The following is a 57397-nucleotide window of genomic DNA, read 5'->3' as shown; positions in this document are numbered from 1 at the left end:
AGTTCCTGCAGCTTGGCTTCGCTGCGACCGACGAGGATCGGCTCGACCTGGACGCGTGAGCCGTCGGCGAGAAGGACGCCGCCTTCCTCGCGAATGGGGAGGATCGAACGCAGGAGGTGCTGACGGTAACCCATGCGGCCGGTGACACCGTTCATGGCGATACGCAGGGTACGAGTGGGGTTGGGCATAGCAGTTGCCTGTTCTTCAGGAGGGACGTCGAGGTGTTCACGGACGTTCAGGGCTGGGGACGGGCTGAGCCGTCGGGAAGGGTTCCAGAAACGGTGTGGCGGAAAGTTCCACACGCGTCGAGCGAACAAGTCAGCTTCGGAATGCGCTTTCCAAGCTATGCTGTCCACGTCGGTTGGTCAAGCGGCAACTCGAGGAGAATCGATCATGGCGGCAGTCAGACTGCAGGACGTGGCCGCGGCGGCCGGGGTTTCCCAGGCCACTGCGTCGAGAGTCCTCAACGGTTCCTCGCGAATCCCGGGAGAAGGCGTCGCAGACCGGGTTCGCGCAGCCGCGGCAGACCTCGGTTATGTGGCGAATGCCCAGGCCCAGGCGCTCGCGCGGTCCTCCACCGGCCTGATCGGGCTGGTGGTCCACGACGTCGCGGATCCGTACTTCTCCTCGATCGTGCGCGGAGTGCAGAACGAGGCGCGCGCAGCCGGCAAGCTGGTCCTCCTGGCCAGTACCGAGCGCGATTTCGACATCGAACGCCAGTCGGTCAGCACCTTCATCTCGCACCGCGCCGACGCCATCATTCTGGCCGGCTCGCGTCAGAGCGGTGACCTGGATCGAGATCTGGAGAAGGAATTCGCTGCGTATCGGAAGAACGACGGAAAAGTGGTGGTCATCGGGCAACCGCTACCATTCGGCGCGGCCGTCGAACCGGAGAACTTCGTGGCGTCGGCGGCACTCGCCGAGGCATTGATCGGCGAGGGACACCGACGGTTCGCGATCATCGGCGGGCCCGGCAACATCCGCACGTCGGTGGACCGGCGAAACGGTTTCGTCGACGCCCTGGCCAGGCACGGCTTTGCCCCGGAAATCGAAGTGGCGGGCGACTTCTCACGGGACGGCGGTTTCAGCGCTGCCCGACGCCTCGCCGCGGCGCTGGAATTGCATCCCGGCTCCGAGACCGCGCCGCCCTGCGTCTTCGCCGTCACGGACGTGATGGCGATCGGCGCCATTGCGGCGTGGCGCAGCCAGGGCCTTCGCGTGCCCGACGATGTCTGCGTCGCGGGTTTCGACGACATCCCGACGCTGCGGGATCACTTTCCGAGCCTGACGACGGTCGCCCTGTCGCTCGTGGAGATCGGTGAGCGTGCGGTGAAGCTCGCTCTCGACGGGGAGCAGGACACGCACGAGTACGCCCCCGGCACCGTCGTGTTGCGTGCGAGCAGCGCTCTGACCAGGTGAACTTTAAGAACTCTTGACAGTGTGGGCGCGGTCACACTACATTCGCTTCAGCTTCGGAAAGCGCATTCCAGCGGGAGCGTCGTAGCCCGCCCACTACTAGCTCGAGGACTTCTCATGGCGGTAACAACGTCGGTCGAGATCCGTTCCGCTGAGCCGTCGGCAACACACCCTGCGCCGACGGATCATCGACGGAGCTTCAAGAACATTCTGCCCTCCTTCCGAAACACGTGGTCCGGACTGTGGCGCCCGCTCGCGCTCGTGGCCGTACTGGTAGCAGCATGGTGGGCGGTGACCGAGTCGGAACTCGTCGCGCCCTACATCCTCCCGTCGCCCAGCGACACCTGGTCGACGATGGCGGACAATGCCTCGTACCTCGCCGGGCACACCTGGGTCACCACGTACGAGACCATCGCCGGATTCGTGATCGCCGCGCTCGTCGGCGAAGCTGTTGCGGTGCTGATGATCTACTCGTCGAGCATCGAGAAGACGATGTATCCACTCATCCTCTTCGCTCAGGTCATTCCCAAGATCGCCATCGCACCACTGTTCGTCGTGTGGCTCGGATTCGGAGCCAGCCCCAAGATCCTCGTCGCCGTGTTGATGGCGTTCTTCCCCATCGTCATCGCCGGCATGGCCGGACTGCGTTCGGTGGACCCCGAGATCCTCGAACTCACCTCCACGATGGGCGCCAGCAAATGGAAGACCTTCGCCAAGGTCCGGTTCCCGGCGTCGTTGCCGCAGTTGATGTCCGGACTGAAGATCGCCGCGACACTCGCCGTCACCGGAGCGGTCGTCGGTGAATTCGTCGGAGCCAACGAAGGACTCGGCTACGTCATCCTCCAGGCGAACGGAAACATCGACACCGCAATGTTGTTCGCGGCGCTGATCATCATGTCCGCCCTCGGCATCATCCTCTTCATGATCATCGAGATCGCAGAGAAGTTCCTCATCCCCTGGCACGCGTCGCGTCGATCCACTGCATCCGCGTCCGCCGTCTGACACATCGGAGAAATCGAATGAAACTCGGAAAACTCGTCATCGCGGCGGCCGCCGCATCGTCCCTCGTACTCGCCGGTTGCAGCGGAGGCGGCGCCGAGGAGAAGGCTCCCGGCACCGACGGTGAAACCACGGCAACATCGCTGATGCTCAACTGGTACCCCTACGGCGAGCACGCCCCGTTCTACTACGGCGTCCAGGAGGGGATCTTCGCCAAGCACGGCATCGATCTGACCATCACCGCCGGCCAGGGCTCGACCAAGACCGCGCAGGCAGCGGGATCCAGCCAGACCGACTTCGGCTGGGCCGACTCCGCGGCCGTCCTGTCCAACATCGACAAGGGTGTACAGATCAAGAGCGTGGGCGTCTTCCTGCAGACCACCCCCTCGGCCGTCCAGGTCTACGCCGACGGCCCCATCCAGACCACGGCCGACCTCGCCGGCAAGACCATCGCGGTCTCCGCGGGCGATGCGCCGACGACCACGTTCCCCATCTATCTCGATGCCGTCGGCGTCGAGGAGAGTTCGGTGTCCCAGCAGAGCCTCGACTCCGCAGGCAAGGTTGCCGCCATGTTGTCCGGCCAGGTGGACGGTTTGATCGGCTTCGCACACGATCAGGGCCCCAACATCGCGAACAAGAGTGGCCGCGAGATGCGGTACCTGAAGTACTCCGACGCGGGCCTGAACTTCTTCAGCAACGGTCTCATCGCCAACGAGTCGACCATCGAACGCTCCCCTGAGTTGGTCCAGGCCATGGTCGACGCCACCACCGAGTCCTTCGAAGCCGCCATCGCCAACCCCGAGGCGGCAGTGGCCTCCATGGTCGGCAAGGACCCGCAGACCCCGCCCGAGTCGGTATTGCTGCAGCAGTGGCAGGAAACCATCCCGCTGCTCACCACCCCTAACACCGAAGGCAACGCGCCGGGCGTCAACTCCGAAGAGGACTGGGTGTCCACGATCACCGTTCTCTCCGACGCCGGCCTCCTCGAGAGCGCCGACGAGCCGTCGAAGTACTGGGATTCCACCTTCACCACGACCACCGAGCAGTGAGGTAAGGACATGACCGCCACATTCGATCGACCGAAAACCGTCCTGACCGACACCGCAGTGGCCGTCGACGACCTGAGCGTCCGCTTCTCCTCCAAACGAGGTGACGTGACAGCGCTCAGCGATGTCGACCTCACGGTAGGAGAAGGAGAGTTCGTCTCCATCGCCGGACCGTCGGGATGCGGCAAATCGACGCTGCTGAAAGTTGTTGCCGGACTGACCAATGCGAGTTCCGGCAGTGTGAGCCTGCGCGGCAAGCAGGTGAAGGGGCCGCAGCGGGGCATCGGTTACGTGTTCCAGCGCGCCGCACTTCTGGAATGGCGGACCGTTCGCAAGAACATCCTGCTGCAGGGCGAGATGCGCGGCATGAACCGCAAGCAGACAGCCGCGAAAGCCGACCAGCTGATCGAGATGACCGGCCTCAGTGGTTTCGAGAACGCACTCCCCCATGAACTGTCCGGCGGTATGCAGCAACGAGTCTCGCTGTGCCGCGCGCTGCTGCACGAGCCCGAAGTGTTGCTCATGGACGAACCGTTCGGCGCTCTCGACGCTCTCACCCGAGAGAAGATGAACGTCGAGTTGCATCGCATCTGGCGCGAAACCGGAACGACGGTGATGCTGGTGACGCACTCCGTGGCCGAGGCCGTGTACCTGGCCAATCGGGTCGTCGTGATGAGCCCGCGACCCGGCCGGATCGTCGAAATCCTCGACGTCGACCTCCCTGTCGAGCGAGATTACAGCTCCACCATGGAACAGCCGGAGTTCATCACCGTCGCCAATCGGGTTCGCGACCTCCTGGGCGCGACGACGAACGCCGACTGACCCTAGGTGAGTGGGAATGTGTCCTGGAGGACACATTTCCACTCACACAAGGCGCTAGCGGCGAGGATCGACCAAGACCTTCGCGTGGATGCTCTGTCCCGAATCCAGCTCGACGAACATGTCGGTCAACTCCCCGAGCCCGATCGTGCCGGTGTGCAGAGACGCGACATCGAGTCGCTTCTCGGCGATCGCGGTCATCGACCCGACGAAGTCCTCGTGGGAGTACGCCAGCGATCCGATGACCGTGAGCTCGCGACTCTGCCAGTCGCCGTAGCTCACCTGCGAGTCCGTTCCCGGGTAGCCCAGCAGCGACAGCACTCCACCCCGACGAACCAACTGTGCCGACGGCTGGAGAAGACTTGCCACTCCGGTGCATTCGAAGAGAACGTCGGCACCGAGTCCGTTGGTTGCTCCGCGCAGCACGCGCTCGAGGTCGGCCGGTTCCACCACGTCGGTGAACCCGAGCCGCGTCGCCTGCTCGCGGCGATGCGGTGACGGTTCGGAGACGATCACCCGGCCGGCACCGGCGTTGCGGGCGTGCTGCGCCGTGAGCAAGCCGATGGGCCCGGCTCCCTGCACCACCACGGTCGATCCGAGCGTCATGGCGGTCCGCTTCACTGCATGGAAAGTCACGGTCGCCGGTTCCACGAGTGCGGCTTCCTCGTCCGTGAGCGCGTCGGGCACCGCGACCACGCGACGGGCCGAGACGGTCAGCGTGGTGCCGAATCCGCCGTGCACCGGTGCGTCGTCGGTGATTCCGTTGGCCTCGGCGAACGCCAGATCACAGTGCGCTGCGTGTCCTGCCGTGCACTGAGGGCACCGCCCGCATGCTGGGCCCACTCCGCCGACGACCCGCTGCCCGACAGCAACGGTCGTGACGTCCTTGCCGATCGCGGAGACCGTTCCGGTCCACTCGTGGCCGAACACAGCCGGGGGCAAGGCAGCCGACGAGTACCCGTGGGTGTCGGTCGCGCAGATCCCGCAGTACCTGATGTCCACGATCACGCCGTCGTCCGCCGGCTCGGGTGCGCGTGCCTCGTCCACGGTCTCCGCTCGGTGCGGAGCAACGACATGGACGTAACGCTGGGCTTCCAACACGGACATGATGGTTACTTCCTTTGTAGATACTTCATAAAGTATCTACAACCATACGCTCCAGCTCACCCAGGTGAGTGGGTGTGCCAGTCCGTCACCGCCTGATAGCGCGAGCCCATGTCGAACAGCTGCTGTTCGTGGTGGGCGGCGGCGGTGAGCTGCATTCCCACCGGCATACCCGAGCTGGAGTGGAATCCGACGGGAACAGCAAGAGTGGGACCGTCGTGCAGTGACCAGGGGTAACTGAACTGACCCATCCGGCGAGACTGGGCGACGACGTCGTCTCCCCCGTCGATGCGGGGAACGTCCACCGGCATCGTGGGGGTGAGCACCACGTCCACGTCCGTGAACACCTTCTTAAGTCCGGTGCGATACTCCGTTCGACCGCGGACGGCTGCCGCCCGTTGGGCATCGGAGATGCTCAGCCCGAGGGAGATTCTTTCGAGAGTTGCGGGCTGGAACAGTTCCGGTTGTCGGTCCACGCGGATTCGGTGCCGGTGCGCCAGGTCCGAGTAGACGATCGTGTAGACGATGTCCTGAGCGTCGGCGACGCCCGGGATCTCGATCGGCACGATGTCGTAGCCGAGGGTTTCCAGAACTCGGGTTGCAGCGTGGACGGCGTCGGCGACACCGTTGTCGACGTCGTCGGTGAAGAACGTGGTGGGAACACCTATCCGCCGGGTTGTCGGTGCAGCCGATCCCGGGTGGTCGGCGAGGACGGTGAACAGCCGGGCAACACCGTCGACCGTCCGTGCCATCGGCCCGACGGTGTCGAACTCCTCGCTGACCGGGAACACACCATCGTTGCTGATCGCTCCCCAGGTCGGCCGGAGTCCGACGACACCGCACGCCGACGCCGGCAGCCGGACCGAACCTCCGGTGTCGGTTCCCAGTGATGCGTCGACGAGTCCCGCGGATACCGCGGATCCCGATCCCCCGCTGGAGCCACCGGGTACCCGGCTCGTGTCCCACGGATTTCGAGGGACGGCGGCCGCGGTGTTCTGCGAGGTGACGCCGACCGCGAACTCGGCCATGTTCAGCTTCGCAGTGATCCGAGCACCCGCGTCGAGCAGTCGAGCGACGACCTCCGCGTCGCGATTCGCCACGTGCCCGTCGAAGAATCTCGATGCGCACGTGGTGGCCACACCGTCGACGTCGATGTTGTCCTTGACGCCGATTCTCATCCCGGCCACGGGGCCGGTGCCTGACCCGGCGCGGTCACACCAGGTGATGACCGCGCCGAGATCGGTCAGGCCGCGCTCCCGGCGCGCAGGCCCGCAGTTGCTTCCTCGTCGACGGTCCAGTTCTCGGTGTTCACGACCACACCGTAGTCACGTCGCGCGTCTTCCTCGGTCAGGTACTCGTCCCACACGTCGCTGAGCACTTGGAACGGGTCACGCTCGAAGGGATTTCCGAAACCGCCGCCCGACGGAAGTTTGATCTCGAGGGTGTCGCCGGCCCGGATGGTTTCCTGAGTGACCTTGGAGTACAGCACTTCCTCGCGATCGGTCCCGGCGTTGCGGGTGAAGGATCCGGACACACCGTTGTGCCCGCCCAGCGCGCCGGCCGGGGCGTCGGAGCGATTGTCCGCTTCCGAGCCGAGGAACGTGTCGGTCTCCATGAGCCACTTGCGTACGCTGCCGATGCCGCCGCGCCACTGCCCGGGAGCGGGGGCCTCGTCACGCAGTTCGTATCGCAGAGCCCGCATCGCGTGATTGAGCTCGAGTTCCTCGATCGGATTGTTTCGGGTGTTGGCCATCAACGCGTCGACGGCATCCATCCCGTCCTTGCCGTTCCGGCCGCCGTAGGATCCCTCGTTGATTTCGATGTAGACCCAATAGGATTCGCCGTCCGGCGCGATCCCGGAGTACGCGATCGCGCACAGTGCTGCGGACGAACCGGCGACGGCGTGATCGGGAAGTACTGGTGCAAGCGCCAGGTTGATCGAGTCGAACACGCGATTGACCTGGGAGAAACGAGCGAAGCACGACGCCGGGAAGTCCGGGTTGAAGATGGTTCCCTCGGGTGCGTATGCCTTGACGGGCCGGAAGCACCCGTCGTTCTGCGGCACGAATTCCTCGGTGACGTCCTCGTCGAGCAGAATCGTGCGGATGGCCGAGACAGCCACGGGTAGAACGGAACCCTCGAACGGGACGTTGAACGCCGTCGGCACCTGACTGTTGGACCCGGTGAGATCGATGAGGATATCCTCGCCGTCGACCTGGACTCGCACGGCCACCGCTAGCGGTTCACCGCGGTTCTTGCCGTCGTCGTCGAGGTAGCCGATGGGCGCAGAGTAGCTACCGTCGGGTATCTCCCGAATCTTGTTGCGCAGCATCTTCTCCGAGTAGTCCATCCACCGCTCACCGGCACTCATGACGGTGTCGAGGCCGTACTTCTCCAGTAGCTCGGTGAATCGCTTCTCCCCGATCCGCGAACAGGCGATGAGGGCTTCGAGGTCGCCGCGGTTCTGCTCCGGCGTGCGCACGTTGTCGAGGATGTGCTGGATCAGGTAGTCGTTGCGAACTCCGGCCTCGTAGATCTTCATGGAGTCCATGAGTTTGCCTTCGGCCCAGACGTCGACGACATCCATGCACAGTCCCGGGAAGTTTCCCCCGACATCCGATACGTGACCTGTGCAGCCGGCGAAGCCGATGTGCTCGCCCTGCCAGAAGATGGGGATGATCACGCCGTAGTCCGGCGAGTGCGCCGCCCCGTGGTACGGATGATTGTGCAGGATGACATCGCCCGGCTTGTACGTTCCCGCGAGCCGACGGTTGACGCCGCGAATGTAGGCGGGAATCGAACCGCAGTGCATGGGTGTGGAATCCGATTCGCAGAGCTCTCGTCCGTTGACGTCGAAGATGCCCGCGCCGAGGTCCTCGGACTCGCGGATGAGGCTCGAATACGCCATTCGGTAGAGGACCTGCGCCATTTCCTTGGCCATGGACTGCAGTGCACCACCGATGACACGCAACGTGATCGGGTCGACCTCGACGTCGTTCCACGTTCGTGTCGCCTCACCGGCGAGTGACACTCCGGTCTTGGGCATCAGCGCCTTGCTCATGCGGATTTCCTCTCGATGATGATGTGGCCGACGGCGTCGACTTCTGCGCGCTGATTCATACCGACGATGGTGGTCGAGTCGAACTGTTCGACGATGGCGGGCCCGTCGAACGTGTTGCCGGCGAGCAGCAGCGATCGCTCGTAGACCGGCGTCTCCACCCACTCGGGTTTGGCTGTCTCGTCGGCCCAGAAGAGAGCCTGCGTCGTGGTCTTGATCGCGGCCGACGCGTCGGCGCCGCCTTTCTCGATGTCGGCGATGCGGACGTGAGGAACCGCGCCGACGCCGGTGACCCTGATGTTGATGAGTTGCACAGGCTTGTCGTCGAAGCGTTGTGAGTAGGTACGGCCGTGGGCTTCGTGGAACGCCTCGGCGGTGGTCTTGATCCACACGTCGTCGATGGCGCCGTCGGGTGCCTGGACGCGAAGTTCGTAACCCTGGCCGACGTACCGACAGTCGACGCTACGTTCGAGCGAGATGTTCTCGGCGGCAACGCCGTCGGCTTCGAGCTGCGCGATCGCCTGTTGGGACAACCGTTCCATCTGCGACGCGACCAGTTCGATGTCCGGGTCGGCCGACGACGTCCACACCGTCGTGGGCACCTCGTAACGGATGTCGGTGGTCAGGAGCCCGACGGCCGAGGTGATGCCGGGGTGGCCCGGCACGATCACGCGAGGGATACCGAGTTGGTCGGCGATCTGCCATGCGAACAGAGGCCCGGCGCCGCCCTCGGCGATCAGCGAGAAGTCGCGTGGGTCGTACCCTTTGCGCACGGAGTGCAGGCTGATGGCCTCGGTCATCGAGTGCGCCAGAATCTTGAAGATGCCCATTGCCGCTTCGTCGAGCGGGGTGCCGAGCTTGTCCGCGATGTGGGACTGAATGGCCTCACGGGCGAGTTCGGGCTTCACTTCCATGGTGCCGGACAGGAAACTGTTCTCCCGCAGCCAGCCCATCGAGACCATGGCGTCGGTCGAGGTGGGTTCGGTGCCGCCGCGGTCGTAACAGGCAGGACCCGGCACGGCTCCCGCACTGCGCGGCCCGACGCGGAACATGCCACCGTCGTCGACGACAGCGATGGATCCACCACCGGCACCGATGGTGTCGACCTCGGCCATCGGCACCATGGCGTGGTAGTCACCGATGCGGGTGTCGAGCAGGTGCTTCATGCGCAGCGGCCCCGTCGGGTGCGACGCCGACATCTGCCGAGGTGCCACCGACGTCGAGGGTGATGACGCTCGGATATCCCGACGCCTTGCCGATTGCGCATCCGCCGAGCAGGCCGGCGATGACACCACTTGTCAGCAGCGACACCGGGATCTCGCTTGCGCTGCGCGATGTCACGAGGCCGCCCGCGGAGGTCATCAGGTGAACGTCCTCACCGACCTGTGCCTCCCGTGCCTTGCCGGCGAGATTCGCGATGTACTTCGAGGTCTTGGGGCCGATGAATGCGTTCAGCGCAGCCGTCGAAAAGCGTTCGTACTCACGGTATTGCGGTGCGACCTCGCTGGAGAGCGAGACGAACACCTCGGGAAATTCTTCGGCGATGATCGCCTTGACGCGTTGCTCGTGCGTCGGGTTGCGGTAGGAGTGCAGGAACGCGACAGCGATCGCTTGCACTCCGCGCTGCTTCAGCAGGCGCACCTGCTCGCGTACGGCGTCCTCGTCGAGCGGAGTCAGGACGGTGCCCGCGGCATCGATGCGTTCCGGCACCACGCGTCGGTTACGGCGCGGCACCAATTGCCACTTCTGCCACGGAAGGTCCTGGTAGTTCGAGTAATTGAGCGGGCGCTTCTTGCGGGCGATGTGGAGAAGGTCGCGGAAACCTTCGGTGGTGATCATGCCGACGTCGCATCCGTTGTGCTCGAGCACGATGTTCGTGGCCACCGTCGTACCGTGGAAGAACATGTCGATCTCCGACGGATCGATCCCCGCTCGTTCGGCGAGAACGGCGATGCCGTCCATGGTGCCGATGGAGGGATCGTGATTGGTCGACGGCGTCTTGTGCACCACGACGGTGCCGTCGTCGTCCCACAGCACGAGGTCGGTGAACGTTCCTCCGACATCGACTCCAATTCGTTTCATCAAAGCTTCCGTTTCTGCCGGCGCCCACGGTGGAGCGGAGAGGTGCTGAGTAGGCTCTTTCGGCCTTGCGAGTGTCGTGGATCACTGACGCAAGGTGACACGAGTCATAGTGCCCGCCGATCCCGGCGAACGCAATACCTCTGATGTTTCCGCTTCACGGAGACCCTGGCGAGCGTCCTCCACTGGTTCGGCTAGGGCATGTCACTGCAAAAGAACCGATGATTCGACCAGCGGTCCGCGTTCCAGAGGTTAGGCTCATCGGCAACCGGACTATGCGACCGAACTATGCGACGAACGGACAGTGAGGACCTCGACGTGACCGATACGGTGCCGAAAAGCGGACCTGCGTATGCAGTCCTGGCCACGCATTTGCGTGAGCGCATCCTGTCGGGAGAACTTCAACCAGGTCAACGCCTGCCCGGGGATGCCGAGCTGACCGCAGAGTTCGGGGTCGGCAGGAGCACCATTCGCGAAGCACTCAGGTCTTTGGCCAGCCAGAATCTCATTCAGACGACGCGCGGAGTCACCGGCGGCAGCTTCGTCTCGGCCCCCACCGTCGGGCACATCAGTGCCCACCTGGAAACGGGCGTCGCCTTGATGGCAGCCGCGGAGACCGTGACCGTGGATCAGCTCATGGAGGTCCGCAACCTGATGGAGGTGCCGGCCGCGGGAATCGCCGCGTTCCGTCGCACCGACGAGCACATCGCGCAGCTACGCGAGACGATCTTCGACCCCACCGACGCCCAGGGTCCGGAAACGTTCACCAAAAATCAGGAGTTCCACCTGGTCCTGCTCCGCGCCGCCCAGAACCCCCTGCTCGAGTTGATCACTGCACCCGTCTTCCGGGTGTTGTCGGGCAGATTCGGCCGCGACCACGCCCCGGACGGCTTCTGGACGTGCGTCGATCACGACCATCGCGCGATTCTCGACGTCGTCGCCGACGGCGATTCCATGGGCGCGATGGACCTGATGCGAAAGCACCTCGACCACCTGGGGGATTCCTACCGCCAGATGGACACGCTGCGGTAATCATCTGCTGATTGCGCGAGTGGGCGTGTGACGAGCTCGAGCAAAACTCTGATATTTCGTCGCGATACGCGGTGGCTCAGTCGAGTGCGGAACGGTCCGGCTCGCCGCGGAATCGGGAGACCGAGCCGTCGATGCGGAGCTTCTTCCACAGGTACTTGGCCGTGCGGTTGGTCATGCCGATCTCGTCGACCAGCATTCGGACGTCGCCGAAGTAGGACTGCAGTTGGTTGCTGCCCACCGGGCCACCCCAGTACGCCTCTTTGACGACCGAACGTGGAATGTCCAGGTCTGCGGCCAGTCTGCGCGGCGGCGCCATGATCACGCCGGCGAGCCAGCGCATGATGATCGGCGTCGACACCGTGACGAGCCACTTGTTGATTCTGCCGAGATTCGGGTAGTGCTGACGGAGGAAGTGGTGCGCGAACGAGATGTGGCGCGCTTCCTCGGCGATGTGAATCTCCATGGTGCGCAACATCGCCGGGGGAACGTCCTTGCCCTGCCGGATGACTTCCTTCTGCCAGTGGTCGATCGGCTCTTCGCCCGCGAGGATTCCGATGAAGAACACGACGGGGAACGCCGCGCCCAGCATGCCCATCGTCGGTGAAGCGAGGCGGAAGTCGGTGCGCATTCCCGGCACGTCGGCCCCGGATCGGTTGACCAACTCCTGGAACATCTGAATGTGGTTGCACTCCTCGGTGATCTCGTGGAGGCAGTACCGAAACTCGAGCGAGTTGTTCGGCATCTTCATGATGAACTGCATCATTCCGCGGATGAGGATGCTCTCGAACGCGGCGCCGACCTTGACCGAGTTGATCTGGATGTGGTGTCCGACCTCGATCTGCCGTCCGCGCGGCAGTTGCTGATACCACGCAGTCCCGCCGAGCGGATGGTAGTTCGGCAGTATCCACCGCGGATCGTGCGAGAACATCTGGAACTCTTCGCTGTCCCAGTCGATGTCTCGGTAGGGGTCGAAGTTCCGGCGCACCGAACCTTCGGACAGGACATCGAGCATCTCGCGGTACGTCTCGACCGGAAGCCTGGTAGACCCGCCTGCACGTGACGTGCTCTTGCCGGTAACTGTAACCATGCGATCCTCTTCCCGTCCGTCACCGGCGATACGCCTGGTGGCAGCCCATCCACTCGGAAACAATCATGCTTGCTGGTAACCAAAGTTACACACACTTCGTCCGGATGGGAAGGGTCCTTCGACAACGAACAAGCCCGGTGTCGGTGATTTATCACCGACACCGGGCATGGTTCGTCCGATGTTGCGCCTGCAAGGATCTAGCCGGTCACACCCGTCAGCTCGTTGGGTGTGTGGGCGAGCTCGCCCGTCTGGGTGACCTCACCCGTGGACAGGTCCACGGCGTGGACCGAGTTCTTCGCCGGGTCCGAAACGAAGGCGGTTCCCTCGTGGACGAACAACGCCGGGCGCGGCTCCTGCCATTTGACCGGCTCTTCCCACGCGTCGACGACGGGGATGGTCTGCGTGACGGACTTGCTGTTCACATCGATGACGTGGAGCGCACCGTCGGTGCCGAGTACGATCGCTTCGCCTGCCGGTCCGCGTCCGAGCGAGCGGAAGGTGTAGCTGGTTCCGAGATCGACGAGCGTGAGTTCACCACTCACGGTGTCGGTCAGCGAAACACGAGTCGGACGCTCGAGCTCAGCGTCGGGATCGACCTTGTAGTCGCCGAGCAGAACCGGTGAGTCCTCGTCGCCGGCCTGGTTGCCGATGCGGCCGTATGCATCCGGGCTCTGGACCTTGGTGATCGCACCGTCACGGTAGATGAGCAGCCCGTCCTGGCACCCGACCACGACGGTCTCGTCGGCTGCAACAGCCTCACCGTGCACACCGGGGCAGTCTTCGTTGCGGACGATTTCCTTGCGGTCGGCGTCCAGGACGACGATGCCGGTGCGCTCGTCCTCGTTACCGAGGGTGGTGAGCAATGCGCCATCCGAGAGTTCCACCGCGACACCGTGATGCGCCTCGGGCGTGGTGTAGGTGTCGGTCTCGGGCTTCTCACCCTCGAGCAGCGCAGCGGATTCGAAGATCTCGACCTTGCCGGTACCGTCGTCGAACAGAACGGTCTTGCCGTCGTGCCGGACGACGTGTCCGGGTGTGGTGGCGTCGAACTTGACGTCGGTGAGCGCCGGCGTCGACGTGAAGTGTTCCGAACCCGAGGTCCAGGTACCGGCATCGAGCGCAGTGAAAGCACCTGAGCCACTGACGAAGACGTGACGGCCGTCGCCGGCGGGGTTGAGCCGCGTGAAGCCGTCGATACCGGTGACGTCGTCGACGGTCTCGAGCGTGGCAGCGTCGAGGACCAGGACGCCGCCGTCGTAGCTGACCGTCAAGCGCGGCGTCGCAGCAGAATTGGACACGGGTGCAGCTGCGGCCGAGCTCTCGCTGGTTGCGCTGTCGGTCGAATCGGAAGAAGAGGAGCAGGCTGCCAACAAGGCAACCGAGGTGCCCAGCGCAACGACGGCGCCGAGCGATCGAGTGGTGCGGTTGTTCATCATGTTCCAAAGAAATACAGGTACATGCAAATGATTGTCAAAGCCTATAGTGCGCACAAATGCATGTGTGACAAGCACTTTCACCTGCGTGTGCGTACCGTGGCACGCACACGCAGGTGTGGGTCAGCGCAGTCCCGCAGCGATGGCGGTCGAGTTGAAGTCCATCATGTCGAGATACGTCGGTGCATCCGAGTTCTCGTCCCCCAGCGACTCGGTGAACAGCTTCACGACGTCGACGTCGACTCCTGCTTCCGACGCCATGACCTGCGCCAGCCTGTCGGGCTGGGACGAATCGACGAAGATGGTGGGCACGCCCGCGTCGCGCACGGTACCCGCGAGATCCGACAGATCGGACGCACTCGGAGACGCCAGCGTCGTGCCGCTCGGGATGACTGCACCGATGACCTCGAAGTCGTAACGGTCTGCGAGGTAACCGAACACGTGGTGGTTCGTCACCAACTTGCGATTGACGATCGGCGCGAACCGCTCCTGCATGCGCCCGTCCAACTCGACGAGCTGGGCGTCGTAGTCCTGTGCGGCAGCCTCGACGTCCACACCATCCAGCGACTCGGTCACCGCATCCTTGATCAGCCCGACAGCCGTGCGCATACGCTCCGGATCCGTCCAGATGTGGGGATCCGCGGCGCCCGACGACTGCCCGGAGACGTAGTCGATGGGGTCGACGCCGGGGCCGACCTCGAGAATGTCGGTGCCGTTCGCCCGTGCTGCGTCGATCGTCTTGGCGACGCCTTCCTCCAGCCCGAGACCGTTGGCGATCAACAGATCCGCCGATTCCACCCGCGCAGCCTCCGCTGCGGAGATCTCGAACGAATGCGGATCCGAGTTGGGCGGCATGAGCACCAGCACGTCGGCCTGGTCTCCGACGATGTTGGAGGTGATGTCGCCCAGAATGTTGGTGGTCACCACGATCGTCGGTGTGCCCGACGAGTCCGCACCCGAGCAGCCCGCCAGAATCAGCGCGACCGGGAGGACCGCCAGCAGAAGCTTTTTCATGCGCCGATCACACCGATCGATGCGGGCGTGAAGTCGAAGTCGAAGGTTCGCGCGACGCGACCGCCGTCGCGGTAGTCGATTTCGGTGACTGTCCTGGCCACGGGATCGGAGACGTAGGCGCGGGTGCCGCCGACCTGAAGTTCGGGCGCGTCGTCGTCGTCGGTCGTCGGTCGAACAACGGGCGTCGACGACGTTTCGGCGCCGGTCACCGCGTCGAACACACGGAACGTACCGTCCGCCTGCACGGAGAACACGGTCTTGCCATCGCTGGACACTCCCGCCGACAGCGCCTCGTCGGCGGTCCTGGCCTGCACCCACTCCCCCGACCTCGTGTCGAGTACGAGCACCCCGGTCTCCGTCGGTGCGGCAACGAGGGCGCCCCGCGAACCGTGAGCGAACGACCATGCCCGAGCGTCGGGCGTCGGGTACGGGAACTTCGTCGTCCCGAAGTCCGCCGATGCATCCACCTTCAGCACGCCGTCTTCGCAGGCGACGACGAAGTAGTTGGAGAACACCGCTTCGCCGTGCATCTCCGGGCACGCCGCGTCCAGCGGACGAACGACGTCACCCGAGCTGTCACGCACTTCGAGACCCGTCGGCAGGTCCTCCTCCGTCCCACCGGTGGAGACCACGAAGTGATCGGACAGCGGAACCGCGATGCCGTGATGAGCGTTGGACTCGATCGTCGTCGCAACCGTCGACTCGGCCTTGCTCAACGAATCGAAGTCGACGACATCCGCACGCCCGGCGCCGTCGAAGAACACCGACACCTTCCGGTCACCGGCGATGACATGCGCGGGCTCGGCGCCGTCGAGCGAGCCGATGTCGACGGGATCCTTGACGTACGAATGCGTGTGGTCGCCGTGGTCGATGGTCCACGAGCCGGGATCGAGCAGATGCGCTTGCTCGTCATCGGTCGCGACGGCATAGCGACCGTTGATGGTCGTGATGCTCGACGCGTTTCCGACATCGAACGTGTGAACGGACTCCTCGGTGGCGAGATCGAGAACCTCGATGCGCCCCGAGTCGGCGTCGGCGACAACGAGCCGAGGCTCCGGACCCTCGACCTCGGTCGACCCAGCCTCCGCAGCCAGGTCACTACCCGCCCGAGCAGTGCCGGTCTCCTCCACAACAGGTGCAGCATCATCGCTGCTACCGCACCCCGCAGCAGTCAGAGCAACAATGCCAATGGTCAGAACGGTTTTACGGGCGAACACAGAACTCCTCGGAGCAGAAATGATAACGATTGTCGTTTATGTTAAACCAGACCCCATAGCGCCTCGTTTGCCCCCCGGTCCGAGCGAACGTGGCGTTCAGTCACTCTGAGTGACCGAACGGGTCGTTCGCTCCGAAACAGTGCGCCCTCGTTCGTCCGCACCCACCACTCCGCTCGGAGCGAACGTGGCGTTCAGTCACTCTGAGTGATCGAACGGTTCATTCGGTCCGGGAAAGTGCGCCCGCGGACACGTTCGGGACTTCCGAGGGACGGGTGCGCGAGAGTGCGGATTTGCCCATGGCGACGAGGAAGAATTGGAGTACGGCCAGGCCGGCGATGGTGGCGCCGGCGGCGGTGTTGGCGTGCCAGGAGACGAGGAGTCCGGTGATGGTGGCGGACCAGCCGAGGAGGGTGGCGATGATCATCGACTGCACGATGGATCGCCCGAAGAGGTAGGCCGTGGCGGAGGGTGCGACGAGTAGGCCGAAGACGAGGAGTGTTCCGACGATTCGGAAGGATGCGACGACGGCCAGGACGACCAGGGCCAGGAGTATGACGTGTGCGAGGCGGGGCCGGAATCCGAAGGTGTGGGCTTTGCGTTCGTCGAAGACCATGGCGACGAAGGGGCGGTAGGCGACGACGGAGACGACGAGTGCGACGGCGGCTGCGATGACGAGGAATACCAGGTCCGCGTAGGTGGCGGAGAGGACGTCGCCGAAGAGGAAGGATGTCAGGTCGACGGCGAAGGATCTCGCGCGGGAGACGATCACCACGCCGAGTGCGAGCATGCCGACGAAGAGCAGTCCGATTCCGGTGTCCTCGGACAGTCGGGAGTTGCGGGAGACCCAGGCGACGCCGCCGATCATGACGACGGCACTCACTGCCGCTCCGATGAGCAGGTTCGCGCTGAGGAGGTACGCGATCGCGACGCCGGGCAGCATTCCGTGCGACACGGCATCGCTCAGGAATGCCATGCCGCGCAACACGACCCATGTTCCGACGAGCGCGCACAGTATCGATACGAGCATGCCTGCCCAGAGGGCGCGCTGCACGAACGAGACAGCGAAGGGGTCGAGTAGCCAGTCCACGGCCTGGAACCCTATGCGATAATGGTTGTCGTGAGCGAATCCGTGTCTGTTCGATCCCTGACCGTCCGGTACGGCAACACCGTTGCCCTCCACGACGTCAGTGCGTCGTTCGAGCCGGGCACCGTCACCGCTCTCGTCGGTCACAACGGTTCCGGCAAATCGACCGTGTTGCAATCTCTTGCAGGCATCGTCGAGCCCGCGTCGGGTGCGGTCGACATTCGACACCGACGTATCAGTTACGTTCCGCAGCGCAGTGACGTCAACGATCGGATGGCTGTCACCGTCGGCGAGGTCGTTGCGATGGGGACGTGGCCACGTCGCGGAATCCTCGGTCGGGCCAGTGCCGCGGATCGCCGTGCCGTCGACGAGGCCATCGATCGGTTGAAACTGACCGATCTCCGGTCGCGACGGTTGGCGGAGTTGTCCGGGGGGCAGCGTCAGCGGGCGCTGCTGGCGCAGGCGCTCGTCGAGCATGGAGATCTGGTTCTTCTGGACGAGCCGACGACGGGTCTCGACGCGGAGGCCCGCGAGATCATCAACAGCGTCGTCGACGACGAGGCGGCCCGCGGCGCCGTGGTGGTCATGGCCACTCACGACGCCGACGATGCGGATCGCGCGGATGTCACCATCACTCTCGGGCGCGGGGAGATTTTGTCGTCAACGCGTCGTGACCGTCGATTCGTCGGTGGCGGGGCTCACGACGGCAGGCTCGCGTCCGGACAGTAGGTCCAGCACGGCTTTGGGCCGTGCGAGCCACTCGCGACCGAAGTTCCGTAGCACCGCGAGTCGGTTGCATTCGCATTCTGCGTCCACCCCGTCGACGTCGATGCCTGCGTCCCGGCACAGCGCGACAGCTCTGGACACGTGCAAGCCTTGACTGACGACGAGTGCCTTCTCGACCCCGAAGGTCGTCGCGGCGCGCCAGCAGGTGTCGTAGGTGTCGAGGCCGTAGTCGTCGCCGACAATCCTGTCGGACGGGATTCCGGCGTCGACGAGATATTCGGTCATGGCAGCGATTTCGTTGCCGGACCGACCGTTCGCATCACCGGAGACCAGAACCGCGCGGGCTCGACCGGACTCGAACAGCGACACAGCAGCGTCGAGCCGACCTTCCAGGTACTTCATCGGCTTGCCGTCGCGCACCTGGGATCCGAGGACGATGACCACCGGCGCGGCGGGTGCGTCGGCGGCGTCGTGCACCCGCCCGAAGGACACGGTCGCCACCCATGCCGCAGACGCGAGGACAACGGCGAGCACGCCGACGACGAGGCCGACCGCCACGCGCCACAACTTCTTTCTCAACGAACTCCCGATCTCCGCCCGACGCTACCGGGCGTCACCGTACCGGCCGAGATTGAGGGATCTCTGAGGCAGTCGTCCGCTGTTCAGAGCAGGGCCAGCGCGGCGTCGATCGGCGCACGGTCGCCGAGAGGCGAGATGGCGCCGACGTAGCCGTCGGGCCGCACGAGAACGACACCGTCGGGTGTTTTGAGCCCGTACCGCTGCGCGATCTTGCGCTCGGGATCGTCGACGACGACGGGAGTCGTGCCGGGCACCGACATCGAGGGGGTGCCGGCGACCAGCAGATGGTCGTTCGGATGCTCCCGATGTGCCCGAGCGAGGCTGTGCCACAACTCGGTTCCGGCGACCGACGGCGCCGCGTCGCCAGGTGCCACGTGTCCGTGCACGCCTTGCCGGACGATCGGGCTGCCGTGGTAGGCGACGGTGAATTCCTCCATCTCGTCGGCGATCCGGTGCTGTGCGAACTTGGTTCCCGCCACGATGCGCAGCACCTTGTTGCGCACGGTCCGAACGACTTTGGATTCGACGGTGGCAGCGGTGGTCAAGGTCGTCGTCTCGGCGATGACGTGAGCGGCGACGGGATGCCGCTCGTCGTGGTAGCTGTCGAGGAGCAGTTCCGACGCGTTCCCTCTCGTCGCCGCTGCGAGTTTCCAGCCGAGGTTGAATGCGTCCTGCATCCCGGTGTTCATGCCCTGTCCGCCCGCGGGACTGTGCACGTGGGCGGCGTCGCCGGCGAGGAAGACCCTGCCGGTCCGGTACCTCGGCACCTGCGCGTGATGGATCTCGAACGTCGTCAGCCACCGGGGCGAGCGCAGGTGCACGCCGAGCCCTCGCTGAGTGCACAGGCGCTGCAACCAATCCAACGACGGCGCCCGCCCGGATTCGGATGCGTCGATCGCTGCGATGACGCGGACGCGGTCGCCGACCATCGGAAACAGCATCGCCGGGCCCGACCCGGCAGACGCGAAGATGTGCATCGCGCTCGTGTCGAACGGGTAGGTGGCGTCGACGTCGCCCATCAGGAAGCGCTCGCCCACGAACGAGCCTTGCAGCTTCAGACCGAGGTGATGACGAACGGTGCTCGACGCCCCGTCGCATCCCACGAGGTATCGGCACGTCACGGTGTCGCCTCCGACAGTTGCCCGCACCCCGTCGTCGTCCTGGACGAAGTCGGTCAGCTCTTCCCCTCTTTGGATCTCGACCCCCAAGTCGAGCAGCCGCCTCGTCAGGACGGCTTCGGTTTCCGTCTGTGCCGTGGTCACCGTGAACGGGTAGGCGCTGTCGACGGTGTCCAGCGGAATCTGCGCCAACAACTTTCCGTCGGCGTGGAAATGCACTCCCACTGTCGTGCGTCCCGATGCCACGATGTCGTCGACGACGCCCAGTGCATCCATCATTTCCAGGCTTCGAGAATGTACGACGACGGCGCGGGATTCATCGGTGGGCTCGGTGCGGCGGTCGATGACGCGCACTCGTGTGCCGCGGCGAGCGAGGTCGACGGCGAGAACCAGCCCGACTGGGCCCGCTCCCACCACCAGGACGTCGGTATCGAAGATCGTCATGCTGGAGATGGTGTCTCGAAACCAGTCCCGTGCGCGACGAGTTCGGTGAGAATTCACCCGCCGTCGATGGCAAGAATCACCCGGGGCTTGCGTCCGCGCGCGACCACCCGCTCGATCAGCATCACGATCCGAAATTCGACGCCGTACTTCTGTCGAATCAACTCGGTTGCACGGCGCGCGGGCTCGTCGGTGACGATGCGCGCGGTACCAGCGTGCGTGACGGCGTCGTCGGGCACCTTTCCTCGCCGGTTGCAGGGGCGGAGTTCGACGCGTCCCGAGTTCCTGATTCGTTTGACCTTGCCGCTGTCGGTCGGGGTGAGCACGATCAGTTCGTCCCCGTCGCGGCCGATCCACACCGGCGTCGAGACCGGCTCGCCGGATCTGCGGAACGTGGTGAGCGAGACGAACGGCTGGTCACCGAGCGCGAGGAACGAAGCGGTCATGGATGCCAACGTACGCGCTGATCGGTTCGTTGCTGCCGGCTCGAGTCCCTGCCGATTCTGCGGGCGCACTCGGCGGTAGTCCGTATTGTGCAAGTGTGACGCGCAGCACACAGCGCACGGAATGATTGGGAGTGGAACGTTCATGAAGAGCACCATGCAGGACACCCCGTTGTCGATCGGCCAGCTCGTTCGGTTCGGGACGTCGATTCACCCGGCAGCGGAGGTCACGACCTGGAGCGAGCACGGTCCGTCGACCGTCACGTTCGAGCATCTGGGCAAGCGGGCGGCGCAGCTCGCTCATGGGCTCCGGTCGATCGGGATCGACGACGACCAGAGGGTCGCCACGTTCATGTGGAACAACGCGCCTCACATGGAGGCGTACATGGCCGTTCCCGCGATGGGCGCGGTGCTGCACACGCTGAACATTCGTCTCTTCCCCGAGCAGCTCACCTACATCGTGAACCACGCCGAGGACCAGGTGATCATCGCCGACGCCAGCCTCCTGCCGCTCCTGACGCCTTTGCTTCCGACGATGCCGACGGTGCGTCACCTCGTCGTCGTCGACGTCGATCCCGCTGATGTCGACGCGCCCGACGGGATCGAAGTGCTCGCCTACGAGGCCCTTCTCGAAGGCCGCCCGGAGGAGTTCGACTGGCCGGAGCTCGACGAACGATCGGCTGCGGCAATGTGTTACACGTCCGGAACCACCGGTGATCCGAAGGGCGTGGTGTACTCGCACCGTTCCATCTGGCTGCATTCCATGCAGGCGTGCATGTCCGACGCGATGGGCCTCGCTCAGTCCGACAAGGTGCTGGCGATCGTGCCGATGTTCCACGCCATGTCGTGGGGGTTGCCGTACGCCGCGTTGATGGTCGGGGCGTCGTTGATCATGCCGGACAGGTTTCTGCAGCCTGCTCCCCTTGCCGATATGATGTCGACGTTGCGTCCCACGGCTGCTGCTGCCGTCCCGACGATCTGGCAGGCACTGCTTGTTCATCTCGACGAGCATCCGGCCGACCTGTCGAGCCTGCGAGATGTCCTCGTCGGCGGAAGTGCCTGCCCGCCTTCGCTGATGCGCGCCTTCCACGAGAAGTACGGGATTCACATCACGCAGGCGTGGGGCATGACGGAGACCTCGCCCGTCGGCACCTCGGGACGACCCGATGTCGGACTGTCGGCGGAGGAAGAATTCGATCTCCGTTGCACGCAGGGGCGTTTCATCGCTGCGGTTCGCGCTCGCCTCGTCGACGACAGCGGAAAGGAACTGCCCTGGGACGGCAAGCAGGTAGGCGAACTGGAGGTGCGGGGGCCGTGGATCACCGGCAGTTACTACCGCAACGACGCGCACGACAAGTTCGACGACGGCTGGCTCCGGACCGGCGATGTCGGCACCATCTCCCCCGGCGGTTACCTGACGCTGACGGACAGGTCCAAGGACATCATCAAGTCCGGCGGCGAATGGATCTCGTCGGTGGAACTGGAGAACCACGTCATGGAGCATCCGGCCGTGCGCGAGGCCGCGGTCATCGGAGTCCCCGACCAGAAGTGGGACGAGCGTCCTCTGGTCGCCGTCGTGGTGCGCGACGGCGAAAAGGTCGCGGCCGAGGAGTTGCGTAGCTTCCTCGATGGCCGAGTTGCTCACTGGCAGTTGCCCGAACGCTGGACCTTCATCGACGAAGTTCCCAAGACCAGCGTCGGCAAGTACGACAAGAAGCGTCTGCGAAGCTCCCACGCCGACGGCGCTTTGAACGTCATCGAATTGAGCTGAACCTTTTCACTGCACTTTCTCCGGAGCGAACGGGCCGTTCAGTCAGTCTGACTGACTGAACGCCACTTTCGCTCGGAACTGGTGGTGGGCGCGGATGAACGAAGGTGTCGATCGAGTTTCGAGGCTCCGCCGCTACCGGGGTCCCTCGAAACTCGACGCGGTCTCCTCGTCCCGAGCAACCGTGTCGGTGAAGAACTTCTTGAACACCGCCTGCATCTGGCAGACGACCTCGATATGGCCCTGCAGAACATCGACCATGTTGTTCTCCCCTCCAACAGCCTTCTGCGAAAACACCTGCTCGATCTGTTTGCCCATGTCGAAATCACCCCAGCCGGTGACATCGGCGAGTTGTTTGGCTGCGTTCTGATGCTTTACAAGTTTCTTGATGTACTCATCGCAGGACGCACTGCATGCCCGCGCCGCGTCCTGGTCGAGATACAGATGCCCGTTGTCGGCGGCCATCGCAAGGGACTGCCAATACGTGAGGGACTCACCTTCATTACTCATTTCGCTCCTGTTCGCTAAGCGCTCGGTAGCGCAACTTTCAGATCGTCAACGTGACGGTGCAGTATCGGGCAAGGGTCCACACCATCGCCGACATGCCGATAGTCAACCGAGAAGACAACTATCCCCGATGGCAGATCGACAGCCAGATTGCAGTCGATGATCGAGCGCGCGACATCGGTCCTGTACTGAAAAGCGTCTCGTCCATCCAATTCGGTATCGAGTCCATCGAGATTCCCCGAGTCGCTGCGCGCCTCATCGACAGTGCGGTTCAGGGACGACTTCACAACGAACACGTAAGGCACATCGACACCAACTGGCCGGAACCGGCAAATATCCCAATCCGGCACGACGATGCCTCGCCCCCAGCCGACGTCGCGGTGGTCCGGATCCAAGCCGGTATCCCCGATCTGCTCAGGGGTGATGCTGCACGGATCCCACCGAGTCGGCTCGGCCACCGCCTGCGGCGACACCTCCCTCGCACAACCCCCAAGCAGGGCAGACGCCGCAATTACGACCACGATCCACCTGCGCACACGGTCCCCCTCCGTCGAGTACGGCTACCAGATTAGACGCACTGCTTCCTTGATCGGTTCCACTTCGTCCGACAGCTGTAACGGACCTGACAGCAAAACCGACCAACTGTGTCGTACCCGTCTGGCACAGTGCACAGCACTTGACCCACCCTGCCTCTCGAGAAGAGAAACCCATGAACAATCAGTTCCATAACAGCCCCAACTACGGCACCATCAACATCCACCAGACCACTCACGTCGGCTACGTCGTTCCGCAGCGGTCCTGGCCTCGTCGCCATCCGATTCTGACGGCGATTCTGGTGCTGTTCGGCATCGGTTTCATCGGTGCCAATCCGTGGATTCTGGTTGTCGTGGCTACGGTGTGGATCGGCATCAAGGTCTACCGGAATCAGGAAGCGAAGAAACTCGCCGCGCGTCAGGAACAGCAGCGTCTGATCGACAGCGCAAACGCCCAGAACCAGGCCTACCTCAACGGCCACCAGTTCGGCACGCACGGGCACTTCCCCACCCAGCCGTTCCAGCCGGGCCAGTACCCTGCCCCTCAGCCCAACCAGCCCTACCCGTTCCAGGGTTGAGCTGTCGCGACGGACGGAAGTGGCTGACTACGAGATAGGTTCGGCACTATGACGGTTCCTTCCTTCGACACCATTGCGTTTGGTCGAGTTGGTGGATACCGGTCGGCGTGAATCGACGTACAAGCTCGCGACGCTCATGGCGTTGATCGACGTGTGCGTCGAGAACGAAGCTGCGGATAACGGAACGCTCGCAGTCCCTGTCCAAGAATTGGCGCACCGCATCATTGCCTATTACTGGCCACAGGTACGGGCGTACGACGAACGGATTGTCCTCAGTCAGAACAAGTCTTCCGGCCGGACTATCCCGGTGCTGGTCGCTCGGTACAAAGCCTCGACCGCGTTCACCACGGCCGAGGCTGCACGGGAAGTCGAGGACGAGCATTACGTCGCGCTTGTCCGCGACGTGGAGCTCACGGTCGCTCGGCAACCGTTGACGCACTTTCACACTCCGGCCGGCCGCAACAACGACATTGCGAACGACGATTTCGTGTTCGACGCGCGCGGGTTTCACAAGAAGATGAGCAGGACGCACCTCGTGGAACGCGGTCATGTCGTTCTACGGAGCGGGGTCCCCCGCGCGCTTCGCGACACATCCGTTCTGCTCCGATCGTTCGTGAAGAACGCGTGGGTGGCCGATGTCGTTCGTATGAACAAAGTTTCGCTGGACGTCGAGGTGATAGACGGGTTCTTGTTCGGCACATCGCGGGAAGCACTGACCACACTGAACGACCCTCTGCGTGACCTCCAGGACAACCGCTGCTTCTACTGCGACAGCAAGCTCGGGCCCGGAGCACATATAGACCATGTGCTCCCGTGGTCGCGAATTCCCATCGACGGCGTCGCGAATCTCGTCGCAGCGGATTCTGCCTGCAACCTCGCCAAGTCGGCGAGCGTACCCGTTCGCGCACATGTAGATCGAGCGCTGCGCCGACCACGATCGGATCTGCTCGCCATCGCGGACAGGACCCGCGTGCCGCTTCTTCACGATCGAACGCGGTCTGCCGCGGAGGGCGTTTACGCTTCGCTGCCCGCCGGCGTTCCCCTCTGGATTCGGTCTCGTGAGTATGAACCGTTCGTACCTGTCTGATTCGAGCGCTCAGACCCGGCGATCCAATTGCTCGACGGCGTCGCGGAGTTGGGCGCCGATGCGGTCGGTGGTCTCGTCGAACATGTCCCGAGCGGCGTTGAGGTGTAGCGAGCCCAGTTCATCGCCTTCTCGGGTTTCGTATTCGTTGTCGTCGGGGGTGCCGTGGTGCTCGATCCAGCGGACTTTCTGAAGTTCTCGGTCGATTTCGACGAGCCCGTCGAGGTAGGACCGTAAAGCCGTGAGTCGGGCGATCAGTGTTCGCTGACGATCCGCCAAAGCGTCACTTCGCTCTTGGTAGATCTTCTGCACTTCGGCGTCGTCGGCAAGGTGGTTTGTCGGTTTGGGGCCGAGCCGCACGAATGCGGCTTCGAGCTTGCCTGCACTCCAAGCGACCGAAGTCACCTCCGAGACCAAGTCGATGCGGACGATGCGGTGGGCGGTGTCAAGCGACGTCCACGCGCTCAAAGCCGAAATCTCGGCTGCGAGTACGACCACCGCGTGGACTACCTTGCCGCGGGTGGCCGACCGGAGAGCAAGCAACTCGGCGTGCTCGGCCCCGAGGTGATCGACACCGCGACCTCGATCGACGATCTTGCGAACTTTCTCCCGTCGCGGGGAACTCGGATCCGTTACCGCCGATCCACGCCATGCCTTCACTGCCTCGCGCACAAGGTCAGGTTGTTTCGCGGCAGCCGTGGCGTCGAGACCGACCAAGGTGTCGTCGATGGCGCGAATGTCTGCCGACCGTCTATCGAACGGGTTCCACCTCATCGTCGCAAGGTACCTCAGGACTCGGACACTCGTCGCGCTCGTGGCGTGCCCCGCCCACTGTTCACGGCGTTATGGACGCCAGTCGCTGCGCCGCAGCATCGGTCCCGAGCTCGAACCGCATCTTGGGATTTTGCAGATAGAAGGCGATCCATGCCTGCAGGACTACTGGGTGGACGTCGAAACGCCGGCAGTCGAGATCCATCGTTATGATCGGTCGTTTCTCGATTCGCCAGAACCACGCGGTATCTCGTTTGTATCCCGAAAGAACAATGTCCGGTTTGAGCGATACACACTGGTGGGTGATAGTGACCCACCCTTGTGACGTCATCGAAATGCGGTCTTCTATCCGTACGGTGTGCAGGGAGTCCCACGATGCCCTCATGTCGAACGACCATCCTCGGTGTCGTACTCCGTCGGCATCCAGTTCCACCCACCCGTTGCGGACCGAACGCCATGCCAAGGCCCCGTAGAAGGTAAGGAACAGCGGAGTCAGAAACCACAGGCTAAGCCACATCAAGAGCGCGAACGCGCCGATGAGAGCGCTTCTCCAGAACAATCCCCACCGCTCGTACCGGATGGTGGAGCCGTGGACGCGGTGTAGTACAGCCGGTCCGACCTTCGACGAGTTCTGGTTGAACCACGGGCTGGTAGTACCTAGGACAAGGCAAAGCGCAGCGGTCAGGGCGAATTGGGCTGCATCTCGGCCATCACCCGACGAAATCGACAGTGCGCCGTATACGAGAAGTGCAGCGGCCGACAAGCCCACGGCACTGGACACAATCATTTTTGTTCGCGGTTTCCGTTTGTAGACAAACGGTTGCACGGTGGAATCAGAAGAGGGCGTCCCACGCTCCGGTTGCCAGTTCACCGATCGACCTTCCTGTCTCCGCCAATGCCTCTTCGCCACCTGTAATCGCCTGATCGACACTTCCAATTCCTGTCTCGTACATCGAATCAACGGCACCAGATGCGTAGATTCCGGCGATTGCGCCTGCCGCTGCACCCGTCAGCGTCCCGAGTACAGGGACCGGAATGAAAGAACCGATCACCGCGCCGGCAGCAGCCGAAGCAGCGATGCCGGCGCCAGCGGAGACGATTGCCTGATCGGCCGGTTTCCCGTTGTGGATGTCCCATGCGACGCCGGCAACAGCGAGAGCGCCGCCGATACGCCCCGAAAGTTTGTCGGCGGATTTGGTGAGGTCTTCTGCTGCCTCGGTCAGCACTGCCGCTCGCGCCGCAGTGGTACGCGCGTAATCCACGTCTCGATAGATCACCGATGACGGGGTTCCTTCGGACGCGTTGCGTGCCAGGTCGAAATATTTGGTCGACTCCGCATCCAGCCAAGCTGCTTTGTTCTTCATCGCCCACGTCTGGACGTCGACGACAGACATCGCGGCCGCGTCGACCACTTCGGTTGCCAGAAAGAACCAATCGACATAGGGGTTGGTCCAGACTCCAACGAGCGCTTCTGCTGCTTCACGCTCGACCGAGCGAGACTCCTCGGCAGCTCTGGTCGCCTGACCGTACGCAGCAGACAGGTCCCCCGACAGCGGATCGTCGATCGCGTCGCTGCTGATCGTCAGGCCGGCTGCTGCGGCATCACGGCGCGCATCCGCCATCATGGACTGCGCTTTCTGCAAGCCGGCCGCGAAATTGTCGATCTGCTGGGCGTGATCACGAGCCGCCACAGCGATCTTCTCCGCGCCTTCGGCGGCTCGAGTCAGCTTCGGCATCGCCGCGTCGGAGGCAGGGCCGTCCCAGGCGCCGTCGATTCGGTTGCGCGCGGCGAACACCTTGTCTGCCGCATCGTCCAGGACGGGCGCTAGCTGTTCACGCAGCCAGCGAGCAACCTGCCGAACCGATTCCGGGTCACCGTCGATGTGGGTGTCTATGCTCATGTTCTATTCCGCCCATGCCGCGACGTTGATCTCGTCGGCTGCGACGATGTCCTGCTCGGCGTACCTGGTGGCGCACTCGTTCAGAGTCACGTTCAGGCCTGCTAGTCCCGAGACCAGCTCACCGGTGGAGGCCACGAAGTTGCTCAGAATTCCGAGTATCGCGGCGGTGCCCACACCGCCGTCGACGGCACCGGGAATCGACGGTGCGATCTCGTCGACTCTTGTCGCAGCGTCCCGCACGTACCCCGCCTGCAGACGAATTTCCTCGTGATCGACGACGATGCTCATGATGCACTCGCCTTATCCGGCACGACGACGTCGAGCAGCACCAGATCGAAGTGGGCGACCTCTTCGATCGCAGGCAGAAAGGTGATTGGAACCACGATCCACGGCTGGTCCCTGCCCACGCACGTGTGCAAACGATCGAGTGCCGAGTAGACCAGAAGCGCAGACCTGCCGTCGCGCGTGTCATTGATCAACACACGTGCGTCCGACGGGTCCGAAACTTGTTCTGCGCACGGCACATACAACACCGGTGGATAATCTGACGGAATTTTCACGAAACGTCCTCCCCTGCTCCGGTGTGAAAACCGGTCCTACAGATTCAGACGCAACGAGTTGTGAATCGGTTCCACTGTCCGACGGATACCATCGGTGGGTATGGAACCTCAGAGTTATTCGTCGGGCGAGCGAGTGTTCGGGCCACCCCGCGGTACGTTCGACGCGGACTGGGCCGCCACGGCCCTTCGAGCGAACGTGCCGGGTCTGGACTTCGCGGCGTCGGTTCGGGTGATGGAGTATGCGTGGGAGCTAGTTCAGTCGCGTGACCTGCGCGGAGCCCCGCTCGCCGACGCACTGGGTGCCTCGACTGCCGTGAGTGTCGATTCCGACCTCGCCCGCGCAGCCGCGGCGGTGGCAACCGAAATTGCGGAGTTCTACCTCGACAGCGGCTGATCGGCTGGGACATACCGCGACGCGACGACGCCGTGACTGAACTCCTCCCGCCCGACGAGCTCGAGTTCGACGCGCTCGGCCAGCCCGGCGAACAGGGTCGGCCCTCGACCGACCACAACAGGGTGAACGATGAACTCGTATTCGTCGATCAGTCCCATGTCGGCGAGTGCGAGTGGCAGTTGCGCCCCGCCGGTGAAAATGCCGTTACCCGGCTCGTTCTTGAGTCGCCGGACGGTTTCCTCGATGTCACCGTCGACTATCTCAGCGTTCCAGTCCACCGACGTCAGCGTGCTCGTGACGACGTACTTTCTGCTTTCGCTGATGCTCTGCGCAAACGGCGCTGTCCACTCCGGCATGTCGGGTGAGGGTCGTCTCCACGCCGATTCCATCATTTCGTACGTCGTCCTCCCGAACAGCAATGCATCAGCACGAGCGATGCTCTGCGCCGCGTGCAGGTGCAGATCCTCGGACGGTCGTGCGAAGTTGTGGTCGACGCATCCGTCGAGCGAGACGTTGATGGAGTACCGCAGAGGTCGCATTCGGTGAATCTACCGGCTCACATGCCACGCTGCCGCACAATCGCTTTCGCTCGTGACAAGGACCGGGCGGTCGTTCTCGATCTGGGGTGAAACCCCGCGACAAGGGCACCGGTGATCGGTCGCGGACGCCATACAGTGCTGCTGCCAACCCCCGATCGGACAGATGTAGGGCCGACCGTCTCTCGCACACGTTGCAGCTTCTCGCACACGTTGCACCCTGTGCGGGGAACTGGAAGGTGTGCGGGAACGCAGAACAGCAGACGCGGGGGCAGGGTAGTCGCCGCGCCTCGCCACCACCTCCCGCTACCTAGGCCCGTCGACTTGAATGCCTCCGGCGTTTGCCTCGTCCACGTCATTTGTCGAAGTGAAGAACTTGTTGAAGACAACCTTCATCTCCTCGACGACGTCGATATGACTCTGCAAAACGTCGACCATGTTGTTCTCGCCGCCTACAGCCTTTTTGGCGAAGATGTCCTGCAGTTGAAGGCCCATGTCGAAGTCACCCCAGCCGCTGACCCGAGCAAGCGCCGTGGCAGTCTCTTGATGATGCCTCAACCTCAGGATGTACTGGTCACAAGCCACAGCGCAGGCCTGGGCCGCTTCCGCATTCAAATAGAGCTGATCGTTGTCAGCAGCTACAGCTAGCGCCTGCCAGTACGTCGAAATTTCGCGCGGATTACCCATATCTCCCCCTACTTAGGCCCGGCAGGAATTGCAGATTCCAGATCGTTCACGTGCCTCAATACGACCTGGCAAGAATCCACTCCGTCCACCGTGTGATAGACCACCGTGAATACCACGACGCCAGTGGACACCTCCAGCGCAATGCTGCAGTCGCGAACTGACTTGCCCGTCTCCGTTTTATACATGTGCGCGTCTCGTCCGCCCACCTGGAGTTCGCGCACGCTCAGGTTGCCGTCGCGACCGCGTGCGTCTGCGATCGTGAACTTCTCACTCGATGTGACGTCCAGACCGTAGGGATAGGCGGTACCGCCTGGCGCGTGGAACACACATCGACCCCAATCCGGAATCTCGATCCCCTTGCCCCACCCCTCATCGCGATATTCCGGATCCAAGCCCGTTGCGGCGATTTGTTCTGGGGTGATGCTGCACGGATCCCAGCGCTCAGCGGCGACGGGACTGCCTTCGACACCCCCGCTGCATCCGGCAAGCAGACCCAACACAGCCACCAGCGTCGCTATTCGTGTACGCACCCGACCCCCTCGATCACGTCGATCAACAGGTTAGACGCATCGGACATCGAAACGGTTCCCCTTTTCCGCAGTGCGGTGATCTACATGTTGGCCGGTCGTGCGAGGGATCTGACGGTCGACTCGGATGCTCGATATCCTGCCTCGTACATCCATGGCCAGTCGGCGAAGTCTTCCGGGTTTACGACGAGGGTCTCGATCCCGCCGTTGCCGAGCCGTTTCGGCTGGTTCGCCGGGTGGGACGGGAAGTCTTCGATCAGGTACTCACGCTGGAGGCCCTGTCTGAGGATCAGCCACGTCTCCGATGTGAAGCCGACAGCCTCCGCTCTTCTGGCGAGATCGATCCACGCGACGATGTTGGTGTAGCCACCGTCGAGGATGTGCTGCCTTGTGGCGATCATCGGAAAGGTCCCGTACCAGACCGGCGGGTAGTCGAGCAGGGTTCGGCACCACCGTCGCCTGCGTTCCGGCGGAATTGTCTTCCACTTCGCCTGTGCTTCAGCAAGTCCGAATGGTTCAGACATGATTCACCTCGTCCCGGAGGTTCGGTACCTCCATCGACTTGCTCGCCGACGGTCGTCGGTCGAGCCGGTTCTTCCCCTGGGGCACCCCTGTCGATGGAGACGGGGTTGCCGGACAGTCGGCCAGGTACCGCATGACTGTCACTCTTGAACCTGCGTCCGAGGATACTCGGCGTCGATGCGGATCAGAAGTCTATTTTTGCGATCCACTGCACTTCGATCGCCAGTCGCACACTGCGAACGGCGTGGTAGCGCTCAAGGTCCGAACGCGCACCCGGCGATCGTCGAAAACCCGATCGCGAAGGCTATTACTTCTGTGCTTTCCAGAATCCCGAGCCAACGCCGCGCTCGCTCGGTCGGCACTTGTGCGGCCAGGCTGTCCGTTGTCGGGAGAACTCGGTGCCGAACGAGGTCGTCGCGACGGGTCGAGAGCAGCCAGGTCTGTGTGCGACCGTCGCGCGCTGCCTTCGACCGCGCACCGCCGGTCAGGGAAACAATGCACTCGAACGATGTCAAGTGTCGCACCTTCGCATTCATCGCCGCCCGGACTACGGACGGCGGGTGCTGGCGATGTCTCGTCGACGTCGGGCACCGGATCACCGGCCAGTTCGAGTCTCAGACAACTCCCAGGGCGACCATTGCGTCGGCGACCTTAATGAATCCGGCGATGTTGGCGCCGTGCACGTAGTCGCCGGGCTTGCCGTATTCCGCTGCTGTTTCGATGGTCCGCGCGTGAATTCCGTTCATGATCGCCGCGAGACGTTCGTCGGTGTAGTGGAAGCTCCACGAGTCGCGAGATGCGTTCTGCTGCATCTCGAGTGCTGATGTCGCGACTCCGCCTGCATTGGCGGCCTTTCCTGGAGCGAAGGCAACTCCGGCGTCACGGAACAACTGCACTGCGTCCGGAGTGGTAGGCATGTTCGCACCCTCGGCCACGACGCGCACCTGGTTGTTGATCAACACTTTTGCCGCGTCTGCATCGAGCTCGTTCTGTGTTGCCGACGGGATTGCGACATCGCACGCCACGTCCCAAATCGACCCGTCCGCCGTGAATGTCGCAGCCTTCACGGTGTCGCAATAGGCGCTGATGCGTTCGCGTCGAACTTCCTTGAGATCCTTGAGTAGTTCGAGATTGATTCCATTCGGATCGACGACGTATCCCGACGAATCCGAGCATGCAACGACCTTGCCGCCCAGCTGATGTACTTTCTCGATCGCGTAGATCGCGACGTTGCCCGAGCCGGAGACCACCACGGTTTTGCCGTCGAGCGAGGTCCCGAGGGTTTCCAGCATGTCGGCAACGAAGTAGGCGGCACCGTATCCCGTCGCCTCACGCCGCACCTGAGACCCTCCCCAGGACGTTCCCTTGCCGGTGAGCACTCCCGACTCGTACGAGTTGGTGAGTCGTTTGTATTGGCCGAACAGGTAGCCGATTTCGCGTCCGCCGACGCCGATGTCTCCGGCGGGCACGTCGGTGTATTCGCCGATGTGACGATGCAGCTCGGTCATGAACGACTGACAGAAGCGCATGACCTCGGCGTCGGATCGGCCTTTCGGATCGAAATCCGCGCCGCCTTTCCCGCCGCCGATGGGAAGTCCGGTAAGTGAGTTCTTGAAGATCTGCTCGAAGCCCAGGAACTTGACGATGCCGAGGTTGACGCTGGGGTGAAAGCGCAGGCCGCCCTTGTACGGTCCGAGCGCGCTGTTGTACTGCACTCGGAATCCGCGGTTGACGTGTACGGACCCGGAATCGTCGACCCACGGGACCCTGAAGATGATCTGCCGTTCCGGTTCGCACAGGCGCTCGATCAGTGCGGCGTCGGCGTATTCGGGTCGGTGTTCGAGGACGACTTGCAGCGACTCGAACACCTCGGCCGCTGCCTGATGAAACTCGGGCTCGCCGGCGTTACGCGTCAGGACCTGCTGGTAAATCGCTTCGATCTGGTCGCGCGTCGACACGCCCCGCCTCCTCTTGTGAGAACTTCGAAACATGACCGTAACAACTCATACCCAGAGCGTGGTGAGTCAGGTCGATGCATTCGCAGTTCGAGCCGGGACAACAACCCCCGCGATCTGCGGTCGGAGAGGGCTGCATCCCCCGCGAGATGAATAAGGATGCAGCCCTTCGTTCGACAGGATTCGAGATCAGCCCAGCAGTTGCTGCATGGTGTCGATTTCCTGCTGCTGCGTCTCGACGATTGTGCGGGCCATCTGCTGCGCATCCTGGTTGGATCCGTTCGCGATCTCGGCTTGCGCCATTTCGATCGCACCGGTGTGGTGAGCGATCATCATCGTCGACCACTGCCGGTCGAACTCCGGACCCGTCAGGCCGGCCAAGGTATCCATGTCCTGCTGGGTCATCATGCCCATGCCCGAGCCATGATCCATCCCGCCCATGGTGCCCATGTCCCCCGAGGGTGCGGGCTGACCCCACTCGGCCAGCCAGCTCGTCAGCTGGTCCATCTCGGGTTGTTGCGCGGCAGCGATCGCCGACGCCAACGCCTGCACGTCCGGGTTGTCGCTACGGCCTTGCACCATCTCTGCCATCTCGACTGCCTGTGCGTGATGCGGGTACATCATCCGCGCGAACATCACGTCGGCATCGTTGAACTCAGCCGACGCACTCGACGACATCGTCTCCGTCGACTGCCCGTCCATCGACGAATCGGTCGAGGTGTCACTACAGCCGCTCAGCAGGAACGCGCCGACGGTGGCAGCGGCGATCGAGGCGGCAATCTTGGTGTGCATGTGAAACTCCTTGCAAGAGTGAGTAGAACAGGGAATCGGATTCGCCGGTAGACGCTCGTCGACCGGGCTCCCTGTCACACTCGCAAGGTCACCGATTTGTCCAACTCCCACAATGTCCACGGAGGAGCTCGCTCCTGAGTCGAGTCGACGCGTATGTGGCGCCACTCCGTCGATATCGGCGACAGGTCGATCTCACCGCTCGTCACCGGGTCGGTCAGCGCAGACCACGACGCAGTGGTGCCCATGCAGGGGTGCATCATCTGATGCGCCGACGGGCAGTCGTGCTCGCCGAATGCGACCGGAACCGAGCCGTCGACGGCATCCGACGCCACCATCGAGTGATGATCACCGACCATCGCTCCAGACGCCGCCGACATAACTGGCGTCACAGAATGCATCAGCAGCACCCCGAACACCACCAGGGCAATCAGAAGTCCCGTCGAGGCCGCGCCTCGTCCACGGAAGCCGACTGACTGCATGCCATCGACGATAGCAACATATACCCCCAGGGGGTAGCGTCGCTGGTCTCGTGGTGCACCCCACGGACCGGCAGCTGGTTAGTCTCGAACCCATGACACCTGCCGACAACTCCGCGAAGGTTGTCGAAGCGCTGACCGACGACATCGGTGACACCGAGCTCGACGCGCGCCTCGCCGAGCTCGGTGTCGATGCCGCAACCCGGGCGTCAGCACTGCTGCGCTCCCGTGCGATGCGAGAGGAGGTCAGTCGGCTTCGCCGGCGAGAGCACGAGCTGGGCACCCTGTTCGCCAGCGCCCGCGACTTGGCAGAAGTGCGCGACATCGACGGACTGCTCGAACGCCTGGTCTCGCGTGCGCACGACATGATGGGTAGCGACGTCACGTACCTGTCCGAGTTCGACTCGGGCACTCGGGACCTCCACGTTCGCAAGACGATCGGATCCGTCACCCCTCAGTTTCGACGCCTTCGAGTTCCGGCCGGTATGGGGCTCGCCAGCCGGATCGCCGATTCGCGCAGCGCGCAATGGGTTCAGCGTTACAGCGAGTACGACGAGGGTACCCACGACACCGACATCGACGACGCCGTTCACGGCGAAGGCATCGTGTCGATCCTCGGCGTGCCGATGCTCTCCGACGGCCGTGTTCTCGGCGTGTTGTTCTCCGCTACACGTCAGGAACATGTCTTCGCGCCGGAGCAGATCGCGATGCTGTCCGCGCTGGCCGACCACGCGTCGATCGTGCTGCAGACCGCGAACACGCTGGCGCAGCTTCGAGCGTCGGAAGAGGAGGCCCGCACTGCACTTCGCACGTTGACCGAGCACGTCGCCGTGCGCGACCGTTCCAACACCGTGCATCAGGAATTGGTGCAGGCTGTGCTCGTCGGCGGCGGATTCAGCCAAGTGGCAACCACATTGGCGCGGGCGCTGGGACGCTACGTCACCATCGTCGATGCCGATCTGCGCATTTTGGCGTCGTCGGAGGAGTCAGCGCACATCTCGGCCATCGTCAGCATGGGAAGCGCCGCCCACCGGGCGGTGGAACAGAGCCGCTCGACCGGTCATTGCTCCTACGTCGACAGTCCGTCGTCGGACATCCAGGTCGTCGCTGCGGTCACGGCCGGCGAGTTGTATTTCGGCGCGGTCCTACTCAGCCCGGGCGAGCTGGAACTCGGTCCTGTCGACGACCGCACCATCGAACGCGCCGCCCAGGTGGCGGCTTTGCTCACCCTGCAGCAGAACGCCGTCGCCGACGCCGACCAACGTGTTCGACACGAGATCATCGCCGACGTGCTGGACCCGTCGCCCGAACGTCGCCGCGATCTCGACCGTCGTGCTCGCGCTCATGGCGTCGACTCCTCCACCCTGGACACGGTTCTCGTCATCACCACGTCTCGATCGCGTAGTACCGCAACGTCACTCGTTGCCCAGCACTTTCGGAACGGATTGGTCAGCGAGTACTCGGATGTACTGGTCGCGGTGATCCACAGTTCCGACCGCATCGCCAGCGCGACCGAGGTGCGACGCATCCTCCTCAGCGGCGGTGTGCCGGATGTGCGTGTCATCGTGCCCCCGCCCGCACCGTCGGTCGATGTCCTGTCGGACAGATTCGACGTCGCACACCGAACTGCTCGACTGCTCGACGCACTCGGCATCGACGACGGTGTCGTCACCACCGAGTCGTTCCACCCCTACATGGTGATGTTCGGGTCGGATCCGGAGGCCGTGCACTCGTTCATCGACCACACGATCGGGTCGGTGATCACCTACGACGCCGAACACGGGACGGACCTCGTCGCGACGCTGCGCGCATTCGTGCGCAACGAGTCGAGTCCGACCAAGACCGCTCGTGCGTTGAGCTATCACACGAACACGATCCTGCAGAGACTGGAGCGACTCCGTCTGCTGTTGGGCGACGGCTGGCGGGACGACGAAGCGCTGTTCCGTATTTCCACTGCAGTCCGGCTGGACGCCCTGAGAGCCGTGCGCCTGCGATAGCTGTGTGCTTTCAGCACATTGATAGTCCGGATCGATGGGTCAATGACACATATCGCACGTCACACTATGCCCGTAGCGTTCGAGTTCGATACATCAGAGACGAACGCGTGGAGGATGAAGTGCCTGTCAGCAGCCGAATTCCAGGTTTCAAGGACTTGTCGCCGCTGGAGCGTCGCCGCGTCGTCGCCGAGCGCACCGACCTGCCGGAGACCGCGCTCGAGCCGCTGGATCCTGCGGCGGGCCTGTCCGTCGAGCAGGCCGATCACATGGTCGAGAACGTCGTCGGCGTCCTCGGCATCCCCGTCGGCATCGCTACAAACGTCATGGTGAACGACAGTGAATACCTCGTTCCGATGGCCACCGAGGAGCCATCCGTCGTCGCGGCCGCCAGCAATGCCTCCCGCATGACCCGTCCGCACGGTGGATTCTTCGTCTCCCACACCGGGCCGGTCATGCAGGCGCAGATTCAGTTGCTCGACGTGCAGGACCCCGAGGCAGCTCGTCTGCGCATTCTCGAAGCGCGCGAGGAGATCCTCGAACTGTCCAACGCTCAGGATCCGACGCTGGTGAAGTTCGGTGGTGGTGCTCGCGATCTCACCGTCCGTGTCCTGCCCACCCGTACCGGAGTGCACGTCGTCGTGCACATCGTCGTCGACGTTCGAGATGCCATGGGCGCCAACGCCGTCAACACGATGGCCGAGGCAATTGCACCACGCGTGGCCACCATTGCGGGCGGCAGGCCACTGCTGCGCATCCTGACCAACAAGGCAGACCAGCGCATCGTCCGGGCTCGCGCAGTCTTCGACCGCGACCTACTGGGCGGCGAGGAGGTCGTGGACAATATCGTTCATGCGTCGGCCTTCGCCGAGGCGGATCCCTACCGAGCAGCAACACACAACAAAGGCATTATGAACGGCATCAGCGCCGTCGTACTCGCGACGGGCAACGACACCCGCGCCGTCGAGGCGGGCTGCCACTCCCACGCGGTCGGTGCCGACGGCCGCTACACCGCCCTGTCCCACTTCGAGAAGACAGCCGACGGGCACCTGTCCGGAACGCTGGAGGTTCCCATGGCGGTCGGCCTCGTCGGCGGCGCGACCAAAGCGCATCCGGTGGCCAGGACCTCGATCGAGATCCTGGGCGTCACGTCTGCGACCGAACTGGCCGAAGTCATCGTCGCGGTAGGGCTGGCTCAGAACCTCGGCGCGTGCCGCGCATTGTCGGCCGAGGGAATCCAGCAGGGCCACATGCGGCTTCACGCCCGCACCATTGCCGTCACCGCGGGTGCGACGGCCGCCGAGCTGGACAACGTCGTCCAGCGGCTCATCGGAGACCGCTCGATCCGCGTCGAGCACGCCGAGAAGGTGCTGGGCGAGCTCCGAAACGGCAGCTTGGTATGAGCCTCCCCCGTCCCGACGTGCATCGCGACCCGGCACTGCCGAACTCGGTCCGCGTCTACGAAGTCGGCCCACGTGACGGTCTCCAAGCCGAGACGACGATGGTCCCGACGGCAACGAAGGCCGAATTCTGTCGTCGACTCGTCGCCGCGGGCATCACCAACCTCGAGCTGACGAGCTTCGTCTCCCCGCGCTGGGTGCCGCAGCTCGCCGACGCCGAAGAATTGATGGCGAGTCTGGATTTACCGTCGTCTATCCGGCAGATCGTGCTGGCGCCCAACGCACGCGGCCTCGATCGCGCTCTGTCCGCCGGTGCCACCGAGATCGCCGTCTTCGTCAGCGCCACCGAAACTTTCGCGGCCAAGAACCTCGGAACAACCGTCGCCGACGCCTTGTCGTCGGCCGCCACCGTCGTCGAGGGTGCTACTGCAGGTGGTGCCGCGACGCGCGGTTACATCTCGATGTCCTTCGGTGATCCGTGGGAAGGCGCCGTCGACGTCGAACGCGTCGCCGATATCGCGGAACGCCTGATTCAGATGGGCGTCGGGACGCTGTCACTCGGTGACACCATCGGTGTCGCGACACCCGGTCACGTCCATTCAGTCCTGAATGCTGTTCTTGCACGGGGTATCTCCGTAGACCGAGTGGCGATGCATCTGCACGACACCTACGGTCAAGCCCTCGCCAACGTCTACGCGTCGCTGACGGCCGGTGTCACCGAATTCGACTCGTCGGCCGGGGGCCTCGGCCGGTGCCCCTACGCCAAGGGCGCTACCGGCAACCTCGCCACCGAGGACCTGCTCTGGATGCTCGACGGCCTCGGCATCGAGACCGGCATCGATCTACATGCACTTGCCGAAGTTTCCGACTGGCTTGCCTCCGCGATGGGGCGGCCCAGTGACTCTTCCGTCGTGCGAGCGTTGTCCGCAGCGCGCGCCGATCACGCACTTTCCCCCACCCGCTGATCTCAGCCCCCGAAGGAAGCAACATGTCCAACACACCGAACCTCCCCGAGGTCGACACCAAGACCAAGAAGGAACGTCGCCACGCCGTCATCGGCAGCTCGGTCGGCACCATCATCGAGTGGTACGACTTCACTCTTTACGGCCTCGCATCGGCTCTGGTGTTCGCACCACTGTTCTTCCCCGGCGCGGGAAGTTTCGCCGGAATGCTCGGTGCCTTCGCGGCGTTCGCGGTCGGGTTCGGAGCTCGGCCCATCGGTGGTCTGATCTTCGCGCACTACGGCGATCGCGTCGGGCGCAAAATGACATTGCTGGTCACACTGATGATGATGGGTATCGCGACGACGTTCATCGGTCTGCTACCCACCGCCGATTCGATCGGCATCTGGGCACCGATTCTGCTGATCGTGCTCCGCATCTTCCAGGGCGCAGGAGCCGGTGCGGAATTCGCCGGTGCCATGACGATGGCCAGCGAATCCTCCGATCCTCAGCGCCGCGCCTACACTGCGGGCTTCCCGGGTGCGTCGGTCTATCTCGGAATGGCTTTGGCTACCACCACGTTCGCACTTCTGACGTTGCTGCCGGACGAGCAATTCCTTGCCTGGGGCTGGCGCATTCCGTTCGTCGCGAGCGCAGTGATCGTCGCGTTCGCACTGTACTTCCGGCTGCGGGTCAGCGAGACAGCCGCATTCGAGGAAGCCGCCAAGGACGGCGCAGTGCAGAACTCGCCGCTCTCCGGTGCCGTGAAAAATCACTGGCGCATCCTCATCTGCGGTATGGCGCTGTTCACGTTCACCTTGCCGTGGGTCTACATCGTGCAGACCTTCTCGGTCTCCTACGTCACCGGCACACTGACCGTCGATCCCACAGCGGCTCTGGTCGCGCTGATCATCGCCGAGCTCCTCACCATCCCGACGACCCTGTACTTCGGTAAGCTCGCCGACCGCATCGGCCGCAAGCCGGTGCTTCTCGGTGCGGCAGTGTTCGGCATCGTGCTCGCGTTCCCGCTCTTCTGGCTGTACGGCACCGAGAACATCCTGCTCGTCGGTGTCGGCTTGGTCCTCGGCCTCGCCGTCATTCAGGGCGCCACCATCGGTGTTTCCGCTGCACTGCTCGCCGAGATCTTTCCGACGAACGCCCGGTGGAGTGGCATCGCCATCTCCCGTGAGATCCCCGCGGCTGCAGTCGGCGGAACGGCGCCTCTCGTCGCCACCGCACTCGTCGCTGCGTCGAGCGGAAGCCCCTGGCTCGTAGCCGCCTACCTGATGGGCCTGAGCATCATCGGTCTCGTCGGAATCGCCTTCCTCCCCGAAACTTTGCCGTCGAAGGTGCAGGACGACACACTGGATCCCATCATGGTGGCCGACGTCGAGCCCGTCGCTTGATCTGTAGTACTGATATAGAAAGAGTAGTTCTATGACTTTCCCTCAGGTAGGCAACGCAGGATCACTGTCCGGCGTGGTGGTGCTCGATCTCTCGCACGTTCTCGCCGGTGCCTACGCAGCGCAGATGTTCGCAGACTTCGGTGCGACGGTCGTCAAGATCGAGAATCCGACGCAAGCTTGTGCATACTCGGTCACTGACCGGATCATGAGCGGCGATGACAAGCAGCCGATGGCATGTTCGCACTACTGCCGCAGAGCTACCCAATTCCCGCTCTTCACCTACTGCAGACAACCGCACCCGCGCCGATGACTGGACGGACTGGCTCGCAGAGACTCGCCAGACTCAGGGCACTCCCTTCTTGCTCTCGCCCGCTTTCGACTACGACACCGACCTGAACGATTTCTTTCGCACCACAGCGATGGTCACCATGGCCGCAACGACACAGATCGGGTACGCACGCGACCTCGCGAGCTTCCCCACTTTCATCAACCACATTGACTGCAAACGTCATTGGCGGGACATCACCGACAGTGATCACCTCTCGTATCTGCATTGGCGTCGACACGATCCCCGCGGCCCACGCGTGTCCGGCAACACATGGAACCGTGAAGTGGCGGCAGTGAACAGGTTCTACCGCTGGGCACACGCCGCCGGCCACGTTCCAGTCAATCCGATCCCCCAGACCTGGCGACGGCCCGCTCCTGCACACACCGGCTACGCGGTCTCGCGGCGGTCCGACGAGCTCCGCCCGGCGACCTACAGTCACGACGGCGGCCGGGACCGCATCCAATGGCTCCCCCTTGCCGACTATCGCAGATGGCGCGACGTCGGTATTCGCGGATTCGACAGCTGGGGGATGCCGCGAGAAGGTTTTCGTGGCCGGTGGTCGGGGCGTAACGCGACCTACTGCGACGTGATGGTCCGGACAGGACTTCGGATCTCGGAACAATCTGCTCTCACCGTGCTGGAGCTTCCACACATCGATACGAATCAGAATGGTTATCAACGATTTTGGCTTCCCGGTGCTATTGCAAAAGGCCGCTCCGCACGGTGGGTCTACGTCCCGGCATCCCTCGTCCGTGATCTGGCTACTTACAGTGCCTTCGACCGAGCCAACGTCATCGCCGCAGCCCAGGAAAAGCAACGGTACGAGCGCATCCGGCACCCTCTGGTGGTGGAAGATCCGGAACATGCGATCGCCACGCACATCACGGGTGCAGCACTGAAACGGACCATTAAAGTCTCGGAACTGAATTGGTCGGAGCGACAAAGTTTGTTGATCGCGCGCCCCGGCGGTCTCGAACCCGCCGCGTTCTGGCTCGGCGAGCACGGTATGCCACTGTCGGTTGCCGCCTGGAAGAAGATGTTCGCCGAGGCCAACACCCGCTGCCAGCGCGCCGGTGTCCCGCTGGCAGCGCACGCCCACATGCTCAGGCACACGTTCGCCGTCATCACCCTCGAACAGCTTCAACGCGGTCACATCGCTGCCCTCGGCGCGCTGGGACCGGAGCAGCGCGGGCACTACACCCGCATCTTCGGCGACCCGCTCGACTGGGTACGGCGCCGACTCGGTCATCGATCCGTGGTGACCACACAGATCTACCTTCACGCACTCGCCGAACTCGAGATGGAGACGAGAATGGCACTTGTGCCCGATGATTGGGACGTCTTCACCCCGGACCCGGCCAGTACCGACGACGTAACGACTCTCCCGGCCAGCGGTGTCGTGCTGTGACCGAATCGCGAACTCACCCCGGGATGCACGCCCCACTTCCTACGCCCGGAAGCTACGCCCCGCCATCCGTTGCGTCCTCGGTTTCGTCTCTGGTCGTCGACTTTCACGGCGACGACGGACGCACCGAAACGTTCGACGTCGAGGTCCTGGCCATGCCGAGCTGGCACGTTCCGGTCGCGGAAGCCTTGGCGCTCCGTATCGGTCCTGCCGGCGACAGACGGACCCACAGTTCGGCAACGACCGTGTTCTCGTTTGCCGCACGGCTAATGCGTTTCCTCGAGAGTCTCGACAACAGCCCCGCTGCACCGGCTGACTTGACCGTGGCACACGTCGATATGTTCCTCACCAGGATCGACACCCCGCGAACAGTCGCCACGTGCACAGCCGAACTCAGTGAGCTCCGCCTGCTTCTTCGGCTGCCTCCGCTAGCAAACCAACTCAATGCCGAGGTGCTCGACCATCTCAGCACCCCGGCGGGGAAAGGCACGTTCACTTCTCTGACCGGGTATTCCGACGGCGAGTTCGCGCGCATCCTCGATGCCGCTCGTACCGACGTCGCGCAAATTCGTAGACGCATCACTGCAGGAAACGACGCAGTCACGGCTATGGCTGCGTCAGGTGTGGAGCCGTCGACGGAGTTCGAGCACATGGTCTCGCGTATGGCGGCCACCGGCATCGTCCCGGTGACCGGCGGACGAATCGTCGCGCACCGTCACCGCCGCACAGCGTGGGCCGGCCAGCTGTTCGTCACACGCGACGATCTCGCACCCTTGCTGACCTTGTTCGTTGCAGTCACCGGCCGCAACGTCGAAGCCCTCAAAGAACTACCCGCCGAGCATCGGATCGTCGGTGACCGAGCGGTAGAAGTCCAGTTGAGCAAACGACGCAACGGCCCGAACCGATGGCACGACACCGTGACCTGGGAAATCGGACCGCCGCACCGAGAACTGCACACCCCCGGCGGTCTGTACCTGCTGCTGCACCGCCTCATGGAACGTGGACGGGCACTGAGCGATACGGCCGCACTCTGGTCGTCGTGGCGCAACACCAACCACGATCGTGGAACCGTCTCCGAACATCACAACCCGTTCGCGCAATCCCTCGCCGGCCGCGCCACCTTCGCGAAATGGAGCAGACTGCGAGAACTGCACTTCGACCCAGACGTTTCCGGACACAGCGCACCGCTGGGGCTGGACATGCGCCGCGTTCGCACCAGTGTCGAAGTACGCCGCACTCGATCCGTCGGTGGACATCTGCCCTCGGCTGCCCGATCGAACAGCGTCGAAGTGCTGTTCAGCCACTACCTTCGTGGTGATCCCACCGCCAAAGAGTGGGCGCGCCAGACGATGTCCGAGGCTCTCCGCGATGCCGAATCAGCGGCCCTGTCCGCACATACCCACATCCTGGCCGAACACGGCGTCACGGAACTCGAGGTGCTCGCCGACACCGACGCCGATGAACCATCTGCAGGAGAGGAGGGTGCCTGGACAGCATGCGCCGACTCCTCCGCGCACCCTGTCACCGGACGTGCGTGTCGACGGGTGTCGTTCCTGGACTGCTTCCACTGCGGCAACTGCGTCGTCACCACGACGCATCTACCCGCTATCACCGCGCTGACGTCGACCTTGTCCACGCGACGCACCGAACTCGACGAGCAGACCTGGTGGACGCGCTACGGGCCGACCTGGACTGCGATCCACCACGACATCTACCCGAAGTTCACTGCCGCACAACTCGACTCGGCGAAAGACGAGGCACCCGAGTGCCTCCTCGAACTCGCCGAAGACCCCTGGGAGCACCCATGAGCAACCCGATCGCCGTCACCCCGGTACCAGCTAGCGACCCGCTCCTGTCCGATCCGGTACTCGGCGAGCATCACGTCCTGGCCGGCTTGTGGCTTCGTCCCGGCTACTCCCTCACAGAGACGTCGCAATTCCGCGACGACGCCTGGCGATTGGAACCTGCTGTTGCACAGGCACATGTCCGATCCTTGGTCGTCTCATTCGACACCCTCGCCGACCGCTACCGTCTGCCGGCCAAAGAGTTGTGCCTGGCGATGCTGTCCGGGCCGCTACCCGCAGGCGAGCGGCGGCAGTCTGCCGTCGGAATCCGCGGCACCTTCATCGAAGTGCGCAAGTTCCTGCACTGGCTCGCCGAACGCACACCGGCACACTCTGATCGAGAGCAGACGCCGGCATTGAGTTCGCTCACCGCTGCCGACGTCCTCGACTACCACCACTACTTGATGACTTTGCCCGTCGGAGTCGGATCGCGCGAGAACTCCCGACGGGCGGTATGCATGCTCTGGCGTTATCGCACATGCCTGACCGACACGCTCACCTTCGATCCGCGCCGCGTCGACGGCTGGACCATGTCCAAAACTGGAGCCACCGAGAACGCCACCGGTCGCATCCCCGAACCTGTCCTGGGCCCGCTGATCACCTGGGCGATCCGCTTCGTCGACGACTTCTCCGGCGACATCCTCACCGCCGCCGCACACCGAGATCACCACCGATCCAAGCGCACCAACGGACGGTACGGGCGCAACAGCGGTGCCGCCGAAGCGCTCGAACACTACCTCGCGCAACACGAGGCCGACGGCGACCCGCTCCCCGGACATCAAGGCCGCCCGAACTTACGACAGATCGCCGCTGAGATCGGCACGAGCAGACACGGTCTCGACACCAACCCAGCAATCCGCAACCGTCTCTTTGCCTGCGCGGCACTAGTCGGAGTCACCGACCACACCTGGATACCGCTGACCATCGAGGGCCGACTTCACGGCCGTCCGTGGATCGCGGGCATCGTGCACCAGCACTCCAGCAGCGGATACCTGCAGCTACAACGTATGTTGCACATCGCTTGCTACATCGTCATCGCGTTCCTCTCCGGAATGCGGGACGCCGAGATAAAACACCTACGCCGCGGTTGCCTTAGCACCGCACGCGATCCCGGCGGCACCCCCTATCGGTGGATACTGACCGGGCTGGCGTTCAAGGGCGAAACCGATCCTCGGGGAGTCGCTGCCGAGTGGACCGTCGGGGCTCCCGCCGCCAGGGCGATCGCGGTCCTCGAGAAGATGCACCCTCCCGGCCAGGATCTGCTGTTCTCGCATCCGCCAGGCTCGGAGCAAATCCGCCCCCGAAACGACGCCAGAATCGGGGCCTTGACCACCAATGCCACCTCCAGCCAACTGAAAAGCTTCGCCCTCTGGATCAATTCTTACTGCACCGAACATGCTCTTGCGGAATCGATTCCGTTGGTGAACGGCCAGCAATGGGTTCTGAGTACTCGCCAGTTCCGCAGGACGCTGGCATGGTTCATTGCCCGCCGGCCGGGTGGGTCGATCGCCGGTGCCATCGCCTACCGCCATCTGAGCGTTCAAATGTTCGAGGGCTACGCAGGCACCTCGGATTCAGGGTTCCGCGCCGAGGTCGAAGCCGAACAGGCTCTCGCTCGCGGTGAAGACTTGATGAGCATTGCCACCGACCATCCCCACACGGTCACCGGTCCTGCTGCCGATCTCGCCCACCGCCGACTGGATGCGTTCGCCACTGCCGCTGCATTCGCTGGAGCAGTCGTCACCGACGGCACTCGCCTCAAGCGCCTGATGAAGCGATCTGAGCCCGCCATCTATCCCGGCACGTTCGCACTGTGCGTGTTCGATCCGGACAAAGCGATGTGCCAGCCCCGTCCGGATCAGGGAGGCAACAGTCGACCACAACTCGGTCACTGCCAGCCCTTGGATTGCAGCAACGTTGCACTGACCGCAGACAACATCGACGCGCTACGCACCGAACATCGATCGTTGCAGCAAGAACTGGCCACCGGGACAACCCTTCCGCCGCTCTTGGTGCACCGACTACGTGAGCGACTGAGCCGACTGACCAACTTCCTCGACCTCTACGTAGATCCCGACCCGGCACCGATCCGCACCCAGACGGTCAACCCGAAACGATGACCGATCAAGCAGATCAATCGGATGCAGCGCTCATCGACGAAGCGATCGAGCGCCTCGAAGCCGCCGCCGGCCGCACACCGTCGGTGCTGACCTTGGCGCGGCACCTGGGTCTTGCGAACACCACATTTCGGCGGCGTTACCCCGACATCGTCGATCGGCTGCGTGCCTCGGGCCCGGCATCGACTGCACCTGCCGTAGACCCTCTGAAGGTCGATTCGGACATTGTTCGACTTCGGCAACGGAACCGACAACTCACCGATGACCTCACGCTGGCGATGTCGAGTATCCAGCGCCTTTCCATCGACAACCGTTCCCTGCGGCGGCAGCTCGACGCTGCCGCTGCCGTCACGCACCTCCCGAGAAGGGGTGACGAGATCGGATTCTGATAGGTATCGCCACACACCTCAGTGCGCCCTTTTCAGTAGGCAACGGCTGATAAGCACATCGCCGCGATTCGAGGGAATTACCGCGCTGTTCGAGGCGACCTGGGGTTTTGTCGCGGATTTTGGACAGACTTCTCCCAGGTAAGGGCGATGGGTGTTGTTGCTAGCGCTGTCTGCGGTGTGCCTTGGCGAGTCGGACTTGGCGTGTGCACGCCCGGTCCGAGACCAAGGGCAGCAGCAACCGAAGTTCGCGAAGAACTCCGGCGACTGCGCCGAGCAGAACAGCGTTCAGGACGAGGTCCATGACGCCACCTCCGCTTCTGGGGTGGAATGGCTGGCGCTAAAGTGCCAGCGTGACCTGCCGCGTTCTCGGGGCAGGAGCTTGCGGCCCGACAACGGGCACGAAAAAACCCGGCCTCACGAATCGGGAGCCGGGTTGTCGTTGTCGGACGAGATTTGGGCACGAAAATACCGCGCGGTGGACATTACCCTGTGGATAACTCGATCCGCGGCCCTTCCGGCTGTGCGTTCGCAGATATTTCGGTTCGGGCAGTTGAACGATCACCGCCGTGACTGCTCGACCGGAGAGTCACGATCAGCCGACATCCGGAGCTCCATCGGACGCGGTCAACGCTCCGCGTGGCGACTGCCGACGATCGCTGATCAGGCCCCTGACTACTTCAGGCGTGCGACGAAGTCGGTGATACAGATGCGCGCTTGCTGTTGTGTCGTGTGCCCGGCCATGACCAGCGACCCCAGTCCGTGCATGAACGCCATGCACTCCGTTGCCAGATCCGTCGCCCGACGTCCGCTGATGCCCGGGCTTCGGGTGTGGCACAGATCGGTGAGGTGGTCATGGATCGCTGTGAGGTGCGCGCGATACGCATCGGCGACTAGGGATTCGGTTGTGATGGAAAGTAGTTCGAGCGACACCCCGACGCGGTGGAGCGAGCGGCTGGCGTCGTCGGTCGGTAGGGCTTCGAGAAGGAACTCCTCGATCGAGGGGTTCGGGTCCGCAGAGGCGTGCTGCCACCGTTCGACGCTGCGCCGGGACAGCCGGCTGAGTGCCGAGTGGAGGAGCTCGTCTTTGCTGTTGCCGTAGTACTGCACCAGCCGGAGCGAGACACCTGCTTCGGCCGCGGCGGCACGCATGGTGACCGCGTCGAGTCCTCCGCGGGCCAGTAGTCGTTCGACCGCGTCGAGAATCTGCGTTGTTCGTTCCTCGGTGGCCATTCCACACACCTCCCGTCCTTGATACATTCGTATCACTTATACGGATGTATCAAAGGGGGGAAGATGAGCTCGCGTCGTGCTCTGTGGGTCGCATCGATCGCTCAACTCGTCGTCGTGGTGGACGTGTCGGTCGTCAATGTGGCACTGCCCTCCATCCAGGACGACTTGGGTCTGGGTACTGCGATGACGTCATGGGTGGCCACCGGGTACAGCGTGGCGTTCGCGGGAGCGTTGTTGGCGGCCGCGCGGCTGGCGGACTCGTTCGGTGCGGCTCGGGTCGTGTTGTGGAGCACGGTCGCGTTCACGTGCGCCAGCATCCTGGGTGGCCTGGCTGTGACCGGACCGATGCTGGTCGCTGCTCGTATAGGCCAGGGAATGGCTGCTGCAGCGTTGTCTCCGGCCACGTTCACGTTGCTGACCGTGACGTTTCGCGAGGGCCCTGATCGGACTCGGGCGATCGCCCTGTGGACTGCGGTCAGTGTCGCAGGCGGCGGGGTCGGCAACATCCTCAGCGGTGCACTGACCGAAGTGTTCTCCTGGCGTGCAGTGCTGTTGATCAATGTGCCGGTCGGGATGTTCGTCGCCGCCGCCGCCCGCCGCCTGCTCGCCGCACGAGGACCGGTCGCTGGCACCGGGGTGAGGTGGTCGTCGGCGGCAGCATCGATGTTCGCATTCGGTTCGGTCGTGTATTCGCTGTCGATGTTCGCCGACGACGGCCGACTCTCCGGTCCTGTGCTGGCGGCGTTCGCGATCGGTGTCGCCTCGGCCGCGACCTGGATGCGTCTGGACCGACGAAGTGAGTCACCGTTGATCCCGTCGAGTCTGTGGCGTCGACGGAACATAGCCTTGGGGACGACTGCGACGGCGCTGACCGCGGTCTGTTTCCAGGTGGGTATCTGGTACTTCCTGACGTTCCGATTGCAGCAGGACTGGCAGTACAGCCCGATCCAGACAGGTCTCGCGTTCCTTCCATTGACGGTATCGCTGATGGCGGTGAACCTTGCGCTCGTGCCTCGACTTCTCGACCACATCGGTGCCCGCATACTGATCTTCACCGGGGCTGCGGTTGCCGCGGCGGGGGTGTGGTGGATCGCGGACGCGCAGACAGGTGCGTTCTGGAGTGCCGTAGCCGGTCCCTCGATTATCATCGGAATCGGTGGAGGCCTGATGAATACGCCACTCGCTACTGTCGTGACCTCGGGAGTACCGACAGAGCAAGCAGGGGCGGCATCGGGCCTGATGAACACCGCCAAACAATTCGGCGGCGCGGTCGGACTGTCCGCTGCAGCGGCCGCGACCACGATCTCCCACAACGAACGAGCACCGTATCTGATGATGGTGGCCGCACTGGCAGCAACGGCTGCGATCATCTTGCTCACGCGAGCCCCTGCTGCAGGCGATCTCACGCCGCGCCCGAACGTGAGATAACAACAGTGGCAAAGTCATTCGGCCCTGAGGGTAAGCGAGGGTACCGGTGTGAGTGCAACGAGCACTGCCACCGCTGCGGGAATCACCGCGAATGCGAGGACGACGGGGTGTAGCTCCCTGCCACGTCATGGCCCACTGACAGTGCGAGCGGCCCGAACGCGGTGAATCCCACAGCGATCATCGTCGATACTCCGCGTATTCCGCCGACGTGCGCGGCACCCGCCCACCCGAGTCGGCCGTATCATACGATGCCCGCGAACCATGACAATCTCTGCTGTAGAGCGACTTTCATTCGGCATGGAACTGGTCGCGCAGTTGATGCTGAACGCAATCACCCGTCGTCCATGCGGTCTGGGACTGGCCCGTGAACGGTTGCGTGTGCAAACGAACCATGTTTCACTGACGGAAATAAACCGCTCGGTCTGGCGGGGGATGTGGATGAGTGCAGCTACCGCCTCACGGCCCAGCCGTCCGCGTTCGATACCGGATATCGCCCGCAGGATCTCGGTTTCAGCCGTGTACAGGCCACCACAGCAGGGGTGATGCATGTCGCAATTGATACTTGGATACGACGCCTCGTGCGGATCGTGCTCTCGGGCAAGCGCACGTATACAGGATCTGCTGGGCTCGAAACTGACGATCAAGCCGTTGACCTCGTTGTGGGACGAGCGCCGCGAGGTGTTCGGGGATACCCCGCCGTGGGCTCCTACCCTCATTGAGTTGCAACCGAGCGGGCAAGTTCGTGGGTGGGCGGGTGTAAGGATGGGACCCCGCCTCACTCGTGAATTCGGTGTCAAACGCTCGATGCAAGCACTTCAGGTTATCGGCGAAGAGATGCCCGCGCGCAACAGACGGTTCGACAAGACTGCCACGCACGGTCGAAGAAGATTTTTGGGAGGCGTTGCGGCTGCCGTAGCAGGCTTGACGCTACTGAGCCCGATAGCATCCGCTCGAACGCCGTCTCGGGCACTGCCGAAGGCGACATCCAAACAATTGACCTATTCCGAAATCAACCCGGACGACGTCAATAGGATTCTCAACGCCCCGGATTCGCGCCGGATCCTCGATCCGACAGGCTTGTTCGATGAGATCAGCACCGCAAGTAGCGACCCGAGTTCGTGGTGGGTCACCGATAGCGGATCCGAGTACCCCGCAAGCCAACGTTGGGTATTCGGTATGAGTCTCGACGAGAGTGGTACAACGCTGGCAATCGCTGACAATACAAGTAGCCAAATATATCGGCTTTATGAAACGTCCTCAGCGGCGACCGCAGATCGTGGAGCGGAGGCTCTCCAGTTCGGCGACGGTGCGAGCGGCGAGGGTTTGACTGTGCTCGGTGTAAGTCACAACGGTGAACAACCCGGAACCGGCAACCTCGAACGGGCAGCCACAACCGGCTCGTCATGTACCGGATGCGTGGGTTCCGGCGGTCCGGGAGATTTTTCGACGCGGGAAGTGCCTGTATGCAACTCCAGCATCAATGCAGGCTGTATCTTGAGCACACTCGGGTGCGCGGCATGTGTCGCCTCGTGCGCAGGCAGCCCTTTGTCTTGTGGGTTCTGCCTCGCCGTGTCCTGCGGAGGCGCAATCGCATCAGCGTCCGCTTGTTGTGACGGAACGACCTCAATTCAGTGTTACCGGTGCTCGAGTTCCCTCTAGAGTCCGAGGAGTTGACGGTGAATTTTCCGAGCGGGAAAAAGTGGATTTTCTTCTGGTCGGCGCTGGCGTTGCTGTGGGCCGTTGTCGCGGTGATTCGAGCTCAGGGCGGTGAGTTTGCGGTCTGGCCATGGGTGGCTACTGGCTTGTTTGCTGCGGCCGCAATTCTGACCGGGCTTCGCACATTTCGCCGCAGAGGTGAAACGAGCATGAACTCGTGAATCTGTAGGGAGCATCCCCGACGCGGGCATTCATCGTCGATGCCCCCAAATCCGTTGTCTCCAATGCTCGCCACCGCTGGGCCGCTCCCGTCCGGACCGGCCTGAGTGTGGGAATGGAAGCGGGACGCAACTGCGCGGGTTCACAGAAACTCGCGGACGATAGCGGCGCAACTCGCGCGTGGGTGGAGCATCAACCCCTGAGGGACAACCGCATTCGCAGACTGGCGACCATCAAACGCCTCCTGCGGCCGCCAGCACAGCCTCGCGTTGGATCCGGCAAAACCACTGCCGTCTACCGATCGGCTCCGGCCCACCCCTTCCCTCATACCCCCACGGGTACTTGCATACCCCCCTAGGTATGTGTCACAGTAGTGATGTACCCGCCAGAAAGGACCGCCATGTGCTACCCCGTCCCGTGCCCGGCATGCGGTAAGACCACCTGGGCTGGCTGCGGTCGACATGTCGACAGCGTCATGAAGAACGTTCCGCGGTCGCAGCAGTGCTCCTGCTCCATGGAGACACCCGCCCCAGCTACACGCGACAACTTCTTTCGTTCCCTGTTTCGTCGCTGACCCCCACCCCAACAGCACTCCACTGCATTTCGCAGGAATCTCTGGGCGTCTTCAACACTTCTGAATACCCCCACCCGTATTAGGAGAAGCAATTGTGACCAAGCCCGCTACCGCGGCGGCCACCGGCCGCCACGACCGCCATCGGCCACCGGCACCCGGCGCACTAGGCCGCCTGGGAAGCACGATGGTCGCCCGCCGCCGGTGGGTGTTCGGCATCTGGCTGATCGCCCTCGTTGCACTGGGATCGGCTGCACCATCGGTGTTCTCATCCTTGGCCGGGGCCGGCTGGCAGGCCAACGGTTCCGAATCCGTCCAGGTCCGCGAGCTCGCCCAGCAGCATTTCGGCGGCAATTCCTCTGCAGCAGTGCAGGTGGTCGTTCACTCCGACACCGCCACGATCGAAGACGCAGCGATGCAGCAGACACTCACCGACGTCGCGGCCGTATTCGACGGTGACACTCGCTTCGGTGAGGTCATCGCCCCCCAGCCGGGCATGACGATCAGTCCCGACGGTCACACCGGCATCTTGATCGCCGGCGCAAACGCGAGTACCGACGACATGGTCAAGGCCGTCGACGAGGTGAAGGGCGAGCTGACCGAACTCTCCGGCGACGGCATCGAGGTCTACCCGACCGGATCCTCCGCACTGTGGTCGGACTTCAACAAGGCCAACCACGACGCCATGATTCAGGCCGAATTGTTCTCCTGGCCGGTCACTTTGGCGATCATGGTGCTCGCGTTCGGCTCCCTCGTCGCCGCGGGATTGCCGCTGCTACTCACCGTTGCCGGCCTGGTCGCATCCGCAGGCGGACTCGTTCTGCTCAACGGCGTCACGCCGATCTCGGTGTGGGCGATGAACTTCGCGATGATGTTCGCCCTCGCCCTCGGAATCGACTACGCCCTGTTCATCGTCGCCAGGTTCCGCGACGCACTGCGCAACGCCGATCCACGTGCCGCGGTCGCCGAAACCATGGACACCGCAGGCAAAGCCGTGGTCCTGTCCGGTCTGACGGTCTTGGTGAGCCTCTCGGCCGTCCTGCTCGTTCCCGCACCGGCGGTGCGCACCATGGCCGTCGGCATCATGCTCGCCGTGACCTTCGTGCTGATCGCCACCATGACCCTGCTCCCCGCAACCCTGGGTGCACTCGGTTCCAAGGTCAACGCCGCCTCCCTGCCCTACGCCAAGCGCCAGCAGCACCGCTCCCCGAAATTCGCAGCCTGGGGTGAACTGCTCCACAAGCACCCCTGGCCGTTCGCTCTGGTCTCCGTCGGCATCCTCATTGCGCTGGCCCTTCCGGTCCTCGGACTGAAAGTGGCGATGCCCTCGATCGCCGTCGTGCCAGAGGACGCACCAGTCCGTCAGGGTTACGAGCTCGTCCAGGCCCAGTTCGGTGCCGGCGCACCCGGCGCACTGCAGATCGTCGTCCCGTCCGCGGATGCCGCCGCGACCGCCACGGCAGCCAGTACCGTCGACGGGATCTCGATGGTCACTCCGCCCCAGCCTGCAGCCGATGGGTCGAACTACTCACTGCTACAAGCACTTCCCACCGTTGACCCCTCGGACGAGAGAATGGGCACCATCCTCGGTGACCTGCGCGCCGAACTCCCGGAGTCGGCGTTGGTCGGCGGTGCCCCAGCGGAGAACCTCGATCTGCAGCAAGCACTGAACGACTACCTACCGCTGGTGATCGGTATCATTCTGGCGCTCGGTTTCATCCTGCTGCTCGTCGCACTCCAAGCACCGCTGATCGCGATCCTCGGCACCGCAGTCAGTCTGCTCTCGACCGCCGCAGCGTTCGGGGTCGCGAAGCTGATCTTCCAGGACGGGCACGGCGCATCACTGCTCGGATTCACCCCGCAAGGCTTCCTCGACGGCTGGGGTCCGGTGTTCTTCTTCGCGATGATCTTCGCCATCGCCATGGACTACACAGTGTTCCTGCTCGCCACCGCGAAAGAGCACTACGAGAAGACCGGGGACCCGAAAGCCGCTCAGGTCGACGGCCTCGCCCACTCCGGCCGGGTCATCTTCGCCGCCGCCGCGGTCATGGTCGCAGTGTTCTTCACCTTCGCACTCTCCGATCCGCTCCCACCGAAGGAGATGGGCATCATCCTCGGCGTCGCGGTACTGCTCGACGCCTTCTTGATCAGGCTGATCCTGCTGCCGGTCCTGCTGCGTTTGAGCGGACACGCCGCATGGTGGTCACCGGCCTGGCTGCGCAAGGTGTTGCCCTCGATCAGCTTCTCGCACTGACCACCCTTACAACCCGAACGGAGCAATCATGATCGATCCGAACACCACTCGCTCGTCCGCGTTCGCGGGCTGGCCGATCGAACGTATCGTCCCCGCCCTCGCCGCCGGCGTCACCGCCACCGGCCTGGCCCTCGGCGAACTCCACGCACCGCAGTGGCGACTGCTCAGCGCGTTCGCTGCCGCGAACCTCGCCCTTTACGCAGCGGTCGGCTGGTGCCCGGCCAGCGCGCTTCTCACCAGGGTGGGCGTGCCGAGTATTCGCCAGCCCCGAATCGGGTAGGCCCAGATCACCGCAGTTCGACGACCGAAAGGAACTTCCCTTATGAACATCGCACTCTCGACCACTCTGACCGACACCGACTTCGACACCGCAGTCGACGCCGTCAAAGCCTCCCTCGCAGATCAGGGCTTCGGTGTTCTCACCGAAATCGACATGCAGGCCACGTTGAAGGCCAAGCTCGGCGAGGACATGGAGCAGTATCTGATCCTCGGTGCCTGCAATCCGTCCCTCGCGCACCGCGCCGTCGGGGTCATGCGCCAGATCGGCTTGCTGTTGCCGTGCAATGTCGTCGTCCGCGCCGACACCTCCGCTTCCGGATCGGTCATTGTCGAAGCGATGAACCCCGACATCATGGTCCAAGCGACCGGCGAGCCAGCACTGTCCGACGTCGCGGCCGAGGCCACCACCAAGCTCCAGGCCGCCATCGACGCACTCGGTGGCCAGGACGCAGCCCACAGCTGATGACCCTGACGCTGGCACTGGTCCTCGGCGTCGCCGTCGGCATCCTGCTCGGTCTCCTCGGAGGCGGCGGGTCGATCCTCGCCGTCCCGGTTCTCGTCTACGCCCTGGGAATGGACCTGTCGGAGGCGATACCGACATCGTTGCTGGTGATCGGTGTCGCCTCGGCGACCGGGGCCATCCCCAAGGTGCGGGCGAAGCTCGTCGAATGGCGACTGGCGGCGATCTTCGCGGCCACCGGTATCGTCGGCACGCTGGTCGGCAGCGTCCTGGGCAGGCATCTGCCCGAGGCCGCAGTGATGATCGGCTTCGCGATCGTCATGATCATCGCCGGGGCGCGGATGCTGCGCAGCACCGACGATGTCGGAACCGCTTGCAAGACAGGAAGTTCCGGGATCGATTGGCGGCGATGCGCACCACGGTCCATACCGACCGGGTTCGGGGTCGGTGTCCTCACCGGACTGTTCGGCGTCGGCGGAGGATTTCTGATCATCCCCGCTCTGGTGCTGTTGCTGGGAATCGAGATGAGTGTCGCTGTCGGAACGTCGCTGGTGGTCATCGTCGCCAACTCCGCCGCCGGACTGATCGCTCAGGCCGACGGGCTCGGCGGGAACTGGCCACTGACAGCCGCGTTCGCCGGTGCGGCGATCGCAGGCTCGCTGGTCGCCGGAAAACTGAGCACACGCATCGACACCGACAAGCTGCGCACGTGGTTCGCCTACCTGGTGTTCGCCGTCGCGGGCTATGTACTTGTCGACACCCTCGTTCTTTCATGACCGACTGCACACACCGAACCGATGCCCCCGGGGGTAATCTGGAAGGACTACCACCATCACACACCCTCAGGAGACCGCAATGATCGGCGACGAAGACAGCATCGCATTGGTACTCAACCGTCTGCGCCGCGCACACGGCCAACTCGCCGGTGTGATCGGCATGATCGAGAACGGACGCGACTGCAAAGACGTCGTCACTCAACTCGCCGCCGTCTCCCGCGCCCTCGACAAAGCCGGATTCAAGATCGTGGCCACCGGCCTTCGTGAATGCATGACCGGCGACACCGCAGACAACAAAGAGCCCATGACCGAAGCAGAACTGGAAAAGCTCTTCCTCGCACTGGCCTGAACGAGGACGTTTCACGTCAGAAACGAGGCCGACCCGATTACACCGTAGGAGTACCCCGTGAGCACCACCGATCCAGACATCGCCATCATCGAAACGTCGAGCCTCGGCGACCGCAGCTACCTGATCAGCCACGACGGCATCGCCGTCGTGATCGATCCCCAACGTGACATCGACCGCGTCCTGGCACTGGCCACGGAGAAGAACGCCGCGATCACCCACGTACTCGAAACCCACATCCACAACGACTACGTCACCGGCGGACTCGAACTCGCACGCGCCACCGGAGCCGAATACGTTGTGCCCGAGGGTGACCCGGTCGAATTCGAGCGACGGGCAGTGGGGGACGGCGATGTCGTCGACGCGGGATCGGCGACGTTTCAGGTCATGCACACCCCGGGCCATACACATCATCACGTCAGCTACGTACTGCAACTCGGAGACGAACCGATCGCGATCTTCACCGGCGGCTCGATGCTCTACGGATCCACCGGCCGCACCGACCTACTCGGCTCCGAACACACCGACGAGCTCACCCATGCCCAGTTCCACTCGGTCCGTCGAATCGCCGCCGAACTCCCCGCCGACGTCGAGGTCTACCCCACCCACGGATTCGGTAGCTTCTGCTCCGCGACCCCCACCAGCGGCGACTCGTCGACCATCGGTGAACAGCAACAGTCCAATCCCGCGCTGACCCAGGACGAACAAACCTACGTCGACGAGTTGATCGCAGGACTGTCGGCCTACCCCGCGTACTACGCCCACATGGGCGTCATCAACACCGAAGGCCCCGCACCGATCGACCTGTCCACCCCAGAACCCGTCGACCCCGACGAACTACGCCGCCGCATCGACGACGGACAATGGGTCGTCGACCTCCGCGCACGCACCGCCTTCGCTGCCGGACATCTCGACGGTTCCCTCGGCTTCGAGCTGTCGACGACATTCGTCACCTACCTCGGCTGGCTCTACCAGTGGGGTGCGCCGCTGACCTTGATCGGCGACACATCCGATCAAATCGACGAGGCCACAAGGGAGTTGGCACGTATCGGCATCGACCACCCCTCCGGCTCCGCTGTCGGAGAGATTCATTCGCTCGCCAGCGACGGGCGCGTACGGTCCTACGAAGTGTCCGACTTCGCCGGACTCGCCGCAGAGGACTCGGACATTGCAGTGCTCGACACCCGTCAACAGTCCGAATACGCGGACGGCCACATCCCCGGTGCGATCAACATTCCCCTCCACGAACTGCCGCACCGACTCGCAGAAGTTCCCGACGGCAAAGTGTGGGTGCACTGCGCCTCCGGCTATCGCGCCTCGATCGCGGCCTCACTACTCGACCGGGAACATCGCAGCGTGGTGCTCATCGACGACGACTACAACCGCGCAACAGATCTCGGACTCGACACCTCGAAGACATGACGAAATGCTTCGACGACCGAACGCGACGAGACAGGCGTACCCCCAGGGGGTATATGTTGGTATCATCGGCCGCATGCACTCAGTGAATCGGCACGGTCGACGGGGCACAGCTCCGACGGCAGCTTTACTGATTGCACTGACGGTGTTCGGTGTCCTGTTGATGCATTCGGTGACACCGATGTCGATGCCCGTGACCGGCTCGATGTCCACATCGATGAGCGGCGGCCATGCCTCGTTCGCAGCACCGTCCCACACGGACGCCACGGTTCCGGTGATGACCGGGGAACATGACTGCCCGTCGGGGCACCAGATGATGCATCCCTGCGTCGGCACGACGGTGTCGTGGCCCGCGCTGACGGTCCCGGCGATGAGCGCAGCCCTCGACCTGGCGCCGACATCGGTGAACCGGATCATTGGACGGGCCGACTCCACGCTTGAGCGTGCGCCGCCGTGGACGTTATGGGAGTTGGACAGATCGGTGACCTTGCGAGTGTGACAGGGAGCCCGGCAGACGCGTGTCTGTCGGCGGATCGAACGACATCCAATTCTCTGTACTACTCACTCTTGCAAGGAGTTTCCTCATGCGTACCAAAGTCATTGCCTCGATCGCTGCTGCTGCTGCGAGCGCGTTCCTCGTCGTCGGCTG

Annotated in this window: 58 protein-coding genes and 1 riboswitch (1 of these 59 cut by a window edge); of the genes, 28 read left to right on the top strand and 30 right to left on the bottom strand. The window is 63.6% G+C overall.

The features are described 5' to 3' along the window. A protein-coding gene (locus CH292_RS11050) for a Gfo/Idh/MocA family protein (RefSeq protein WP_094654745.1) crosses the window boundary here: on the bottom strand, window positions 1–188 show its start. Its footprint begins 970 nt before the window's first position; only the first 188 of its 1158 coding nucleotides appear in the window; the start codon lies at window positions 186–188; the stop codon falls past the left edge of the window. Between the two features lie 205 nt (window positions 189–393). On the opposite strand from CH292_RS11050, the gene CH292_RS11045 reads away from it, so the two are divergent. From CH292_RS11045 to CH292_RS11030, 4 genes are all read left to right on the top strand, one after another. After that, the gene (locus tag CH292_RS11045; protein ID WP_037138849.1) at window positions 394–1419 is read left to right on the top strand and encodes a LacI family DNA-binding transcriptional regulator; all 1026 of its coding nucleotides are present in this window, start codon (window positions 394–396) and stop codon (window positions 1417–1419) included. 114 nt (window positions 1420–1533) lie between these two features. Then, a complete protein-coding gene (locus tag CH292_RS11040; RefSeq protein ID WP_019666718.1) occupies window positions 1534–2418 on the top strand; it encodes an ABC transporter permease in 885 nt (294 codons plus the stop codon). A 17-nt stretch (window positions 2419–2435) separates the two neighbouring features. Then, window positions 2436–3464 (top strand): ABC transporter substrate-binding protein, encoded by a 1029-nt coding sequence (locus CH292_RS11035; protein ID WP_094654744.1) that lies wholly within the window; start codon window positions 2436–2438, stop codon window positions 3462–3464. A gap of 9 nt (window positions 3465–3473) precedes the next feature. Beyond that, a complete protein-coding gene (locus CH292_RS11030) occupies window positions 3474–4283 on the top strand; it encodes an ABC transporter ATP-binding protein (protein ID WP_033187835.1) in 810 nt (269 codons plus the stop codon). Between the two features lie 54 nt (window positions 4284–4337). Here CH292_RS11030 and CH292_RS11025 read toward each other — a convergent pair whose 3' ends face one another. Genes CH292_RS11025 through CH292_RS29325 form a run of 5 tightly spaced genes read right to left on the bottom strand, consistent with a single transcriptional unit; the run spans window position 4338 to window position 10524 of the window. Continuing rightward, complete coding sequence (locus CH292_RS11025; RefSeq protein WP_094654743.1) at window positions 4338–5387, bottom strand: zinc-binding dehydrogenase; 1050 nt, start codon at window positions 5385–5387, stop codon at window positions 4338–4340. Window positions 5388–5443: 56 nt separating this feature from the next. Next, window positions 5444–6610 carry an amidase gene (locus CH292_RS11020; RefSeq protein WP_256978046.1) on the bottom strand — a complete coding sequence of 389 codons (1167 nt, stop codon included), beginning with the start codon at window positions 6608–6610 and terminating at the stop codon, window positions 5444–5446. A gap of 17 nt (window positions 6611–6627) precedes the next feature. Next, the gene (locus tag CH292_RS11015; RefSeq protein WP_094654741.1) at window positions 6628–8445 is read right to left on the bottom strand and encodes a hydantoinase B/oxoprolinase family protein; all 1818 of its coding nucleotides are present in this window, start codon (window positions 8443–8445) and stop codon (window positions 6628–6630) included. After that, the gene (locus CH292_RS29330) at window positions 8442–9656 is read right to left on the bottom strand and encodes a hydantoinase/oxoprolinase family protein (RefSeq protein WP_256978039.1); all 1215 of its coding nucleotides are present in this window, start codon (window positions 9654–9656) and stop codon (window positions 8442–8444) included. The genes CH292_RS11015 and CH292_RS29330 overlap by 4 nt, the downstream gene beginning before the upstream one ends. Then, window positions 9577–10524 carry a hydantoinase/oxoprolinase family protein gene (locus tag CH292_RS29325; protein ID WP_256978037.1) on the bottom strand — a complete coding sequence of 316 codons (948 nt, stop codon included), beginning with the start codon at window positions 10522–10524 and terminating at the stop codon, window positions 9577–9579. The genes CH292_RS29330 and CH292_RS29325 overlap by 80 nt, the downstream gene beginning before the upstream one ends. A gap of 285 nt (window positions 10525–10809) precedes the next feature. On the opposite strand from CH292_RS29325, the gene CH292_RS11005 reads away from it, so the two are divergent. Then, window positions 10810–11553: a FadR/GntR family transcriptional regulator gene (locus tag CH292_RS11005; protein WP_019666725.1), complete on the top strand. Its 744-nt coding sequence runs from the start codon at window positions 10810–10812 to the stop codon at window positions 11551–11553. 76 nt (window positions 11554–11629) lie between these two features. Here CH292_RS11005 and CH292_RS11000 read toward each other — a convergent pair whose 3' ends face one another. From CH292_RS11000 to aztB, 5 genes are all read right to left on the bottom strand, one after another. Then, window positions 11630–12640 carry a diiron oxygenase gene (locus CH292_RS11000; RefSeq protein ID WP_218828979.1) on the bottom strand — a complete coding sequence of 337 codons (1011 nt, stop codon included), beginning with the start codon at window positions 12638–12640 and terminating at the stop codon, window positions 11630–11632. Between the two features lie 197 nt (window positions 12641–12837). Further along, window positions 12838–14076: a zinc metallochaperone AztD gene (gene aztD / locus CH292_RS10995; protein ID WP_037138836.1), complete on the bottom strand. Its 1239-nt coding sequence runs from the start codon at window positions 14074–14076 to the stop codon at window positions 12838–12840. Window positions 14077–14196: 120 nt separating this feature from the next. Beyond that, window positions 14197–15087 (bottom strand): zinc ABC transporter substrate-binding protein AztC, encoded by an 891-nt coding sequence (gene aztC / locus CH292_RS10990; protein ID WP_094654739.1) that lies wholly within the window; start codon window positions 15085–15087, stop codon window positions 14197–14199. After that, a complete protein-coding gene (locus CH292_RS10985) occupies window positions 15084–16304 on the bottom strand; it encodes a hypothetical protein (RefSeq protein ID WP_256978035.1) in 1221 nt (406 codons plus the stop codon). The genes aztC and CH292_RS10985 overlap by 4 nt, the downstream gene beginning before the upstream one ends. A gap of 217 nt (window positions 16305–16521) precedes the next feature. Next, entirely contained in the window at window positions 16522–17391 is an 870-nt protein-coding gene (gene aztB / locus CH292_RS10980; RefSeq protein WP_094654737.1) for a zinc ABC transporter permease AztB, read from the bottom strand. Window positions 17392–17412: 21 nt separating this feature from the next. Between aztB and aztA the strand changes: the two genes are divergently transcribed. Next, window positions 17413–18117: a zinc ABC transporter ATP-binding protein AztA gene (gene aztA / locus CH292_RS10975; protein ID WP_094654736.1), complete on the top strand. Its 705-nt coding sequence runs from the start codon at window positions 17413–17415 to the stop codon at window positions 18115–18117. On the opposite strand, the gene CH292_RS10970 is transcribed toward aztA, so the two are convergent. The 3 genes from CH292_RS10970 to CH292_RS10960 all read right to left on the bottom strand — a co-directional run bounded on the left by CH292_RS10970 (window position 18049) and on the right by CH292_RS10960 (window position 20698). After that, window positions 18049–18672, bottom strand: a complete 624-nt coding sequence (locus tag CH292_RS10970; RefSeq protein WP_094654735.1) for a vancomycin high temperature exclusion protein — start codon at window positions 18670–18672, stop codon at window positions 18049–18051. The genes aztA and CH292_RS10970 overlap by 69 nt on opposite strands. A gap of 104 nt (window positions 18673–18776) precedes the next feature. Next, a complete protein-coding gene (locus tag CH292_RS10965) occupies window positions 18777–20255 on the bottom strand; it encodes an FAD-dependent oxidoreductase (protein WP_256978033.1) in 1479 nt (492 codons plus the stop codon). A gap of 53 nt (window positions 20256–20308) precedes the next feature. Then, on the bottom strand, window positions 20309–20698 hold the full coding sequence (locus tag CH292_RS10960) for a PPOX class F420-dependent oxidoreductase (RefSeq protein ID WP_033187997.1): 390 nt from the start codon (window positions 20696–20698) through the stop codon (window positions 20309–20311). Between the two features lie 142 nt (window positions 20699–20840). On the opposite strand from CH292_RS10960, the gene CH292_RS10955 reads away from it, so the two are divergent. After that, window positions 20841–22466, top strand: coding sequence for a long-chain fatty acid--CoA ligase (locus CH292_RS10955; RefSeq protein WP_094654733.1), 1626 nt, complete (start codon window positions 20841–20843; stop codon window positions 22464–22466). A 132-nt stretch (window positions 22467–22598) separates the two neighbouring features. Here the strand turns inward: CH292_RS10955 and CH292_RS10950 are convergent, their stop codons facing one another. Further along, complete coding sequence (locus CH292_RS10950) at window positions 22599–22928, bottom strand: hypothetical protein (RefSeq protein WP_230594074.1); 330 nt, start codon at window positions 22926–22928, stop codon at window positions 22599–22601. Between the two features lie 59 nt (window positions 22929–22987). Beyond that, window positions 22988–23428 (bottom strand): DUF3558 family protein, encoded by a 441-nt coding sequence (locus CH292_RS10945; protein ID WP_080738267.1) that lies wholly within the window; start codon window positions 23426–23428, stop codon window positions 22988–22990. Window positions 23429–23679: 251 nt separating this feature from the next. Here CH292_RS10945 and CH292_RS10940 point away from each other — a divergent pair, with 251 nt between their 5' ends. Together CH292_RS10940 and CH292_RS10935 are read left to right on the top strand one after the other, a co-directional pair. After that, the gene (locus CH292_RS10940; RefSeq protein ID WP_094654731.1) at window positions 23680–24081 is read left to right on the top strand and encodes a hypothetical protein; all 402 of its coding nucleotides are present in this window, start codon (window positions 23680–23682) and stop codon (window positions 24079–24081) included. Between the two features lie 91 nt (window positions 24082–24172). Next, window positions 24173–25168 carry an HNH endonuclease gene (locus CH292_RS10935; protein WP_256978032.1) on the top strand — a complete coding sequence of 332 codons (996 nt, stop codon included), beginning with the start codon at window positions 24173–24175 and terminating at the stop codon, window positions 25166–25168. A gap of 9 nt (window positions 25169–25177) precedes the next feature. Here CH292_RS10935 and CH292_RS10930 read toward each other — a convergent pair whose 3' ends face one another. The 5 genes from CH292_RS10930 to CH292_RS29560 all read right to left on the bottom strand — a co-directional run bounded on the left by CH292_RS10930 (window position 25178) and on the right by CH292_RS29560 (window position 28319). Then, window positions 25178–25939 (bottom strand): hypothetical protein, encoded by a 762-nt coding sequence (locus tag CH292_RS10930; protein WP_094654730.1) that lies wholly within the window; start codon window positions 25937–25939, stop codon window positions 25178–25180. A gap of 61 nt (window positions 25940–26000) precedes the next feature. Beyond that, window positions 26001–26807: a hypothetical protein gene (locus CH292_RS10925; RefSeq protein ID WP_256977328.1), complete on the bottom strand. Its 807-nt coding sequence runs from the start codon at window positions 26805–26807 to the stop codon at window positions 26001–26003. Further along, entirely contained in the window at window positions 26770–27837 is a 1068-nt protein-coding gene (locus CH292_RS10920; protein WP_094654729.1) for a hypothetical protein, read from the bottom strand. The genes CH292_RS10925 and CH292_RS10920 overlap by 38 nt, the downstream gene beginning before the upstream one ends. 3 nt (window positions 27838–27840) lie before the next feature. Continuing rightward, the gene (locus CH292_RS10915) at window positions 27841–28125 is read right to left on the bottom strand and encodes a hypothetical protein (RefSeq protein ID WP_037105204.1); all 285 of its coding nucleotides are present in this window, start codon (window positions 28123–28125) and stop codon (window positions 27841–27843) included. Beyond that, window positions 28122–28319, bottom strand: a complete 198-nt coding sequence (locus tag CH292_RS29560; protein ID WP_094654728.1) for an SAV_915 family protein — start codon at window positions 28317–28319, stop codon at window positions 28122–28124. Before CH292_RS29560 ends, CH292_RS10915 begins: the two co-directional genes overlap by 4 nt. Before the next feature lie 178 nt (window positions 28320–28497). Between CH292_RS29560 and CH292_RS10905 the strand changes: the two genes are divergently transcribed. Then, entirely contained in the window at window positions 28498–28791 is a 294-nt protein-coding gene (locus CH292_RS10905) for a hypothetical protein (RefSeq protein WP_094654727.1), read from the top strand. Here CH292_RS10905 and CH292_RS10900 read toward each other — a convergent pair. From CH292_RS10900 to CH292_RS10865, 7 genes are all read right to left on the bottom strand, one after another. Further along, window positions 28773–29330 carry a dihydrofolate reductase family protein gene (locus CH292_RS10900; RefSeq protein ID WP_094654726.1) on the bottom strand — a complete coding sequence of 186 codons (558 nt, stop codon included), beginning with the start codon at window positions 29328–29330 and terminating at the stop codon, window positions 28773–28775. The genes CH292_RS10905 and CH292_RS10900 overlap by 19 nt on opposite strands. A 303-nt stretch (window positions 29331–29633) precedes the next feature. Next, complete coding sequence (locus CH292_RS10895) at window positions 29634–30014, bottom strand: hypothetical protein (RefSeq protein WP_094654725.1); 381 nt, start codon at window positions 30012–30014, stop codon at window positions 29634–29636. An 8-nt stretch (window positions 30015–30022) separates the two neighbouring features. Then, the gene (locus tag CH292_RS10890; RefSeq protein WP_094654724.1) at window positions 30023–30520 is read right to left on the bottom strand and encodes a DUF3558 domain-containing protein; all 498 of its coding nucleotides are present in this window, start codon (window positions 30518–30520) and stop codon (window positions 30023–30025) included. A 104-nt stretch (window positions 30521–30624) separates the two neighbouring features. Next, entirely contained in the window at window positions 30625–31065 is a 441-nt protein-coding gene (locus CH292_RS10885; protein WP_094654723.1) for a mandelate racemase/muconate lactonizing protein, read from the bottom strand. A 29-nt stretch (window positions 31066–31094) separates the two neighbouring features. Next, window positions 31095–31215, bottom strand: a riboswitch (SAM riboswitch). A 462-nt stretch (window positions 31216–31677) separates the two neighbouring features. Next, window positions 31678–33021, bottom strand: a complete 1344-nt coding sequence (gene gdhA / locus CH292_RS10875; protein WP_094654721.1) for an NADP-specific glutamate dehydrogenase — start codon at window positions 33019–33021, stop codon at window positions 31678–31680. A 186-nt stretch (window positions 33022–33207) separates the two neighbouring features. Next, entirely contained in the window at window positions 33208–33810 is a 603-nt protein-coding gene (locus CH292_RS10870; protein WP_094654720.1) for a DUF305 domain-containing protein, read from the bottom strand. Window positions 33811–33884: 74 nt separating this feature from the next. Beyond that, a complete protein-coding gene (locus CH292_RS10865; protein ID WP_094654719.1) occupies window positions 33885–34289 on the bottom strand; it encodes a DUF6153 family protein in 405 nt (134 codons plus the stop codon). 92 nt (window positions 34290–34381) lie between these two features. On the opposite strand from CH292_RS10865, the gene CH292_RS10860 reads away from it, so the two are divergent. The 9 genes from CH292_RS10860 to CH292_RS10820 all read left to right on the top strand — a co-directional run bounded on the left by CH292_RS10860 (window position 34382) and on the right by CH292_RS10820 (window position 46110). Then, entirely contained in the window at window positions 34382–36283 is a 1902-nt protein-coding gene (locus tag CH292_RS10860; protein WP_094654718.1) for a GAF domain-containing protein, read from the top strand. A gap of 119 nt (window positions 36284–36402) precedes the next feature. After that, window positions 36403–37683, top strand: coding sequence for a hydroxymethylglutaryl-CoA reductase, degradative (locus tag CH292_RS10855; protein WP_037139012.1), 1281 nt, complete (start codon window positions 36403–36405; stop codon window positions 37681–37683). Further along, a complete protein-coding gene (locus tag CH292_RS10850) occupies window positions 37680–38645 on the top strand; it encodes a hydroxymethylglutaryl-CoA lyase (protein ID WP_094654717.1) in 966 nt (321 codons plus the stop codon). Before CH292_RS10855 ends, CH292_RS10850 begins: the two co-directional genes overlap by 4 nt. Before the next feature lie 23 nt (window positions 38646–38668). Beyond that, on the top strand, window positions 38669–40027 hold the full coding sequence (locus CH292_RS10845; protein WP_033187865.1) for an MFS transporter: 1359 nt from the start codon (window positions 38669–38671) through the stop codon (window positions 40025–40027). Window positions 40028–40058: 31 nt separating this feature from the next. Beyond that, complete coding sequence (locus CH292_RS29555; RefSeq protein WP_094654716.1) at window positions 40059–40337, top strand: CoA transferase; 279 nt, start codon at window positions 40059–40061, stop codon at window positions 40335–40337. Between the two features lie 49 nt (window positions 40338–40386). After that, window positions 40387–41763, top strand: coding sequence for a site-specific integrase (locus CH292_RS10835; RefSeq protein WP_256978030.1), 1377 nt, complete (start codon window positions 40387–40389; stop codon window positions 41761–41763). Further along, a complete protein-coding gene (locus CH292_RS10830; RefSeq protein WP_032375867.1) occupies window positions 41760–43568 on the top strand; it encodes a hypothetical protein in 1809 nt (602 codons plus the stop codon). The genes CH292_RS10835 and CH292_RS10830 overlap by 4 nt, the downstream gene beginning before the upstream one ends. After that, window positions 43565–45724 carry a hypothetical protein gene (locus CH292_RS10825; RefSeq protein ID WP_094654714.1) on the top strand — a complete coding sequence of 720 codons (2160 nt, stop codon included), beginning with the start codon at window positions 43565–43567 and terminating at the stop codon, window positions 45722–45724. Before CH292_RS10830 ends, CH292_RS10825 begins: the two co-directional genes overlap by 4 nt. Further along, window positions 45721–46110 (top strand): hypothetical protein, encoded by a 390-nt coding sequence (locus CH292_RS10820; protein ID WP_032375865.1) that lies wholly within the window; start codon window positions 45721–45723, stop codon window positions 46108–46110. The genes CH292_RS10825 and CH292_RS10820 overlap by 4 nt, the downstream gene beginning before the upstream one ends. Window positions 46111–46270: 160 nt before the next feature. Here the strand turns inward: CH292_RS10820 and CH292_RS28880 are convergent, their stop codons facing one another. Both CH292_RS28880 and CH292_RS10815 read right to left on the bottom strand, forming a co-directional pair. Beyond that, window positions 46271–46411, bottom strand: a complete 141-nt coding sequence (locus CH292_RS28880) for a hypothetical protein (RefSeq protein WP_155290127.1) — start codon at window positions 46409–46411, stop codon at window positions 46271–46273. A gap of 371 nt (window positions 46412–46782) precedes the next feature. Further along, window positions 46783–47340, bottom strand: a complete 558-nt coding sequence (locus tag CH292_RS10815) for a TetR/AcrR family transcriptional regulator (protein ID WP_032375864.1) — start codon at window positions 47338–47340, stop codon at window positions 46783–46785. Window positions 47341–47403: 63 nt separating this feature from the next. Here CH292_RS10815 and CH292_RS10810 point away from each other — a divergent pair, with 63 nt between their 5' ends. The 9 genes from CH292_RS10810 to CH292_RS10760 all read left to right on the top strand — a co-directional run bounded on the left by CH292_RS10810 (window position 47404) and on the right by CH292_RS10760 (window position 57247). Next, window positions 47404–48768 carry an MFS transporter gene (locus tag CH292_RS10810; protein ID WP_094654713.1) on the top strand — a complete coding sequence of 455 codons (1365 nt, stop codon included), beginning with the start codon at window positions 47404–47406 and terminating at the stop codon, window positions 48766–48768. 1676 nt (window positions 48769–50444) lie between these two features. Beyond that, entirely contained in the window at window positions 50445–50645 is a 201-nt protein-coding gene (locus CH292_RS10800) for a hypothetical protein (protein WP_141216650.1), read from the top strand. 756 nt (window positions 50646–51401) lie between these two features. Next, window positions 51402–53468 (top strand): MMPL family transporter, encoded by a 2067-nt coding sequence (locus CH292_RS10790; protein ID WP_027494152.1) that lies wholly within the window; start codon window positions 51402–51404, stop codon window positions 53466–53468. Between the two features lie 28 nt (window positions 53469–53496). Continuing rightward, the gene (locus CH292_RS10785; RefSeq protein WP_027494151.1) at window positions 53497–53748 is read left to right on the top strand and encodes a YgaP-like transmembrane domain; all 252 of its coding nucleotides are present in this window, start codon (window positions 53497–53499) and stop codon (window positions 53746–53748) included. A 42-nt stretch (window positions 53749–53790) separates the two neighbouring features. Further along, window positions 53791–54210: a DUF302 domain-containing protein gene (locus CH292_RS10780; RefSeq protein ID WP_027494150.1), complete on the top strand. Its 420-nt coding sequence runs from the start codon at window positions 53791–53793 to the stop codon at window positions 54208–54210. After that, entirely contained in the window at window positions 54210–54983 is a 774-nt protein-coding gene (locus tag CH292_RS10775; protein WP_027494149.1) for a sulfite exporter TauE/SafE family protein, read from the top strand. The genes CH292_RS10780 and CH292_RS10775 overlap by 1 nt, the downstream gene beginning before the upstream one ends. A 79-nt stretch (window positions 54984–55062) precedes the next feature. Beyond that, complete coding sequence (locus CH292_RS10770; RefSeq protein WP_027494148.1) at window positions 55063–55332, top strand: metal-sensitive transcriptional regulator; 270 nt, start codon at window positions 55063–55065, stop codon at window positions 55330–55332. A gap of 57 nt (window positions 55333–55389) precedes the next feature. Next, entirely contained in the window at window positions 55390–56751 is a 1362-nt protein-coding gene (locus tag CH292_RS10765) for a rhodanese-like domain-containing protein (RefSeq protein WP_008720030.1), read from the top strand. Between the two features lie 73 nt (window positions 56752–56824). Beyond that, complete coding sequence (locus tag CH292_RS10760; RefSeq protein WP_027494146.1) at window positions 56825–57247, top strand: DUF6153 family protein; 423 nt, start codon at window positions 56825–56827, stop codon at window positions 57245–57247. The last annotated feature ends 150 nt before the right edge of the window (window positions 57248–57397 follow it).

Origin of the sequence: Rhodococcus sp. 14-2470-1a, from assembly GCF_002259425.1 — a bacterium.
Taxonomy (GTDB): Bacteria; Actinomycetota; Actinomycetes; order Mycobacteriales; family Mycobacteriaceae; genus Rhodococcoides; species Rhodococcoides fascians_E.
The sequence above is the reverse complement of the archived record's forward strand: the minus strand, read 5'-3'. Positions and strand labels throughout refer to the sequence as shown.

Bases quoted from the DNA above. Each gene is read 5' to 3' on its own strand.
- CH292_RS11045 (WP_037138849.1), top strand. From the start codon at position 394: ATGGCGGCAGTCAGACTGCAGGACGTGGCCGCGGCGGCCGGGGTTTCC.
- CH292_RS11040 (WP_019666718.1), top strand. From the start codon at position 1,534: ATGGCGGTAACAACGTCGGTCGAGATCCGTTCCGCTGAGCCGTCGGCA.
- CH292_RS11035 (WP_094654744.1), top strand. From the start codon at position 2,436: ATGAAACTCGGAAAACTCGTCATCGCGGCGGCCGCCGCATCGTCCCTC.
- CH292_RS11030 (WP_033187835.1), top strand. From the start codon at position 3,474: ATGACCGCCACATTCGATCGACCGAAAACCGTCCTGACCGACACCGCA.
- CH292_RS11025 (WP_094654743.1), bottom strand. From the start codon at position 5,387: ATGTCCGTGTTGGAAGCCCAGCGTTACGTCCATGTCGTTGCTCCGCAC.
- CH292_RS11015 (WP_094654741.1), bottom strand. From the start codon at position 8,445: ATGAGCAAGGCGCTGATGCCCAAGACCGGAGTGTCACTCGCCGGTGAG.
- CH292_RS29325 (WP_256978037.1), bottom strand. From the start codon at position 10,524: ATGAAACGAATTGGAGTCGATGTCGGAGGAACGTTCACCGACCTCGTG.
- CH292_RS11005 (WP_019666725.1), top strand. From the start codon at position 10,810: ATGCGACGAACGGACAGTGAGGACCTCGACGTGACCGATACGGTGCCG.
- CH292_RS11000 (WP_218828979.1), bottom strand. From the start codon at position 12,640: ATGGTTACAGTTACCGGCAAGAGCACGTCACGTGCAGGCGGGTCTACC.
- aztD (WP_037138836.1), bottom strand. From the start codon at position 14,076: ATGATGAACAACCGCACCACTCGATCGCTCGGCGCCGTCGTTGCGCTG.
- aztC (WP_094654739.1), bottom strand. From the start codon at position 15,087: ATGAAAAAGCTTCTGCTGGCGGTCCTCCCGGTCGCGCTGATTCTGGCG.
- aztA (WP_094654736.1), top strand. From the start codon at position 17,413: ATGGTTGTCGTGAGCGAATCCGTGTCTGTTCGATCCCTGACCGTCCGG.
- CH292_RS10965 (WP_256978033.1), bottom strand. From the start codon at position 20,255: ATGACGATCTTCGATACCGACGTCCTGGTGGTGGGAGCGGGCCCAGTC.
- CH292_RS10960 (WP_033187997.1), bottom strand. From the start codon at position 20,698: ATGACCGCTTCGTTCCTCGCGCTCGGTGACCAGCCGTTCGTCTCGCTC.
- CH292_RS10955 (WP_094654733.1), top strand. From the start codon at position 20,841: ATGAAGAGCACCATGCAGGACACCCCGTTGTCGATCGGCCAGCTCGTT.
- CH292_RS10950 (WP_230594074.1), bottom strand. From the start codon at position 22,928: ATGGCCGCCGACAACGGGCATCTGTATCTCGACCAGGACGCGGCGCGG.
- CH292_RS10940 (WP_094654731.1), top strand. From the start codon at position 23,680: ATGAACAATCAGTTCCATAACAGCCCCAACTACGGCACCATCAACATC.
- CH292_RS10930 (WP_094654730.1), bottom strand. From the start codon at position 25,939: ATGAGGTGGAACCCGTTCGATAGACGGTCGGCAGACATTCGCGCCATC.
- CH292_RS10920 (WP_094654729.1), bottom strand. From the start codon at position 27,837: ATGAGCATAGACACCCACATCGACGGTGACCCGGAATCGGTTCGGCAG.
- CH292_RS10915 (WP_037105204.1), bottom strand. From the start codon at position 28,125: ATGAGCATCGTCGTCGATCACGAGGAAATTCGTCTGCAGGCGGGGTAC.
- CH292_RS10905 (WP_094654727.1), top strand. From the start codon at position 28,498: ATGGAACCTCAGAGTTATTCGTCGGGCGAGCGAGTGTTCGGGCCACCC.
- CH292_RS10900 (WP_094654726.1), bottom strand. From the start codon at position 29,330: ATGCGACCTCTGCGGTACTCCATCAACGTCTCGCTCGACGGATGCGTC.
- CH292_RS10895 (WP_094654725.1), bottom strand. From the start codon at position 30,014: ATGGGTAATCCGCGCGAAATTTCGACGTACTGGCAGGCGCTAGCTGTA.
- CH292_RS10885 (WP_094654723.1), bottom strand. From the start codon at position 31,065: ATGTCTGAACCATTCGGACTTGCTGAAGCACAGGCGAAGTGGAAGACA.
- CH292_RS10870 (WP_094654720.1), bottom strand. From the start codon at position 33,810: ATGCACACCAAGATTGCCGCCTCGATCGCCGCTGCCACCGTCGGCGCG.
- CH292_RS10865 (WP_094654719.1), bottom strand. From the start codon at position 34,289: ATGCAGTCAGTCGGCTTCCGTGGACGAGGCGCGGCCTCGACGGGACTT.
- CH292_RS10860 (WP_094654718.1), top strand. From the start codon at position 34,382: ATGACACCTGCCGACAACTCCGCGAAGGTTGTCGAAGCGCTGACCGAC.
- CH292_RS10850 (WP_094654717.1), top strand. From the start codon at position 37,680: ATGAGCCTCCCCCGTCCCGACGTGCATCGCGACCCGGCACTGCCGAAC.
- CH292_RS10845 (WP_033187865.1), top strand. From the start codon at position 38,669: ATGTCCAACACACCGAACCTCCCCGAGGTCGACACCAAGACCAAGAAG.
- CH292_RS29555 (WP_094654716.1), top strand. From the start codon at position 40,059: ATGACTTTCCCTCAGGTAGGCAACGCAGGATCACTGTCCGGCGTGGTG.
- CH292_RS10825 (WP_094654714.1), top strand. From the start codon at position 43,565: ATGAGCAACCCGATCGCCGTCACCCCGGTACCAGCTAGCGACCCGCTC.
- CH292_RS10820 (WP_032375865.1), top strand. From the start codon at position 45,721: ATGACCGATCAAGCAGATCAATCGGATGCAGCGCTCATCGACGAAGCG.
- CH292_RS28880 (WP_155290127.1), bottom strand. From the start codon at position 46,411: ATGGACCTCGTCCTGAACGCTGTTCTGCTCGGCGCAGTCGCCGGAGTT.
- CH292_RS10815 (WP_032375864.1), bottom strand. From the start codon at position 47,340: ATGGCCACCGAGGAACGAACAACGCAGATTCTCGACGCGGTCGAACGA.
- CH292_RS10810 (WP_094654713.1), top strand. From the start codon at position 47,404: ATGAGCTCGCGTCGTGCTCTGTGGGTCGCATCGATCGCTCAACTCGTC.
- CH292_RS10790 (WP_027494152.1), top strand. From the start codon at position 51,402: ATGGTCGCCCGCCGCCGGTGGGTGTTCGGCATCTGGCTGATCGCCCTC.
- CH292_RS10785 (WP_027494151.1), top strand. From the start codon at position 53,497: ATGATCGATCCGAACACCACTCGCTCGTCCGCGTTCGCGGGCTGGCCG.
- CH292_RS10780 (WP_027494150.1), top strand. From the start codon at position 53,791: ATGAACATCGCACTCTCGACCACTCTGACCGACACCGACTTCGACACC.
- CH292_RS10775 (WP_027494149.1), top strand. From the start codon at position 54,210: ATGACCCTGACGCTGGCACTGGTCCTCGGCGTCGCCGTCGGCATCCTG.
- CH292_RS10770 (WP_027494148.1), top strand. From the start codon at position 55,063: ATGATCGGCGACGAAGACAGCATCGCATTGGTACTCAACCGTCTGCGC.
- CH292_RS10760 (WP_027494146.1), top strand. From the start codon at position 56,825: ATGCACTCAGTGAATCGGCACGGTCGACGGGGCACAGCTCCGACGGCA.